General features: G+C 67.2%; 42 protein-coding genes (1 of these 42 only partly in view). 16 read left to right on the plus strand and 26 right to left on the minus strand.

Annotated elements, in window-relative coordinates:
- The 3 genes from ACHQ4I_RS21865 to ACHQ4I_RS21875 form a co-directional block, all read right to left on the minus strand.
- Nucleotides 1–396, minus strand: a 396-nt coding sequence (locus ACHQ4I_RS21865) for a hypothetical protein (protein ID WP_476445399.1), incomplete at its 3' end; no start/stop codon positions are given.
- A gap of 89 nt (nucleotides 397–485) precedes the next feature.
- A complete protein-coding gene (locus ACHQ4I_RS21870; RefSeq protein WP_420774169.1) occupies nucleotides 486–1,418 on the minus strand; it encodes a HAMP domain-containing sensor histidine kinase in 933 nt (310 codons plus the stop codon).
- A gap of 230 nt (nucleotides 1,419–1,648) precedes the next feature.
- Nucleotides 1,649–2,350 (minus strand): response regulator, encoded by a 702-nt coding sequence (locus tag ACHQ4I_RS21875; protein WP_420773658.1) that lies wholly within the window; start codon nucleotides 2,348–2,350, stop codon nucleotides 1,649–1,651.
- A gap of 188 nt (nucleotides 2,351–2,538) precedes the next feature.
- Between ACHQ4I_RS21875 and ACHQ4I_RS21880 the strand changes: the two genes are divergently transcribed.
- The 4 genes from ACHQ4I_RS21880 (at nucleotide 2,539) to ACHQ4I_RS21895 (ending at nucleotide 5,241) form a co-directional block, all read left to right on the plus strand.
- Entirely contained in the window at nucleotides 2,539–3,240 is a 702-nt protein-coding gene (locus ACHQ4I_RS21880) for a chymotrypsin family serine protease (RefSeq protein WP_420773659.1), read from the plus strand.
- 123 nt (nucleotides 3,241–3,363) lie between these two features.
- Entirely contained in the window at nucleotides 3,364–3,849 is a 486-nt protein-coding gene (locus ACHQ4I_RS21885) for a GNAT family N-acetyltransferase (protein ID WP_420773660.1), read from the plus strand.
- 188 nt (nucleotides 3,850–4,037) lie between these two features.
- Entirely contained in the window at nucleotides 4,038–4,310 is a 273-nt protein-coding gene (locus ACHQ4I_RS21890) for a hypothetical protein (protein WP_420773661.1), read from the plus strand.
- A gap of 70 nt (nucleotides 4,311–4,380) precedes the next feature.
- Entirely contained in the window at nucleotides 4,381–5,241 is an 861-nt protein-coding gene (locus ACHQ4I_RS21895; RefSeq protein ID WP_420773662.1) for a haloalkane dehalogenase, read from the plus strand.
- A gap of 111 nt (nucleotides 5,242–5,352) precedes the next feature.
- Here ACHQ4I_RS21895 and ACHQ4I_RS21900 read toward each other — a convergent pair whose 3' ends face one another.
- The 3 genes from ACHQ4I_RS21900 to ACHQ4I_RS21910 all read right to left on the minus strand — a co-directional run bounded on the left by ACHQ4I_RS21900 (nucleotide 5,353) and on the right by ACHQ4I_RS21910 (nucleotide 15,752).
- Entirely contained in the window at nucleotides 5,353–6,018 is a 666-nt protein-coding gene (locus ACHQ4I_RS21900; RefSeq protein WP_420773663.1) for a hypothetical protein, read from the minus strand.
- 52 nt (nucleotides 6,019–6,070) lie between these two features.
- Nucleotides 6,071–10,030: a patatin-like protein gene (locus ACHQ4I_RS21905; protein WP_420773664.1), complete on the minus strand. Its 3,960-nt coding sequence runs from the start codon at nucleotides 10,028–10,030 to the stop codon at nucleotides 6,071–6,073.
- A 262-nt stretch (nucleotides 10,031–10,292) separates the two neighbouring features.
- Nucleotides 10,293–15,752 (minus strand): ATP-binding protein, encoded by a 5,460-nt coding sequence (locus ACHQ4I_RS21910; RefSeq protein WP_420773665.1) that lies wholly within the window; start codon nucleotides 15,750–15,752, stop codon nucleotides 10,293–10,295.
- A gap of 530 nt (nucleotides 15,753–16,282) precedes the next feature.
- Between ACHQ4I_RS21910 and ACHQ4I_RS21915 the strand changes: the two genes are divergently transcribed.
- Entirely contained in the window at nucleotides 16,283–17,788 is a 1,506-nt protein-coding gene (locus ACHQ4I_RS21915; RefSeq protein ID WP_420773666.1) for a WS/DGAT/MGAT family O-acyltransferase, read from the plus strand.
- A 20-nt stretch (nucleotides 17,789–17,808) separates the two neighbouring features.
- Here ACHQ4I_RS21915 and ACHQ4I_RS21920 read toward each other — a convergent pair whose 3' ends face one another.
- From ACHQ4I_RS21920 to ACHQ4I_RS21930, 3 genes are all read right to left on the minus strand, one after another.
- A complete protein-coding gene (locus ACHQ4I_RS21920) occupies nucleotides 17,809–18,168 on the minus strand; it encodes an Rv2640c family ArsR-like transcriptional regulator (RefSeq protein ID WP_420773667.1) in 360 nt (119 codons plus the stop codon).
- A gap of 72 nt (nucleotides 18,169–18,240) precedes the next feature.
- The gene (locus ACHQ4I_RS21925; RefSeq protein WP_420773668.1) at nucleotides 18,241–18,819 is read right to left on the minus strand and encodes an HdeD family acid-resistance protein; all 579 of its coding nucleotides are present in this window, start codon (nucleotides 18,817–18,819) and stop codon (nucleotides 18,241–18,243) included.
- Nucleotides 18,820–18,890: 71 nt separating this feature from the next.
- Nucleotides 18,891–19,301: a VOC family protein gene (locus ACHQ4I_RS21930; RefSeq protein WP_420773669.1), complete on the minus strand. Its 411-nt coding sequence runs from the start codon at nucleotides 19,299–19,301 to the stop codon at nucleotides 18,891–18,893.
- 201 nt (nucleotides 19,302–19,502) lie between these two features.
- On the opposite strand from ACHQ4I_RS21930, the gene ACHQ4I_RS21935 reads away from it, so the two are divergent.
- The gene (locus ACHQ4I_RS21935) at nucleotides 19,503–20,489 is read left to right on the plus strand and encodes a glycosyltransferase family 9 protein (RefSeq protein WP_420773670.1); all 987 of its coding nucleotides are present in this window, start codon (nucleotides 19,503–19,505) and stop codon (nucleotides 20,487–20,489) included.
- A 147-nt stretch (nucleotides 20,490–20,636) separates the two neighbouring features.
- Here ACHQ4I_RS21935 and ACHQ4I_RS21940 read toward each other — a convergent pair whose 3' ends face one another.
- Nucleotides 20,637–20,957 carry an ArsR/SmtB family transcription factor gene (locus ACHQ4I_RS21940; RefSeq protein WP_420773671.1) on the minus strand — a complete coding sequence of 107 codons (321 nt, stop codon included), beginning with the start codon at nucleotides 20,955–20,957 and terminating at the stop codon, nucleotides 20,637–20,639.
- 183 nt (nucleotides 20,958–21,140) lie between these two features.
- Between ACHQ4I_RS21940 and ACHQ4I_RS21945 the strand changes: the two genes are divergently transcribed.
- From ACHQ4I_RS21945 to ACHQ4I_RS21955, 3 genes are all read left to right on the plus strand, one after another.
- Nucleotides 21,141–21,842, plus strand: coding sequence for a M23 family metallopeptidase (locus tag ACHQ4I_RS21945; RefSeq protein ID WP_420773672.1), 702 nt, complete (start codon nucleotides 21,141–21,143; stop codon nucleotides 21,840–21,842).
- Between the two features lie 194 nt (nucleotides 21,843–22,036).
- The gene (locus ACHQ4I_RS21950) at nucleotides 22,037–23,125 is read left to right on the plus strand and encodes a hypothetical protein (RefSeq protein ID WP_420773673.1); all 1,089 of its coding nucleotides are present in this window, start codon (nucleotides 22,037–22,039) and stop codon (nucleotides 23,123–23,125) included.
- A 48-nt stretch (nucleotides 23,126–23,173) separates the two neighbouring features.
- Entirely contained in the window at nucleotides 23,174–23,716 is a 543-nt protein-coding gene (locus ACHQ4I_RS21955) for a YaeQ family protein (RefSeq protein ID WP_420773674.1), read from the plus strand.
- Nucleotides 23,717–23,732: 16 nt separating this feature from the next.
- Here ACHQ4I_RS21955 and ACHQ4I_RS21960 read toward each other — a convergent pair whose 3' ends face one another.
- On the minus strand, nucleotides 23,733–24,059 hold the full coding sequence (locus ACHQ4I_RS21960; protein ID WP_420773675.1) for a hypothetical protein: 327 nt from the start codon (nucleotides 24,057–24,059) through the stop codon (nucleotides 23,733–23,735).
- A 292-nt stretch (nucleotides 24,060–24,351) separates the two neighbouring features.
- Between ACHQ4I_RS21960 and ACHQ4I_RS21965 the strand changes: the two genes are divergently transcribed.
- A complete protein-coding gene (locus tag ACHQ4I_RS21965) occupies nucleotides 24,352–24,687 on the plus strand; it encodes an RNA polymerase-binding protein RbpA (protein ID WP_040691372.1) in 336 nt (111 codons plus the stop codon).
- A 189-nt stretch (nucleotides 24,688–24,876) separates the two neighbouring features.
- Here the strand turns inward: ACHQ4I_RS21965 and ACHQ4I_RS21970 are convergent, their stop codons facing one another.
- The 10 genes from ACHQ4I_RS21970 to ACHQ4I_RS22015 form a co-directional block, all read right to left on the minus strand.
- Nucleotides 24,877–25,866: an FkbM family methyltransferase gene (locus ACHQ4I_RS21970; protein WP_420773676.1), complete on the minus strand. Its 990-nt coding sequence runs from the start codon at nucleotides 25,864–25,866 to the stop codon at nucleotides 24,877–24,879.
- 90 nt (nucleotides 25,867–25,956) lie between these two features.
- On the minus strand, nucleotides 25,957–26,760 hold the full coding sequence (locus ACHQ4I_RS21975) for an ABC transporter permease (protein ID WP_420774170.1): 804 nt from the start codon (nucleotides 26,758–26,760) through the stop codon (nucleotides 25,957–25,959).
- 59 nt (nucleotides 26,761–26,819) lie between these two features.
- Entirely contained in the window at nucleotides 26,820–27,806 is a 987-nt protein-coding gene (locus ACHQ4I_RS21980) for an ATP-binding cassette domain-containing protein (protein WP_420773677.1), read from the minus strand.
- Between the two features lie 234 nt (nucleotides 27,807–28,040).
- Nucleotides 28,041–41,702 (minus strand): non-ribosomal peptide synthetase, encoded by a 13,662-nt coding sequence (locus ACHQ4I_RS21985; protein WP_420773678.1) that lies wholly within the window; start codon nucleotides 41,700–41,702, stop codon nucleotides 28,041–28,043.
- A gap of 391 nt (nucleotides 41,703–42,093) precedes the next feature.
- Nucleotides 42,094–43,890: an apolipoprotein N-acyltransferase gene (gene lnt / locus ACHQ4I_RS21990; protein WP_420773679.1), complete on the minus strand. Its 1,797-nt coding sequence runs from the start codon at nucleotides 43,888–43,890 to the stop codon at nucleotides 42,094–42,096.
- Nucleotides 43,880–45,472, minus strand: coding sequence for an amidohydrolase (locus tag ACHQ4I_RS21995; protein ID WP_420773680.1), 1,593 nt, complete (start codon nucleotides 45,470–45,472; stop codon nucleotides 43,880–43,882). Before ACHQ4I_RS21995 ends, lnt begins: the two co-directional genes overlap by 11 nt.
- Before the next feature lie 27 nt (nucleotides 45,473–45,499).
- Nucleotides 45,500–45,757 carry a hypothetical protein gene (locus ACHQ4I_RS22000; protein ID WP_420773681.1) on the minus strand — a complete coding sequence of 86 codons (258 nt, stop codon included), beginning with the start codon at nucleotides 45,755–45,757 and terminating at the stop codon, nucleotides 45,500–45,502.
- A gap of 123 nt (nucleotides 45,758–45,880) precedes the next feature.
- Nucleotides 45,881–46,357, minus strand: coding sequence for an FxsA family protein (locus ACHQ4I_RS22005; RefSeq protein WP_420773682.1), 477 nt, complete (start codon nucleotides 46,355–46,357; stop codon nucleotides 45,881–45,883).
- Nucleotides 46,358–46,441: 84 nt separating this feature from the next.
- Nucleotides 46,442–47,101, minus strand: coding sequence for a response regulator (locus ACHQ4I_RS22010; protein WP_420773683.1), 660 nt, complete (start codon nucleotides 47,099–47,101; stop codon nucleotides 46,442–46,444).
- Nucleotides 47,102–47,173: 72 nt separating this feature from the next.
- A complete protein-coding gene (locus ACHQ4I_RS22015) occupies nucleotides 47,174–48,352 on the minus strand; it encodes a sensor histidine kinase (RefSeq protein WP_420773684.1) in 1,179 nt (392 codons plus the stop codon).
- Between the two features lie 85 nt (nucleotides 48,353–48,437).
- Here ACHQ4I_RS22015 and ACHQ4I_RS22020 point away from each other — a divergent pair, with 85 nt between their 5' ends.
- On the plus strand, nucleotides 48,438–49,205 hold the full coding sequence (locus ACHQ4I_RS22020) for a TSUP family transporter (protein ID WP_420773685.1): 768 nt from the start codon (nucleotides 48,438–48,440) through the stop codon (nucleotides 49,203–49,205).
- A gap of 4 nt (nucleotides 49,206–49,209) precedes the next feature.
- On the opposite strand, the gene ACHQ4I_RS22025 is transcribed toward ACHQ4I_RS22020, so the two are convergent.
- Nucleotides 49,210–49,863: a TetR/AcrR family transcriptional regulator gene (locus ACHQ4I_RS22025; RefSeq protein ID WP_420773686.1), complete on the minus strand. Its 654-nt coding sequence runs from the start codon at nucleotides 49,861–49,863 to the stop codon at nucleotides 49,210–49,212.
- Nucleotides 49,864–49,961: 98 nt separating this feature from the next.
- Entirely contained in the window at nucleotides 49,962–50,312 is a 351-nt protein-coding gene (locus tag ACHQ4I_RS22030) for an ArsR/SmtB family transcription factor (RefSeq protein ID WP_420773687.1), read from the minus strand.
- Between the two features lie 86 nt (nucleotides 50,313–50,398).
- Here ACHQ4I_RS22030 and ACHQ4I_RS22035 point away from each other — a divergent pair, with 86 nt between their 5' ends.
- From ACHQ4I_RS22035 to ACHQ4I_RS22045, 3 genes are all read left to right on the plus strand, one after another.
- Complete coding sequence (locus tag ACHQ4I_RS22035) at nucleotides 50,399–51,166, plus strand: glucose 1-dehydrogenase (protein WP_420773688.1); 768 nt, start codon at nucleotides 50,399–50,401, stop codon at nucleotides 51,164–51,166.
- Nucleotides 51,167–51,277: 111 nt separating this feature from the next.
- Complete coding sequence (locus tag ACHQ4I_RS22040) at nucleotides 51,278–52,807, plus strand: TldD/PmbA family protein (protein ID WP_420773689.1); 1,530 nt, start codon at nucleotides 51,278–51,280, stop codon at nucleotides 52,805–52,807.
- 8 nt (nucleotides 52,808–52,815) lie between these two features.
- Nucleotides 52,816–54,216: a metallopeptidase TldD-related protein gene (locus ACHQ4I_RS22045; protein ID WP_420774171.1), complete on the plus strand. Its 1,401-nt coding sequence runs from the start codon at nucleotides 52,816–52,818 to the stop codon at nucleotides 54,214–54,216.
- Nucleotides 54,217–54,260: 44 nt separating this feature from the next.
- Here ACHQ4I_RS22045 and ACHQ4I_RS22050 read toward each other — a convergent pair whose 3' ends face one another.
- Entirely contained in the window at nucleotides 54,261–54,644 is a 384-nt protein-coding gene (locus ACHQ4I_RS22050) for a PPOX class F420-dependent oxidoreductase (RefSeq protein ID WP_420773690.1), read from the minus strand.
- A gap of 90 nt (nucleotides 54,645–54,734) precedes the next feature.
- A complete protein-coding gene (locus tag ACHQ4I_RS22055) occupies nucleotides 54,735–55,283 on the minus strand; it encodes a PadR family transcriptional regulator (protein WP_420773691.1) in 549 nt (182 codons plus the stop codon).
- Between the two features lie 114 nt (nucleotides 55,284–55,397).
- Between ACHQ4I_RS22055 and ACHQ4I_RS22060 the strand changes: the two genes are divergently transcribed.
- A complete protein-coding gene (locus ACHQ4I_RS22060; protein ID WP_420773692.1) occupies nucleotides 55,398–56,117 on the plus strand; it encodes a VOC family protein in 720 nt (239 codons plus the stop codon).
- A gap of 132 nt (nucleotides 56,118–56,249) precedes the next feature.
- On the opposite strand, the gene map is transcribed toward ACHQ4I_RS22060, so the two are convergent.
- Nucleotides 56,250–57,017 carry a type I methionyl aminopeptidase gene (gene map, locus ACHQ4I_RS22065; RefSeq protein ID WP_420773693.1) on the minus strand — a complete coding sequence of 256 codons (768 nt, stop codon included), beginning with the start codon at nucleotides 57,015–57,017 and terminating at the stop codon, nucleotides 56,250–56,252.
- A 199-nt stretch (nucleotides 57,018–57,216) separates the two neighbouring features.
- Between map and ACHQ4I_RS22070 the strand changes: the two genes are divergently transcribed.
- A protein-coding gene (locus ACHQ4I_RS22070; RefSeq protein ID WP_420773694.1) for a hypothetical protein crosses the window boundary here: on the plus strand, nucleotides 57,217–57,671 show its 5' portion. The gene runs 1,174 nt beyond the window's last position; 455 of the gene's 1,629 nt are visible here — the first part of the coding sequence; it begins with the start codon at nucleotides 57,217–57,219; its stop codon lies off the right edge, out of view.

The raw sequence follows: 57,671 nt of genomic DNA on the forward strand, positions 1-57,671 counted from the left end.
CAACCCCAACCCCAACGCCACCCACCAAACCCGACCCCAATTCCACTGGAGCACACCGAATCCCACTCGTTCCCCCATCGCAGGTCCAGGCGATGACGCTTCGACCGACTCCGACGAATCCGGCGTCGACTCGGCAGTGCCGCGCGCCGCGGGTGCTCGACGTGCACGGCGATCAACGGTGAGTACTGCGGCTGCCGCGACCGAACCGGCCAGTACCCAGCCGATTCCCGGACGATCCAGCGGGATCAGCGCCGCGCCCGCTAGTCCGGTGATTCCGGCTGCGGGTAATACGCCTGGCGGGCAGGTGATCCGCCGCCACCGCGGCAAGGGCGGAAACCAGGGAATGGGCGCTGCCGACCCGGGTTGTGATGGGTCGCTTATGGGTTGGTCTGGCATGGGTGTCGCCTCCTATGGGTGTGCGGGATCGCCCCGGGACCTCGTGGCGGTCCGGGCTGCGGTGCGTTCGGGTGTGGGTGAGTTGGGGGTTAGGTGGCCGGGAGGACTACGCGGATGCGGGAGCCGGGGTCGGCCACGGCGATGGTGCCGCCGTGCAGGTCGACTATCCAGCGGGAGATGGCCAGGCCGAGGCCGGTGCCGCCCCCGTCGGTGCGGCCGCCGCGGGTGAAGCGGTCGAATATGGTGGCGCGCTCGGCGATCGGGATGCCGGGGCCTTGGTCTTGGACGTCGATAATGACGGTGCCGCGGTCGGATCGGGCGTCGATGCGGACCTCGCCACCGGCAGGGCCGTGGCGGGCGGCGTTATCGAGCAGATTGATCAACACCTGATGCAAACGTGCACGGTCTGCGAAAACGCTTGCGGTGCTCGGTTGCACGTCGGTGCTGAAGCGCACGCCGCGCCCGAGTGCGGCCGCCATCACCTCGGCCTCGGCGACGACCTCGGCCAAAAGCGGTGTGATGCTGAGCTGTTCGCGGTCGAGGGCACGGGCGCCGGATTCGATGGTGGACAGGTCGAGCAGTTCGGAGACGAGCAGGCCGAGGCGTTCGGTTTGCGCGAGTGCGGTGCGCAGGGTTTTGTCGTCGGGTTTGGATACGCCGTCGACCAGGTTCTCCAGCACGGCGTTCAGCGCCGTGATCGGGGTGCGCAGCTCGTGCGAGACATTGGCGATCAGGTCGCGTCGCTGTTGATCGGCGGCGGCTAGGTCGGCGGCCATCTGATTGAAGGCCACCGCCAACTGCCCGACCTCGTCGCGGGAACTGGCCCGCACCCGGCGGGTGTAGTCGCCGTGCGCCATCCGTTTGGCCGCGGCCGTCATCTCCCGCAGCGGTCTGGTGGTGCCGTGCGCGAGGATCTGCGAGGTGACCAGCGCGATCACCGTCGCCGCGATCGTGGTCTTCGGCGGCAGCCACCCGATCCGCAGCCGGAAGAACCCGAACGCCACCCCCGCCGACCCCAACATCAGAATCGCGAATTTGAGCTTGATGGATTTCACCGGATCCAGCGGTCGCGGCAATATCTCCGCCACCGCGTCCGATACGCTGCGCAGTCTCCGCGAAACAGCCTCGCGCCACGGCAGACCCGCGACCGTCGCAGAATTCGATGTCGCCCGAGTCCGCGCACCAGCACGCACGACATGTTCGCTACCGCGAACTCGACCGCGATCGATGCCGGATTCTCCTACGGGATCGCTCATAGCGCCTCCAACGCATAGCCGACACCGTGCACCGTGCGGATCAGGTCTGCGCCGAGCTTGCGACGCAAAGCCTTGACGTGGCTGTCGACGGCCCGGGTGCCCGCGGCGTCGGCCCAGTCCCAAACCTCTTCCAGCAGGCGTTCGCGGGCCAGGACCACGCGGGGACGGCGCGCCAGTCGGGCCAGCAGGTCGAATTCGAGCGGGGTCAGCTGGGCTTCGATATCGGCGCGCCAGACCCGACGCTGGTCGACGTCGATGCGGAGGTCGCCGACGATGATCGTGGCGCCGTCGCGTTCGGCGGCCCGGTCCAGGCGGCGCAGCAGGGCGTGTACGCGGGCGGCGAGCACACGCAGCGAGAACGGCTTCGTCAGGTAGTCATCCGCGCCGACGCCGAGGCCGATGAGCTGGTCGGTCTCGTCGGTGCGCGCGGTGAGCATGAGAACCGGTATCGGGCGCGCGGATTGGATGCGGCGGCACACCTCGAGGCCGTCGAAGCCGGGCAGCATGACATCGAGCACGACCAGATCCGGTGCGAAGCCCTCCGCGGCGGCTACCGCGCCGGGACCATCATGGGCCAGATCGACGACGAACCCCTCGGCCCGTAGCCGCGCCGCCACCGATTCCGCGATGGTCACCTCATCGTCGACCACCAGAATCCGCCGCGCCCCCGGCCCGCTGACCGCCGCATGCTGTTCCATGAACCGAAACCCTAGCCATCCGCTGTGGAGAGAAGCCGCACCAATTGTGGAGATTCCGTGTGCGCGCCCCGGCGCCCCGCGCGGTTCGAAGCACCCTCGCACCCCACCCATCGGATACATCAAACCGTGTCCGACCTGCAACGGAAGCGAACACCGGGAAGAGGCGGCGACAGCGGACAGTTAGCTGCATGGTTGCGCCAGGAAGGATCGGGATACGCGTGCTCATGGCCGCGGCGATCGCGGTCATCGCCCCCTTCGGGCTCCCCGCTAGCGCGACGGCCGGACAGATGGCGATCATCGGCGGCGGATCGGGCATTCTGCTCGGCGGCCGATCGGCCTGCACCCTCACCACGGTCGGCTATGACCACGCCGACCGCATGGTCGGGCTCACCGCCGGGCACTGTGCCGAGATCGGCATGTCGGTAGCGGCCGAGACACAACCGGCCGGCGTCATCGGCACCGTCGCCGTCGTCGACCACGACAACGACTTCGCCGTCATCGAATTCGACCGCGCCAAGGTCACGCCGATCCGGCAGGTATCGCAGACCCTCATCGACGGCATCGGCGCGCCCGCGCGGCAGGGCGACATCGTCTGCAAGAACGGCCGCACGTCCGGCTTCGCCTGCGGCGTGGTGTGGGATACGCACGGGTGGTGGTTCCAGAACCAGGTCTGCTCCGAGCCCGGCGATTCGGGCGGGCCGGTGACCATCGGCGACCGCCTGGTCGGGATGAACGTCGGACATATCGGGACGACGGTGCTCGGTCTACCCGTATTCGACATCGTATGCGCGAGTCCGCTGCACGATCCGGCCGTGGCGACGCAGATCGGCATGGTCCTCAGCGAGATCGACCGGACGGGTGGTGTCGGCACCGGATTCCGACCACTCTGAGATCCGCTTCGGCACGGACGCATTCGGCACTATCGGCTTCGAGGAGGATGGACACGGCGAGCCCCCGCCCGCACCGATGGGACCGGCCGCCGATCAACCCACCGATGCCGAGGACGACACGCCATGACGCTGGACCGCCGGAAGTTCCGAATCGAGCAGTTCGAGGGGAACCGTCGCGAATTGGCGTGGTCGTTCCGATTGGCCGAGGACTCCGATCAAATGCTCGACGGCTATATCGCGCTCGGCCGGGTATGGGTGGCCGTGACGGCCGATGACACGGTGATCGGCCATCTTCAGGCGGTGCCACACGCCGATACCCCGACATGGGAGATCGTCAACACCGCGGTCGTCGAGGATCGGCGCGGCCAGGGCATCGGCCGACTGTTGCTCGAACACGCAGTCGACGAAGCCCGAAGGGCGGGTGCCACCAGGGTCGAGTTGGCCACCGCGACGGCCGATATCGGAAACCTCCGCTTCTACCAGCGCTGCGGCTTCCGGATGAGCCGTATCGTGCGCGACGCGTTCGGCCCCCACACTGGATACCAGGACGCCATCGAAATCGACGGCATCGCACTGCGCGACCAGGTCTGGTTCGACCGTGACCTCTGATGCGCAACGTGGACGCAGCCGCAGGTCATCGGCCGGTGAGCGCGCGGACAGCCGGGGCGGTGTTTGTTCCCGTCCCGATTGGTCAACATTTATGCAGCGGTCCGTTGGACCAGACCGACGCCCGCGAGACACGAGGTTCACCACCCTGTCCGAGAACTGCGCAACCCAGCGCGAACGAGGAGGAATAAGTGCGATCCATCAAAGTCGGAGCCGTCGCCGTGGCGCTGGCCACCGCCACCGTGGCCGGAGCAAGTCCAGCGCATGCCGTCGACCCCGCACCCGGCGCACCCAACGAGATCATCTCGATCGATCTCAACCTGCTGGGATGCTCCGTCGGCGCCGGGCTCGGCCTGGACCTCGTATTGGCCATCGCCAGCAGTGGTTCCAGTTCCAACGCCAGCATTTCCTCCGGACTGGCGGCCCGCCTGCGCGCAGCCGGTTGCCTGCCGTGGCCTCGATGATCGTGCGGTCATAATTTCGTCACTGGTGAATTCCGAAGGAGTAATAGTTGTAGCGAACGAGGAGACGGCCATGGAGATCACGTTCACACCGGACACCTCGCTGTACCCGTTCCAGTCACGGTATTTCGATACCTCGGCCGGGCGGATGCACTACATCGATGAGGGTGCGGGCACTGCGATCCTGCTCTGCCACGGCAATCCGACGTGGAGCTTCCTGTACCGCCACATCATCGGCCGCCTACGCGACCGGTTCCGTTGCATCGCGGGCGACTATCTCGGGTTCGGACTGTCCGAACGGCCCACCGGGTACGGCTACACGATCGAGGAACATGCGCGCAGCGTCGGCGAACTCGTCGACCACCTCGGTCTGGACGGTTTTCTCACGATGGGACAGGACTGGGGCGGACCGATCAGCATGGCCGTCGATACGCTCCGCGCCGACCGGGTCCGTGGCGTCGTGCTCGGCAACACGTGGTTCTGGCCAGCCGACGAGCCGCGCGCGAAAATATTCAGCAAGGTCATGTCCACGCGGTACATGCAACGCCAGATCCTCGAGAAGAACTTCTTCGTCGAAAAGCTGGTGCCGCGCGGAACGTCGCGAACACTCTCGGCCGCGGAGATGGACCATTATCGGGCCGTACAGCCCTCGGCAGCGGCGCGTGCGGGGGTCGCCGAGATGCCCAAGCAAATCCTCGCAGCACGGCCGCTGCTCGAACGCCTGGCCCACGATGTGCCGACGACGCTCGGCGCCAAACCGGCACTCCTGGTCTGGGGTGCAAAGGATTTCGCGTTCCCGCTGCGACGCAACCTGCCACGGATGCAGGCCACGTTCCCCGACCATGTGACGGTCGAACTGCCCACCGCAAACCACTACATCCAGGAAGATGCGCCCGACGAGATCGCCCAGGCGATCACCCGACGTTTCGGCTGACCGCCGTCGTTACCGTCGGACAGGTCGGCGCATGACAGACTTGTCGGCACCGCCGCCACGGTGTCGACCGCTGGGTGACTTGTTCGCGCGCCCCGGACGACGTCCTCTTGCTCAGACCAGGGCGGCGCGGGTTCGCGCGTACGCGATGACATCTTCTGCGTAGGCCGATGCGTCTTGTTGTGCGAAGCAGTTTCGGAGTTGGTCGAATGCGTGGTCGAGTTGTGGTCCCGGGCCGCGATCGGCGAGCAGGACGGCGATCGCCTCCCAGGTGCCGAAGTGCGGGTCGGGTTCGGCGAGTAGCTCGTCGAGGTAGCGATCGGGCTCGACCAGCCGTAGTGCGCGGCGCGCGTAGGCGTGTACGCGGCGGGGCAGTTCGGCACGGATGGTGTCGATATCGGTCTGCAGCACGTGCTGGCCCGGTTGTGCCGGGTCGAGCCGCACGGACCACAACCCGGTCAGCTCGTCGGGCAAGGTGCCGGTGTTGATGAGGTCGGGGCCGGTAGCGTTTTCCAGCGGTACCGGCGGTAGGCCCAGCCGGGTGTTGCGCCAGTTGCCGAATTCCCACCAGGCCGTTGGTGTGGCGCTGAGCCGCAAGCCGAATCCGAGGACCTGCTGTCCGCTGGTCCAGGTGCGCGTAACTCGGGTGCGGCCGACCGAGGCGACACCGCCTGGCTCGATCCGTATCCACCTGGGTTCACAGCCGTGAAACCCATACGGCTGTAGCAGCTTTCCTGTTTCACGCAGCAGACGGCGTAGTGCCGACTCGGGTCTGACCATACCCGGCAGATTAACGAGGTGCCCCGACACGATGTCGCCACAGATCTGCCGGCTAGCGCTGTGCGATGCGCGGCGTCACAGAATGGCGGCTATCGAGGCGGGTCGCCAATCTCCGCCCCAGCCACGTCAGGTCGTAATCATCGCCGGTTCTATTGCAGCGCACGACCAAGCAGTACGTCGATCCCCGCACGGTGAGATGGCGGATCAGCGGTTTCGGGTCGGCTGCGAGTGTCGCGGGGAGGTCGACCACCAGCGCGTGCTTCCGGAGATCCAGCCACACGCCTACCGCACGCCAGGTCGGGACCACGAGCAACAGGACAAGCCCCAGGACGGCAGATGTGCAGATCGCGGCCAAACCCCAGTCACCGTTGGTGTCGTCGTAGACATGGGCGAACCACAGGACGATCGTGACCGCAACGTACCCGACGCCGTACACCATTGCCCATTGCGATGTCACGCTCTGGGTCTCGTCCAACGCGCGCGGCGTCCGCACCAGGCGGCCAGGTCGCGTTCCGGCCTGCCGCAGCCCCGGCTTACTCACCGCATGGACGGACAGCAACGAAACAAGAAGGAGCAGGACGACGACGAAAACAACAGCGGTCACACCCCAAACACCGATCGGGAACGATGGATGGCCGATCCACGCGCGAAGCTCATCACGCCAACGCGGGATGTGGGCGAAGAAGAACAGCGCAACGACGCCGAGCCCGATCACCGACCCGAACGCCATGAGCGACTTGGCGATCCGACGCCATCCGCGCAGCAGGTAACGCAGTGTCGCCACCGGACCACGGACGGGCGACGGCAGACTGCCGAGCACCACGAGCGCCGCCACGACCGCAATCAGCGCGATGATCGTCCATCCGGGAATGTCGTCAGCCGACGTGCTGATTCTCGACGGAGCCTGGATCGAGTAAACGACAAGCGGCACGACCGGGGTCAACAGCACCAACCCGTGCAGCATCGTTCCGGTCCGAAGCGCGCTGTAGGCGAGCGCTGCGAGCAATGTGCCAGCGCCCAACGCGGCAGCCCAGGACGGGAGCAGATCCAGCAACGACATGACGAGCAGCACACCCCCCACACTCAGCCCCAGCACCGACAGTCCCCGAGCCGCGAGACCGGCCGACGTCAGCCCCGAGATCACCCAGTACGGCAGGAGCATGACACCGCGAAGCCCGCGTGTCACCGGACGGACGGCGGGCAGGCCCAGCGTGGGGCTGTCTACGGCGGTCACCGCAACGGCAGCCGCCGCGGTCGCGGTCGCGATCATTTGGTCGCTGGACATCTCCTCGCTCAACGCCTCTCGCCCGATGCCCGCGCGGTCGAAGGCGCGCAGAGCGGCGACACCGAGCGCAATCCGAAGCTTCTGGTGAGCAACCCGGTCACGCTCGTCCGACGGCGGCGCTTTCGGCAGTGCCGCAATGCGATTCAGTAGATGGGCGTTCTCGTCGAGGAAGAGCTCACCGCGGGAACGGCTGTTGGCGCCGTCGTGTCGATCGGCCCTGACGCTCGACGCGAGCGCCGGCAGTTCTTCGAGGATGATGTCGATGTGCAGCGCCCACGCGGCAAGCTTGGCGAGGTTGTCCGCGGCCAGCGGCGGAGCCGTTGTGGTGTTGTCTTCGCGGAGAATCGCTTTCAGCTCGTCGAGGGCGGCAGTGTAGGCCTGTGTCAGTTCCGGTTCATCGTCTCCGGGAAACCCACCGTGGAACGCCGTCCCGACGAATTCATCGAGCTGTTGCGCGGCCGTGGCCGTCCGCACCGCGAGGGTCTGACTCAGACGAGCCGGGTCGAGGACCGTACGGCACAGCATCGTGGCCGCGTCGACCCGTCCCCAGATCCAGTCGTTGATTCGCCAAGATTGCTTGAGGAACCCCGCGAATCGGTTGAGCGCCATGCTTGCCGATTTCTCGCGAGGCGTCACGCTCTGCTGCGCGAAGGCGTTGGTTGTGCTCAAGCTGAACTGCACGAGACGTATGAGCGACTCACCCTGTGTCGAGGAGTCGAGCAGGCAGAACGACACGATCTCGAGGTCGGTGAGCCGTTCGAGCACCTGAGTCGCGCGGCGGTCGGCGGGAACCCCGCTGGTATCGAACAACTGGCGCCATTCCGCGACGGCGTGGACCGCAGGGTCTCTGCTGGCGATGTCGAGTGCCGAACAGAGTTCGCTGGCGATGCCGGTGACCGCGTCCTTCATCGCGATACCGAATGCGCCGGGTTCCGGTGACCGAGCTTGCGCGGTGCTCCCTCGTGTGGGCGGTGTGAGCGCTTTGATCAGCCGGATCGCGGCGGCGAACTCGGCAGGGAGGTCGTCGAGCCGTTCGGACTGTCCCCTCACGTGGTATGCGTATGCAGCCAGTCGCAACCGCCAGTAGTCCTGATCGGGTTCGAGCTCTATCAGCGTCGGCTCGGCCAGCCACGGCGTGTCGAGTGCCTCACGAAGCAGACGCAGCGTCGCTCGGTGCTCATGGATCGCGGTCCGAACGGCGGTGAGGACGTTGCTCGGTGCGACGTTTTCGGCGAGGTGCCGAGCGAAGTCGAGCGCCGCGTCGGCGATTCCGCGTGCGGTCTCGTCACCCCACAGCCAGTGTTCGGAGTCGGTTCGCGGTGACCCGGTGGCGGCGCGCTCCGGCACGTACGGCAGATCGGCCCCCCACTCGATGTGCGCGCGCTTACATGCCTCGAGGACCCGGTCGAACGACCAATGCGGGTGTGCCGGAATGCGCGCGGCCAATGTCTGCGCCGCGCGTTCGATCCGCACGTTGCGATGATGGGCATCGAGACTGCGCGCGAGGGAACGCAACGCTACCGGGCGAGGGGAATCCTGAGGCGTCGGTTGCAGCGACCTGATGATGCTCATGCGGCCGTCGGCGCGGCCGCGTGCCGTGCGATTGTGCCTTTCGACTTCTTCGACGAACGTGCGGCTCCCCTGAGACGACAAGGCGCCGAGCAGCTTTCCACCGACCTCCGCAATAGAGAGCACCTTGTCCGCGTCGTCAGGTTTCGAGGTGACATCGGTCGAGGCGTGCGGATACACCAGCAACATCACGCGCCTTGTCGGTCTATCGGCCCGCAGTCGGTCCACCGCTGCCAGCGCGGCTTTGGTCGGCGTGTTCACGAGCAGACCACCGTCGACGACAAACCTGGACATGTCCGTCTCGTCCGAGTCGATCCGCGACCACGACAGGCCCGCCGCGGGGCGCGCCCAGGAGGCGCACGTCGACATGTCGGGCCGCAATACCTCGGCCGATCCCGAATCCGATTTCGCCACCGGCACGAACGACGGCTCGAAGGCGACAGGAAAGCTCGAACTGCATCGAGCCGCCAGCGCCAGTCGTGCCGCGGTTGATTCGATATTCGCCGCGGCGAATGAATCGGTCGGCGTGGGATCGCCGAATTCGCGGATATCCCCGTCGGGATCGTGCAAGAAGCGGAACTGCGCCTCATGCACATTCTGCGGCAGCTGTTGACCGAGTCCGTCTACGACCAATAGCGGTGCACCGGTGAGGAGGGTGGTGGTAATCGTGAGATCGATCGGTTGTGGCGGGCGCGCCTCGAACGGCTTGGCCATACGGTTCAACGCGTCGGCGAGGTTCGGCAGGTAGTACTCGTCGCCGCGCAGCAACGAAAGCGGAGCCCCGCGGAAGGGTTGGCGCAGCAGTGCCCGCATCCGGCCTTGCTCGGCCCACACATCCCGCAACGTGTGCATGTCGGCCTTGCCGTTCGCCTGCGCAAGGGCGAGCGCCGCTCCATTGATTCCGCCCGCGGACGTTCCGGTCAACACATCGACGCGAGCCGAACTTCGAGTCAATTTCAGCATGGCGGCATATGCCGCATTATCACCTCTGGTGTCGGATACGCTGCCTGCCTTGGCGATACGATCGATTTCCATCGTGACGCCGCCCATCCACACGGCCAGGCTAACGCCGCCGTTCAACACGACCGCAAATCTGATCTCTTCGGGCGAAACCTTGCCGAGGTCGACGTTGGGGTTGCCATCGACTGTGTCGGTCATGTGTCTAGTTTGCGCCGACGGTTGACCGCTGCCACGCGTAACGGACTACCTGGTCGGCGGATACCGGCCGGACCGAGCTGAATTCGCCGCCGAACTCATCCGGGTCGCCGGTGCGCACATAGGACACATCGAGGGCGTCCCAATCGTGTGGATTCGAGTAGTCGACTACGCGAAACTCGCGCGCGCCTTCGTGAGCTCGCGGTACAGCGTCGGCACCCGGTATTCCAACTCGTCATCGCACCGACGCCGTACCGCTGATTCCCTATTCCAGTGCGGCGGCGATGCGTGGTCGCAACTCCGATGCGGCGATCACGGCATCGACCGAGCCGACTCGCACCGCCCTTTGGATGCTGTGCACCTGATCGAATTCGGCCGCCAGGGCGGACAGATGTTCGGCCCGTACCGCGGGACGCAATTCGGCCAGCTCGGTCACCAGTTCTGCACGCTTCTCATCGTCGTCGCTGGCGGCGATGCGCTCTTCGAGGCCGCGCACCCGGGGATCGGCGGCGGTGCGGGTATCCACCGTGCGCGCGAATACGACCGCGGCGGCGGGGGCGCCACCGATGACCGAGGCGTAGGAGCCCTCGACGGCGAACACGGTCATATTCGGATTGAGCGCCTTGGAGAACACGACGAATGCCCCGCCGTGGTAGCGGGAGATGACGCAGAACACGATCTTGCCCTCGAAATTGACGATGGCGCGCCCGATTTCGGCGCCGTATTCGAGTTGTAGTCGGCGCATCGACTCCGGTGATCCGTCGAATCCGGACAGGTTCGCCAGCACCACCACGGGCCGATTGCCACTCGCGGTATTGATGGCACGCGCGACCTTCTTCGACGAGAGCGGGAAAAGCGTTCCGGCGGTGAAGGATTCGGGACCATCCGCGGGCGGGAAGCCGTGCCGGGCAACCGAGCCGGATTCGAAGCCGATCAGGCAGACCGGCCAGCCGCCGATCCGGGCGTCGGTCACGACCGCGGTTTCGGCCTCGGCCATATCGGCCCAACGTTCGGTCAGCAACTGGTCCTGATCGGACACCGCGCGCAGGACACTGCGAATCGAGAACGGCTTCTTTCGGTCGGGGTTGGTGACGGGTGAGAAGATCTCGCCGACCCTGGTAAAGGCGCTGTCGGGGTGGTGGTGCGGGAAGCTGGTGACATCGCGGCTCACCGGGTCGTCCGTCGGCGCCCGGCGTGGTCCCGGCTCACCCGCCGCGGTGTAGGTGTGCGCGTAGTGGCTCATCAGAATGTCTTGCGCGGCAGCCAGATTCGGTGCGAAGTACTGCGCCTGCCCGTTCGGGCCCATGACCCTGGTGTAGCCGCCGATGCCGAAATTGTCCTCCGCGGACACGCCGCCGGAGAAGTCGAGGGATTGTTTGCCGGTGAGCACCATGGCCCCGGCGGGTGTCATCACCAGAATCCCCTTGGTGTGCATCAGCATTGTCGCCTCGGCGTTCCAATAGGGCTGGGCACCGACATTGACGCCCGCGACCACGATATTGATCTCACCGCCCGCCTGGGTGAATTGCACGATGCGGCGCAGCACGCCCGCGACCCAGTCCATATTCTCGGTGCCGGAGTCCATGGCGATGCGCGCACCCGCCGACAGCGCATACCACTCCACCGGAACCCGCTGTCGCTCTGCGAGATCCAGTGCGGCGATGATCCGCGCGCATTCGGGTTCGGCCACCGCGCCCAGCGCACGGTAGGGGTCGCCGAACAAGGCGACCCGACGCACGCCCTCGGGATACAACTCGGTCGGCGTCGTGACCGACCCCACCACAATGCCCGCGGTGTTGTTTCCGCGCGGCCGGTCCACCTCGACCAACTGTTCCCCGTCGAAGTCGAGTTCGGTGAAACTGCCGCCCGGACCGCGGACCAGGTCGATCATCTCGTACGGATACACCCCGCCGCGGCGGCGCACCCGCGACACCTTCTGTTGGTAGTCATCCAGCGGTGCAAGGGATTCCGCGGGCGACGAATCCACCGTGACCTCGGTGCCGCCAGCGTGGGCATAGCGGAAACGGGTCCGCTTGAACTCGTAGGAGCCGTCGGCGCCGCGGATTCGCCCGTGTACCACCACTTCCTCGATACCTGCCCGCACTACTTGCGGTGCGGTGTTGTGCAACCACTCCGCCAACTGCGCCATATCGACGTCGATGACGGGCCGGATATCGAGCCAGACGTGGTTGAGGACCAGCCGCTCCCCCGCCGGGTCCAGCTCCCGGCGGGCCTTCGCCACGGCCTCGACACAGGCATTGAGCACGATCTCCGCACCGCGGGCCACCACGATCGCCCCGTCGGCATCCCGAACCGGTTCGAAGCGCCGCACCTGCGACAGGACGACCAGCCGCTCATCGCCCGGATTCTCTTTGGCCACACAGTGATACAGCAACAGATCCGGCGGTGCGGGCAGACGGTTGAGCTCGAAGTGCTGCAACCGCCACAGGTGCAGTCGCCTGCCGACCAGCGGGTGCACGCCCCGGATCACCGTATCCTCCACGAAGCCCGTCGCCCGTTGCCGGAAGGTGAGGTGTTCCATGGACTGACCCGAACCGTCCGCCAGACCAACCGTGATTCGGCGGGCATGTTCGGCCAGTCCCGAGTCCCGCAGCGCCGCCAGCAAGACCGCCGACCGTTCCTCGACCGTTGCGGGCGGGTCCGGCCAATCCAGCAGCAAGTCCACGACCTTGAAATGGGTGGTCGGGGCGGCGTCGAGCAGTTCTCGCAAGCCGCGCACCAGCGCGCCGGAGGGTTCATCGCGCAGTTCGGATATCCGACCGACGGTAGTGACACAGGTGGTCGGCACCGCGACATCCGGTCGCAGCTCGAGCCGGTAGTCACAGACCACGAAAGGCCGGTCGGCGACCGCGAGCGCGCGCACTGCGTGCAGTTCCTGCTCGCCATAGCGGCGGCGACACAGGATCTCCAGCAATGGCCCCATCGCGATATGCGTCTCATCCCGCAGGCGTGCGACGACCACACTGTCGAGGGACTCCGGGAGTTCGGCGATCGCCGCGATGCGCGCGTTGCGCTCCGGCGAGTCGGGCAGTTCGGCCAGCAGCTGTAGTTCGCCGGGAACCGCGGCCAGCATCGCCTCCCGCGCGGCCTCCGCCTCCGGATGCAGATACCAGCGGAACTCCACGCTGCGCGCCAGATCCGCGAGCACCGGGGATCGGTCGGCGACCCCGATCAAGCGACTGATGCTCTCCCGGATGCCGGGCTCGGTGGGCCGCGGCTCGATCAGCCAACCCTTGAGCAGTTCCTGCACGACCCGGGCACTGTCGTCGTAACGCTTGCAGGCCAGGACAATCCGATACACCGCCTGCTCCAGGTCCGGTGTCCGGTCCAGTGCGTGGACGCCGTAGCGACGCAGGGCGCCGCTCAGTGCACCCCGGAAGCCTTCGGACAGCTTGCCACGGTTCACATCCAGGCTCTGCAGGTAGCTGTGCAGCTGCTCTCGGCGGCTGCGGTGCGAGGCCTCTTCCGGCGTCGGATCGCTCAGTTCGGCAATGTCACAGAAGGTGTCGAATACGGCGGCTTCCAGGGCCAGCGGGGACGACTGTTCGGCGGCGAGCCCATCACGTACACGCAGGTAGCGTTTCAGCGCCGGGTCATCGTTGCTGTGGTCGAAACCCAGTATGGCACTGGACAATTCGCTCAGCGCCAACGCGCCACGGACGGCCGCGGATTCCTGGCCGGATTGCGTGGGCAGCAGCAGGTCGACCGGCTCCTCGGGTGCGCAAACGCCGCCGTCTCCCACCGGTTCCAGTTGGGCCAGCAGTGTTCCCGTCGTGACCTGACTGCCCACCGATACCAGCAGTTCCCGCACCCTCGCGTCGAACGGTGCGGGCAGCACCGTCTCCATCTTCATGCTCTCCAGCACGAGAACCGGTGCCCCCGTGACGACCCGGGCCCCCTCCGGTGCCGGTGTCGCGACGACCAGCGCCGGCGCGGGCGCCCGGACCGCACCGCCCTCGTCGCGGCTGATCCGGTGCGCGATGCCGTCGACCTCGACGACGTGCACGGTCCCATGGGTCGCCGTCACGGTCCGATAGGTACGCCCGGAAACCGTCAATTGGCTCGAATACCGGTCGCGCCGCTCGAGATCCACGTCGAAATGGGTGTCGTCGATGCCGATGCGGTAGCGGGTGGCGCCGATGCGGGCCGCGGTGATCCGATAGGCGCGTCCCGCGAGCTTGACCTCGACCGCGCGGATCGGTTCGTCCAAGGTCTGCGGTCGTCCGCCCCGCGCGGTCTCCCACAACCGCCTCCGGTTCGCCCGCTCTTCCTCCTCGTACGCCGCGATCGCGGCGGCGGCCAGCGCGACGCCGGTCTGCTGGGCGGGGACCAGGCCGCCGGCAGCCCGGGCTCGGTCCACCCAGCGGGTGTCGGCGGTCGCGTCGACGACCTCGGGTGCCGCCAGCAGCGACATCAGCAGACTCTTATTGGTGGCGCCGCCCTCGATCACCACCGTGGTCTCGGCGACCGCACGCCGCAACCGAGCCAACGCCTCGTCCCGATCCCGGCCGTAGGCAATGATCTTCGCGATCATCGAATCGAAATCCGGTGGTATCTCATCACCTTCGACAACACCGGTGTCGATGCGCACGCCGGGCCCCACCGGCCAGCGCAGCAGTTCGATACGTCCCGGCGCGGGTGCGAAATCGCGATCGGCGTCCTCGGCATTGAGCCGGGCCTCGATCGCGTGCCCACGCTCGACCGGCTTCCCACCGACGAGCGGCAGTCCGGCCGCCACCGCCAGTTGTGCCTTGACCAGATCCATGCCGATGGTCAACTCCGTCACCGGATGCTCGACCTGCAACCGCGTATTCACCTCGAGGAATGCGAACAACTGCTCGGCGGGCTGGTACAGGAACTCCACCGTCGCCGCACCGCAGTAACCGACCGCGAGCGCCAGCCGTTCGGCCGAGTCCTTGACCGTGGCAACCTGTTCCGTGCTGAGCAGCGGTGACGCCGACTCCTCGATGATCTTCTGATTGCGCCGCTGCACCGTGCAGTCGCGCACACCCAATGCCCATGCCGTGCCGTGCTGGTCGGCGATTACCTGCACTTCCACGTGACGCGCACCGGTAACGAGCCGCTCCAGGAACACCACGCCGCTGCCGAAGGCGCGGGCCGCCTCCGCGCTGGTGCGCGCATAGGCCTCCCGCAATTCCTCCGGCGAGGCGACGATCCGGATGCCGCGGCCGCCACCACCGGCGGTCGCCTTGAGCATCAACGGATATCCGATATCGGCCGCCTGCGCCAAGGCCGCGTCCAGTGACTCCACCGGCCCCCGGCTCCACGCCGCGACCGGCACACCGACCTCTTCGGCCAGTAGTTTCGCGCCGATCTTGTCACCGAGCGCCCGCATGGCCGTCGCACTGGGGCCGATGAAGGTGACGTCGAGGCGAGCGCACATTTCGGCGAACGCCGGATCCTCGGCCACGAAACCCCAACCGGCCCATGCGGCGTCGGCGCCGGTATCGATCAACGCCCGCTCCAGCACCGCCAGATCCAGATAGGGACGCGCCGACGCCGGGCCGAGGCAGTACCCCAGATCCGCCTCCCGCACGAAACCGGCATGCCGCTCGCCCTCGGTGTAGAGCGCGACCGTCCGCATCGGTTCGCGGTTCGGGTTCTCGGCATTGAACTCACGTACCGCGTGGATCAGACGGCGGGCCGCCTCACCTCGATTGACAATGGCGATGCGCGTGAACACAGCGGCTCCTCCTCAGCGAAACTGCTCGGGTCGGAAGGGATTCGAGTCGACGCCAGCCGACGGGCCGAGGACTGCGCCGGTCCGGGGGGACAGCACTCGACCGGGGCGGGGCCTTGGTTGGCGTGTGGTTCAGGTGGGTCGATGAGCGCGCGGCACGACGTTGTCGCACACCACTCGCACAGAGCGCGCACCCGTACACATCAGGCCCGGCATCGGATCTCGATGCACTCGGCGCGGGTCCGATCGAAGCCGTACCGATCGCGCGGCGCGCCGATGGGGTCACCCTCGACTCGTCGATGAGTGATCCCAACGATATCCGACATTGGGTCAACCGGCAGTACATCCGCTCCCTCGTCTACCAACCACTTCGGGCCCTACTGACAAGATCGGCGATATTTGCACAATGTTAACGAGCAGCTCACCCATCAGCGTGGAACCGCAATCGAACACGGCTAGATTCGGTGCAAATATCCACCGTGGACATCGGCGTCTTCACTCGGATATCAGCGGCTATCACCCCGGAGAGCCCCATGACAACCTTGGACGCCCCCTCAGCACAGCACCACATCAACGTCCGCATGATGACGCCGGGCGATTGCATCACCGCGACACGCGTCTCCGACGACTCGGCGGAAGATCTGCAACGAATCCCGGTATCGAGCACTGCCGAGGGCATCAGACAACTCAGCTCCCTCGACGCGCAACTGCTCAATGCCGAATCACCCAGCATGTTGCTCCATGTCGGCGCGGTCACCTTGCTGGAGCCCCGCGAGAACGCCGATGACCTGTTGAGCGTCGACGCTGTACGCCGGTTGGTCGCCGGTCGACTACATCTGACACCGCCATTACGACGACGGCTACGCACCGTACCGCTCGGTCTCGATTTGCCCTATTGGCAGGACTGCACAGATATCGATCTGGGTTACCACATCCGGTCCACGCACCTGCCCGCCCAGGCCAGCGATGAGCAACTCACCGAGTTGGTGTCGCGCCTGCACGCCACGCCATTGGACCGGAACCGGCCACTGTGGCAGTGCCACCTCATCTCCGGGCTGGCCGACAACCGCCAAGCCATCTACACCAAGGTGCACCACGCACTGATCGACGGCGTGTCCGGCGCGGAAGTCATGATCGCGATCTTCGACGCCATCGCCGAACCACAACCGGTCCCGGCGCCGAAGGACGGCGTGCGCCTGGATCGGACCGCCACGACCGCGGAAATGCTCGCCCGCAGCATCCCCCACGCGGTCGAGCGGCAGGCCGATCGGCTCCGCGCACCACTGCGGCTGGCCTCGACCTTCCGCAACGCACTCACCGACCTCCGCAAAACCCATCCATCGGTGCCGTTCAACGCACCGAATACCGCGGACCGGTCCTTCGCATTCGTCTCACTCCCCCTCGCCGAGGTCAAGACGATCAAGAACGGCTTCGGCGGCACCGTCAACGATGTCGTCATGACACTGTGCACCACGGCGCTGCGCCGCTGGCTCACCGACCATGACGCCGAGCCCGAAAGACCGCTGCTGGCAGCGGTTCCGGTATCGGTCCGCACGCCGGAACAATTCGGCACCGCGGGCAACCAGTTCTCCGTCATGCTCTGCGAGCTACCCGTCGACGAATCCGATCCTCAGCACCGGATGAAACTGCAGCACAGCGCTCTGCTCGACGCCAAACATCGTTTCCAATCCACGCCGACCACCGCGCTGCACGAGGCCACCGCGCTGCTGCCCCAACTCCTGCACGGCGCCACCACCCGAGCGCTGCTGCACGCCGCGGCCCCCGCCCTGCCGCTGGCCAACATCATCATCTCCAACGTGCCCGGCCCCCAGTTCCCGCTCTACGCGGCCGGAACCCGGGTCGCGGCAAGCTATCCGATCTCGCTGCTGACCGATCTCAGCGGCGGCCTCAACATCACCGTCATGTCCTACGACGGACACCTCGACTTCGGCATCCTCGCCTGCCCCGCCTCCGTGCCGGACGTCTGGCGTATAGCCGAATATCTCCGCGACGCGCTCACCGAACTGCACTCCACCTGACCGGCATGCTTGCCGACAGCCTAACGGCGACACTCCGGATCGAGTACGAAACACAAGGCGGACAACGCATCTCGGCGTGCGGCATGCCGAACGCTCATACCCTTGCGCACCGATTCCACCAGCCCCGCGGCGCGCAGTTGGCCCAGGTGATGACTCACCGTCGATTCCGCGAGAGCCACTGCCGCGGCGAGATCGCGGGTATTGACCGTGCCGTCGCGCTCGGCCAGCAGCAATGACATCAATTTCACCCGCGCCGGATCCGCCAACGCCTTCAACCGCAATGCCACCTCGAGCGCGGCCTGGTCGTCGACCGGCGCGGCCGCCACCGGCGTGCAACAGATCGGCGCGGAAACATCGATGGCGGGCAGGGTTTTGGGCATACGTCCATCTTGGCCTATATCGCAGGCCCTGCGGCCGCCGCACACAGCGACGGCCGCAGGGCTTCGAAGATCTCAGACTTCGGCGAGCCGCTTCGCGCCCTTGCGGACACCGAAGGCGGTGACGATCTCCACGACGCCGAGGATGATCAGCCACCAGCCCGCGACCAACGCCAGCGTTGCCACCGACCGGACCGGCCACGCGATCAGCACCACACCACCGATCGCGGTAATGACGCCGAACAAACCCTGCCAAGCCCGGCCGGGCAGCGCGGGCTCGGAGATCGCGGCCATCAGCAGCGCGATACCGCGGAACAGCCAGCCGATGCCGATCCACAGACCGAGCAACATAATCGATGCCAACTCGTCACGGAAACAGAAGACACCGATGATGATCGACAACACGCCACTGATGAACGCCAGCACGCGAATTCCGGTGCTGGCGGGCGCGCCGAACGCGGCCAGCAACTGCAGGAAGCCACTCACCACCAGATAGATACCGAAGATGATGCCCGCGGCCACCACTGTCACACTCGGCCACACCAGGATCATCACACCGAGGGTCACCGCCAGAAGGCCGGTAACCAGAACCGTTTGCCACGCACTGCGCGCGAGCGACTGCAGAGGACCCTCTAGCACGCTGTTTGTCGTCATGACGTGATGTTATGCCGCGCGCCAGTAGCTTGCTGGGCATTTGCTCGACAATGCGCCTCGAGCGGCCGACCCTATGCGGGAGAGGCGATGTTCACCATCCACGCGATGCCGAACCGGTCCATGCACATACCGAACTCGTCGCCCCACATCTGCTTCTCCAACGGTACGGTCACCGTGCCACCGGATGACAGCTTGTGCCAGTATCCGCGCAGCTCGACCGCGTTGTCACCGCTGAGACTGATCGAAATGCTGCTTCCTGGTTTGTATTCCATACCGGGTGGGGTATCCGAGGCCATCAGCGTGAAGCCGCTCGGCGTCTCCAGCATGCCGTGCATGACCAGGTCCGCCCCGGGCGCCTCCTTATCCCCCATATCCCCGAAGGTCTGAATGGACAGCGTGCCGTCGAACACGTCTCGATAGAACTCGAGCGCCGCGCGCGCCGTGTCTCCGAAACTGATGTACGGGTTGAGCCTGGAGGTCATAGGAAACGCTCCTCGGTGTAGGGGCCGCCATCGCCGAGGTTAGTCCTCCGGCCCGGACGGCGGGCTCGATAACGAGCGACTCACTCACGTTTATCGCCGATGGGGCTCGGGTAGTCATCCCTAAGTGGCTCTCGTCGTGTGCACCTATGGGGTGAAGCGGGTGGGTCGGGTTCGCGAGTCTCGGGTGGCTAGGAGAAGAGGGTGGCGGTTGTTCTCGTGCTGCAGGCACGTGGCCTCGGTGATCTGCTCACCGCGGTTCCCGCGTTGCGCGCGTTGCGACGCGCGAAGCCGCACGATCAGATCGTCCTGGCAGCTCCGCACCGCTTGAAGCCCATCGTCGACCTCATCGCCTCCGTCGACACCATGGTGCCGACCGCTGACCTCGGCGACCTGCGCTGGGTTGCCCCCGAACCCGCACTCGCGGTGAATCTGCACGGCGCGAGCGCCGAGAGCATCGTCGCACTCACCAAGACCGATCCCGGCCGCATCCTCTCCCACCGCAACCCCGCCTTTCCCGAGCTGGACGGCCCCGAGTGGCAGACCGATATGCATCACGTCGAGCGCTGGTGTCATCTGCTCGAATCCGACGGCATCGTCGCCGACCGCCGCAATCTCGGACTCGTCCCGCCGGTCGCCACCACCAGCCGCCGCGATTGCGTCGTAGTGCACGTCGGCGCGGGCGCTCCGGCCCGCCGCTGGCCACCCGACCGGTTCGCGGCCGTCGTGCGCCATCTGCTCGTGCTCGGTCGCGAGGTCGTGCTCACCGGTGACGAATACGAGCGCGATATCGCGCTCAATATCGCGGCCCGCGCGGGCCTACCGGTGGGCCGGGTGCTGGCCGGCGAGCAGAACCTCATCGAACTCGCCGCCACCGTCGCCGAGGCCGCCCTGGTCATCTGCGGTGATACCGGCGTCGCGCACCTGGCCACCGCCTTCGGCACCCGCACCGTCCTGCTGTTCGGTCCGACGCCGCCGCGCTGGGCCGGGCCGCCGCCGCATCTGCTCGGCCGGCATGCGGTGCTGTGGGCCGGGCAGATCGGCGACCCGATGGCCGATACGCCCGATCCCGGACTGCTGCGGATCGGTGTCACCGAGGTGATCACCGCCGTCGACAAGCAACTCTCCAAGCGCACCTGGCCGGGCACCGGAAACAATCGCGGGCGAACGACGTATCGACGCGTGGGTTGACCGCCGGTGCCGCGTGGGGGGCGCGGCCGGAACGCGATGCCGGTCAGGGTCACGTCGGATCGGCCACGACCCTTCGGGCACGCGCCTCGAATCCGGGGAGATAGTCGGCCAGAGCGGCCCGCGGCCGCTCAGCGTTGAATCTCCGTTTCAGGCGTCCTCGGCGCGGGCGTTACTCAAGGCAGCGGCGTATGCGGCGAGCGCGCTGGGCCAGTACTGCTCCAGGTAGTCGCGGGCATCACCCAAACCGCGCGGGTCCAGGAAGTAGAGCCGCCGGTTGCCGTCCGGGCGCATCATGACCAGCCGGGCCTCGCGCAGGACGCGTAGATGCTGAGAGACCGCGGAACTGGTCACGCCGACAAGCTTCGCCAGGTCGCCGACGGACAGCGGCGCGGTCGGCAGTGCCTCGAAGATGGCCCGGCGCGTCGGGTCGGCCAGGGCCTCGAGTGCGCGAACTCCATTAGTCGCCACTGAAATAGTGTGATCGCTTGGGGTCACTCCGGTCAATTCCGCGCATTACGGCATTTCGCCAGGTAAGCGGAATATCCATGCCGTGTCGTTATCTAGTTGTGACATGTCAACTGGGCTTTTGTTGATCTGTGAGGGTCGGCACAGGATGACGGCGGCTGAATCGCGGTCCCGTACGTTCAAGCAATGCCCGTGACCGTTCCGTTACCTTCCCGTCGCGGCGCGACCCGTTCACGCCGCGACCGCACCGCCACCCGGGTGGTCGCCGTCGCCGCGGTCGTCAGCGCCTCGATCGGCATCCTGGCCGCCGCGGACCCCGACGCATTGCCCAGCGCCATCGCCGGAGACACCGACCGGTCGACCGCCGACCCGACCAACGCCGCCGTCGCGTTCACCGCCTTCACTCCACGTGAGGCGCAGATGCCGCAGACCGTGCCAGAGCCCGTCGTCTGGGAGCAGAACCGCCTGGCCGCCGAAGCGGCCCGCCCACGCACCGTTCGCCCCATCGCGGGCGTGCTGACCTCCAACTTCGGGATGCGCTGGGGTGCGCTGCACGCGGGCCTGGACTTCGCCGACCCCATCGGAACCCCGATCGCCGCGGTCACCGATGGCACCGTCATCGAGGCGGGCCCCGCCTCCGGTTTCGGCCTGTGGGTGCGCGTGCAGCAGGACGACGGCACCGTCGGCGTCTACGGCCACGTCAATGACATCCTGGCCACCGTCGGCCAGCAGGTTCGCGCGGGCGACGTCATCGCGACGGTGGGTAACCGCGGCTTCTCCACCGGCCCGCACCTGCACTACGAGGTCCACCAGGCCAGCGGCGCGCCGATCGATCCGATGCCCTGGCTCGACGCGCGGGGTATCGCCGTCGGCATCGCAGCGGAGTAGGCGGACTCGCCCGGCCGATTCGAGGTCCTGTCCGCCTCGGATCCGGCCGGGATCCGACTCGGCCACCGCGCTATTCGCGATTCGATGAGGGAATCGTGGATGCCGCGGTGGCCGATTTCTAATACCCCGGTACTACTCGCGAATGGCGCCGCGGCGGGACGTGCTCGTGTGGCTTCGATTTCTAGCGTCGGATCATGCCGACTATCGACACCCTTTCCGCCCCTGGCAATTCCACGCTCCCCCGACACCGCCGCCGCAGCGCACCCGACCTGCCGCGCGGCGGTCGCCTGCATCGGCCGCTGCTGTGGATGGTGGCCGCGATGGGCACGCTCGTCCTGTTCTGCGCGGGCGGCATGGTGTTCGACGATCGGATGCTGCTCGGCGAATCCGTATGGCTCAAACCGTTCAAATTCGGGCTCGCGTTCGTGCTCTACGGTTTCACGCTGGCCTGGCTGCTTTCGCTGCCGCACAAGGGAAGTCGGGTTACCTGGTGGATGGGAACGATATTCGCCATCACCGGGTTCATCGACGTCGGATTCATCGTGGTGCAGGCCGCGCGTGGCACCTACAGCCATTTCAGTCATGCGACCGATGCGGTGAATTCGATCGGTCAGATGGTGTTCGCGTCCGGCGTGCCCGGCTTGTTCTTCGCGAATCTCGTTATCGTGCTGATCCTTTCGTGGCAGCGACTGGTGGACCGGCCGACTGCGCGGGCCATTCACGCCGGACTCGCTCTCGCTGTCGTCGGGATGGCGCTGGGATATCTGATGGGGTTCACCGGCAAGCAGTTGGTGCGCGACGCGAATGGCAATGTCGTGGAGTTGGTGGCAGGACATACCGTGCTGAACAACCCATCCCTGGACCCGCGCGACGGCGTCGGCGGTATGGCGATCACGCATTGGAGCACCATCGGCGGCGATCTGCGAATCCCGCATTTCCTTGGGCTGCACGCCATTCAGGTGCTGCTATTCGCGGCTCTCGCACTGGCCCGGTTGGCGCCGCGCTATCGGTGGCTGCGCGCCGAACGGACCAGGGCCGCGCTGATCGGTGTGCTCGCGCTGGGCTATACCGGGCTGCTCGCGATCGTGTTCTGGCAGGCGATGCGGGCCCAGTCGCTGGTGCATCCGGACGGTCGGACGCTGTTCGCTGTCGGTGCATTGGTGTGGGTCGTCGCGCTGCTGACCGTCGGCGTCTATTGGCGGGCCAGGGCTGCGGCCGACGACAGTGGCCACGCGCCGAGCGCCGTGCGGTTGTTCGCCGCGGGCACGCACACCCGCGGGTAATGGCCGTGATCGAGGGCTGTGCGGCGCGTTCACTAAGCTCCTGCTGCTATGGCCCTCAGCGCAACACTGCACAACTTCGCCATCCAACTGGCCGACGTCGACCGTGACGTCTATCAGGAGTTGGAGGTGCGGGTCGCGCGCCATCCATCCGAAACCGCCGAGTTCATGCTGACGCGACTGCTCGCCTACTGCCTCGAGTACGAGGAGGGCATTGCCTTCAGCGACGGCGGCGTTTCGTCCGCCGACGAGCCCGCGGTGCTGGTGCGCGATCTCACCGGACAGCTCACCGCCTGGATCGAGGTCGGTGCACCCGATGCCGATCGCGTGCACCGCGGCAGCAAATCGGCTGAACGCGTCGCGATCTACACACATCGCGATCCGGCCAAGGTGCTGGCCCAACTCACCGGCAAGCGGATCCACCGCGCCGAAGCGATTCCCCTCTACAGCTTCGATCGGGACTTCATCGATTCCGCTGTCGCCGCGATCGAGCGCCGCAACACCGTCACGCTATCGATCACCGAGCGTCTGCTGTACCTCGATCTCAATGGCACCGGCCTGAGCACATCGGTCGAAGAGCACCGACTCCGATAGCGTCCGATGCCGACACTCACCGCAGACGTTCGGCCTCGCGGGTCAGTGTCAGCAGCGTGCTGGCCAGTTCCTTCAGCTCTTCGGTGTCCGCGCCCTCACCTATGGCGGTGGCGACATCCTCGGCCGCGCAGCGAGCGGCGAACCAGCGGTCGGCCAGATCGGCCGCCTCCTGGGCGCTCAGTACCACCGAATCGTCGGGGATCCCGGTCCCCTTCAAGCTGTTGCGGTGTTCGTAGGCGCGTTGGCGGCAGGACTGACGGCAATACCGGCGACGACGTCCGGCCTCCGATTCGACGATCTCCCGCCCACACCACAGGCAGCAGGACAGCAAGCGGCGCGACATGACGCAGAACATTAACCGTTCCGGCCGCGGGATGGGGCTCGTGCCCCCGGATTGCCGGCGCGGCACGGGCGTCGCGGATCGCAGCCGTGTCACCCACTACAATGGAACAGTTCACGGCCGCTGGGGACTGCGCGCAGCTCACTCGAAAGGGTCAGCATGCGTCGGGAACTATTGGCCCAGGCACGGTCGTTACATCTAAGGTCCAGCGAGCGTCACGCGTTCGTACGGCTGGGTCCGCCGACGGACGCGGTCGCAGCGCAACAAGACTCGAGCACACAGGGAGAGGCACACCATGGCAGATCGCGTACTCCGGGGCAGTCGGCTCGGAGCGGTGAGCTACGAAACCGATCGCGACCACGACCTGGCCCCGCGCCGGATTGCTCGGTACCGGACCGATAACGGCGAGGAATTCGACGTTCCCTTCGCCGACGACGCCGAGATCCCCCCGACCTGGCTCTGCCGCAATGGCCAGGAGGGCACCCTCATGGAGGGCACCACTCAGGAGACCAAGAAGGTCAAGCCGCCCCGCACCCACTGGGACATGCTGCTGGAGCGTCGCAGCAAGGAGGAGCTGGAGGAGCTGCTCAAGGAGCGGCTCGATCTGCTGAAGACGCGGCGTCGGGTCTAGGTTCGGACCGCTCGGGGATTCCCGGGCCCGGGTCTTCGACGGGCAGCGCCGGAAGCCGTTGAAGGTCGAAGCACAGCAGGCCGCTTGCATCGAATTCACTTGATGCAAGCGGCCTTTCTCGTCGCGCCCGAGGCCATCGGCACAGGCGTCGGCGCCGGACCTGTTGCGAACCGGGCGTAATCGGCGAGCTCAGCTTTCGGCGGCGCGAGTGAGTAGCAGATCGATCTGCCGGGGAAAGGGTCCGGTGGCCGGCGTAGGCGGGAGTGGATCTCGCAGCATGACCGGAATGTCCTCCGGCGCGTAAGAGTTCTGGATGCGATAAGAGCGAAAACCGTTGTCCATGAACGGTTTCAGAATCGTTTCCACGTCGTGACCGGTGCTGGCCAGCCAGTGGCGAGTGACTTCGACAATGATCTCGCAATCCTTGCGCAGCCGAGGGATCGAGGCGGCGAGCTGGGTGAGGACCGTGCCTTCGGCGCCTTCGACATCCACTTTGACGATCCGAGCGTTCTCCAGGTCGCCCGGGTGCAGCATCTGGGCCAGCGGCAGGCCGGCAACGGTGACCGTGGACTGGTAGGTGTCGGGGCGGATCGTCGTGGTGGCGCCGGTGTTCGCGTGCGGGGTGTAGAGGGTCACCGTCGCCGGTTCGGTGGTGACGGCGGCCTGGACGACGCGCACGTTGCCGACGCTGTTGAGCGCAAGGTTCGCCCGCAACTGTTCGTGGGCCGCGGGCTCGATGGCGATGACATATCCGGTGGGACCGACGAGTCGTGCCGCGAGCACGGCATACCACCCGTCGGCGGATCCGATGTCGATGAAACCGTCGCCTCGCCGCAGACGCGAGACGACGAGCGTGGAGATACAAGCCTCCCAGCAGCCGTGGGTGTAGATCGCGCGGGGAATGAAGTCGCTGGTCGTCGGGACGAGGAATCGCTGGCCGTATCGGGTACGCACTGTTCGCAACGGCCGTGGTCGCTGCTGGAGACCGACGTCGAGCCATTTCCGCAGCAGCCTCTGTTTGACGGCGATGCCGGGCCCGTATCGAACCCACCAGCGGGCCGCGATGAGCAAGGGCGGCCAGGGCGGCGGTCTCAACACGGTCTGTTGCCACGGGGGCAGGGTCGAGACAGGATGCACCGCCGTGACGGTATCCGCGCCCGCGGCGAGCCGTCGAGCCATTTTCCGGCAGTGCAATCGCTTCTCCCGCAGACACTTCCGGGCGCACGCGGCCGTCGGTGTTTCGCGGTGACGGGGCAGCGCCGACGAAGACTACTTGCTGGCGACCTTGCGGTAGCGGAGCAGGGCGAGCGGAACGACGACGACGAGGATGGCCAGGGAGCAGGCCACTGAGTATTCGATGCAGTGATCGGCGGGCCAACCGGCGGGCGTGCCGAAGCTGGGGGGCGCGCCGTTGTCGAAGAGTTTTCGGCCTGCCGCGGAGACCGCGGTGATGGGGTTCCATTCGGCGACCGTGCGCAGCGGGCCGGGAAGGGATTCCGCGGAGATGAAGGCAGAGGAGATGAAGCAGAGCGGGAACAGCCAGATCAGACCCGCGCTCTGGGCCACTTCGACGGTGGGTGAGAGCAGGCCGGTGAGCGCGCCGAGCCAGGACATGGCGAAGGCGAACAGCAGGATCACCGCGAAGGCCAGTACGGCGTCGGCGATACCGCCGTTGATGCGCCAGCCGACGATATAGCCGCAGCCGACCATGACGGCCAGACTCAGGATGTTCACCACCAGATCCGAGAGCGTGCGACCCATCAGCACCGCCAGCCGCGACATCGGTAGGGTGCGCATGCGGTCGATGATGCCCTTCTCCAGATCGCCCGCCAGCCCGACGGTGGTGAAGGCGGCGTTGAAAGCGACCGTCTGGGTGAAGATTCCGGCGAGCAGGAATTCGCGGTATTGGCCGCCGCCCAGTGAGGCGCCGAAGATGTAGGCGAAGAGGAAGACGAACATCAGCGGCTGGATCGTCGCGGTCACCAGCAGGGTCGGAACCCGCAGGATGGTCAGCAGGTTGCGGTAGGCGACGATGGCGCTGTCCCGGATGACCCGGGCATGCGGCGGCCGAATCTCCTGGGGGAATTCGGTTTTCGCGGTCGATGCCGTTTCCTGCGACGCCACTGCGGTGCTCAAGACAAGATCTCCTCTTGTACATCGTCGGTTTCCGGCTCGGGTGCGCCCGCGGCGGTGCCGGTCAGGGACAGGAATACGTCGTCGAGGCTGGGCCGGTGCACGGCGGCGTCGACCACGCACACCCCGGCGTCGTCGAGCCTGCGCAGCGCCTCGACCATGGTGCGCGAGCCGTCGCCGACCACGATGGAGGCTTCATCCGCGCCCGGATCGTGGGTCGGCTCACCGATGCCGACCTGCGCCAGAACCGTCAGTGCCGGCTTCACGTCTTGGCCCGCGGCCAACGTGACGGTGAGCCGGTCGCCGCCGATGGCGGTTTTCAGCTCATCGGCCGAACCCTTGGCGATCACGCGGCCCCGATCGATGACCGTGATGCGGTCGGCGAGCAGGTCGGCCTCCTCCAGGTACTGGGTGGTGAGCAGCACCGTGGTGCCGTCGTCGACGAGATCGCCGATGACGTGCCACATATCGAGTCGGCCACGCGGATCCAGGCCGGTGGTCGGCTCGTCGAGCACCACTACCGCGGGCCGGGCGACCAATGCCCCGGCCAGGTCGAGCCGCCGCGCCATACCACCGGAGTAGGTGGCCGCCCGACGATGCGCCGCCTGGTCCAAACCGAAGGCGTTCAGCAGTTCGGCGGCGCGAGAGGTGGCCTGTCGCTGCGACATTCCGTACAGCCGCGCCACCATGCGCAGATTCTCGAATCCGGTCAGGTTGGCGTCGACCGCCGCGTATTGACCGGACAATCCGATCCGCCGCCGGGCCGCGGCCGGATCGTGCAGGACATCGATGCCCGCGACCCGCACCGACCCGGCACACGGCCGCAGCAGGGTGGTCACGATGCGCACCGTCGTCGTCTTACCCGCACCGTTGGGCCCCAGCAGGGCCATCACCGTCCCGGCCGGTATCTCCAGGTCGACCTCGTCCAGCACGCGCACCCGACCGTAGTTCTTGACCAGGCCGAGCACCTCTACCGCAAGGCTCACGACTTCACCTCGCGGGCGCTCGGCTCCGTCGTACGCCTGGTCGCGCCGTGCCGATGGTTCACTAGCTGACGCTCGCTCACGACTGTCTCCTATTCCAACCCTCGGCTCCGGGATCCCGGGCCGTGTGGTCGCTGGCGATGTCTCGCGCGAATCCACCTCGGTGGCACCAGGTTTCATCGATGCGTTCGGGCGCTCTGTCCATGGATAGTTCGAAACGCTCTCTCACGACCGCATTCACCCTTCGGCCTCCTTCACCGCTGCGCCTTCGAGGTATTCGTTGAGCACGGGACCGATGACGGCGAGTGATTCCGGTGTCGTCATGGCCGAGTGCCTGCAGCGCAGGTCGTGGTTGTGGATGGTGCCGGTAATGAAGGGTTGCCAGGCGGCGGCGCAACGGGTTGGGTCGGTTCGGTTGATTTCGTCGTCGGCCGCGGTGAAGAACAACACGTCACCGTCGAAGGTGCGCGGGCGGAAGCCGTGCGCGAGCACGGTGCCGTTGGTGTAGCCCGCGTACAGGCGTTCCAGATGTTCGACGGTGAGGGCGGCGAACGGGCCGGGGCGCGAGCGCAGCAGTTCGGCGGCGTCGCGCAGGCTCATCCGCTGGTCGAGCTCCTCGCCGTCGCCCAATGCGTCGCTGCCGAACTCGCCGATGATCTCGGCAACGGTCGGGATCGCGTGCTCGAGCCATTGGTCGGTCAGCCGGTAGCTGTCCATCATCGACAGCAGCGCGACCTCGTCGCCCGCCTCCTGCAGTCGGATCGCGACCTCGTGCGCGATCAGGCCGCCCAGCGACCAGCCGAGCAGGTGGTAGGGCCCCTGTGGCTGGATCGATTTGATATGCGCGACATAGCTCACCGCGGCCTCGCCGATCGAATCGAACCCGTCCTCGCCCGCGACATGCGGCGCCTGCAATCCGTATACCGGGCGATCCGGCGCGAGGTGCGCGAGTAGACCCGAGTAGCACCAGGCCAGTCCGATCGCGGGATGGATGCAGAACAGCGGGGCACGGCTCGCGGCGGTGCGGGCGCGGATCGGCAGTACCGGATCCAGCATCGCGGCGATGGCCGAACCGGTGGCGCCGGTGCCGTCGAGCCGGGCCGCGATCGCGGCCGGGGTGGAGTCGCCGAACATCAGCTGCACCGGGATATCGATCCCGTTGGCGCGCAGCTGGGCCACGACCTTCGTGGCCAGCAGCGAGTTGCCGCCGAGTTCGAAGAATCCGTCGTCGACACCCACCGTTTCGACACCGAGCACCGTCGAGAAGGCGGCGCACAGCTGCGCCTCGGTCGGGGTGGTCGGCGCCCGGTAGCCCTCGCTCGCGCTGAAGACCGGTTCCGGCAGTGCCTTTCGGTCGAGCTTCCCGACCGGGCTGAGCGGAACCTCGTCGATCAGCATGATCGATTGCGGCACCATGTAATTCGGCACCTGCCCGGCGACGTGCTCGGTGAGTTCCGCGGCGGTCAGCGTGACTCCGTTGCCCGCCTTCACATACGAGACCAACGCCGTCATACCCGCGGGTGTGCGGTATCCGATGGTCGTCGAGAACTCCACCCCCTGATGCCGGGCGAGTGCGGCATCGATCTCGCCGAGTTCGATGCGGAACCCGCGGATCTTCACCTGATGGTCGGTGCGGCCGATGTATTCGATCTCGTCACCCGCCTCGGTGCTCCGGTTGAACCAGCGCACGAGATCGCCGGTGCGGTACATCCTTTCGCCCGGTTTGCCGTACGGGTTCGCGACGAACCGCTGCGCGGTCAAGCCCGGCCGGTTCAGGTAGCCCCGGGCCAGAGCGTTACCCGCCAAATGCAATTCACCGGTTACCCCGACCGGCGCGGGATGCAGTCGGGCGTCGAGAATGGTCGCGCTCACACCGCGGATCGGGCCGCCGATGGTGATCGGCTCGCCCGGCGTCAAGGGCTGCGAGATCGCCGTGAGAATGGTGGCCTCGGTCGGCCCGTACGCGTTGTAGAGGTTGCGCCCCGGCGCCCAGCGGGCGACCAGATCCGGGGGCACCGCTTCACCGCCGACCAGCACATGCGCGAATTCGGTGACCCCGGTCGGGTCGACCGTGCCCAGCGCCGAGGTGGTGATGAACGCGTGCGTGATCCCCTCGTCGATGAAAACCTTGCCCAGCTCGGCCCCGCCGACCACGCCAGGCGGCGTGATCACCAGCGTCGCCGCGCCACCCAGCGCGAGCAGCACGTCGAGCACGGCGGCGTCGAAGCTCGGCGTCGCGAAATGCAGGACCCGGCAACCGGGTTGGACGTCGAAGCGCTGCGCGGTCTCCGCGGCGAAGTTCGACAGACCGCCGTGGGTGACCACCACGCCCTTGGGCGTGCCGGTCGAGCCGGAGGTGTAGATGACGTACGCCGGATTGTCCATCCGCAGCAGGGCGGTCCGCTCCGTCGGCGCGATCGGCACATCGGGCGCATCCAGGACCCGCGCACGGAATTCGGCGTCGTCGAGCACGATCCAGTCGGAATCGCCCTGCATCCGATCGCAGTGCGCAGCCAGCGTGATCCCCAGTGCCGCACCGGAATCGGTCAGCATGTGCCTGATCCGCTGTGCGGGGTACATCGGGTCGACCGGCACGAATGCGGCACCGGCCTTGGCCACCGCGAGCATGGTCGCGACCGATTCGACCGAACGCTGAATCCCCAGCGCCACCAGCGTTTCCGGACCGACGCCGCATTCGATGAGCACCCGTGCCAGCCGGTTGGTCCACCGGTCGAGCGCGTCGTAGCTCACCTCGGTGTCGTCCGAGCGCAACGCGATGGCGGTGCGGTCGACATTCACCGCGGCCTCGAACAGCTCCGGCAGGGTAACCGGCCGGTCCGCCCGCGCGCCGTGCACCGGGGCCAGCCCGGACCATTCGGCCGGATCGAGCAATTCCAGATCACCCACGGCGGTGGTCGGATTCGCGGCCACGGCCGAGAGCAGGCGGACCAGTCGCCTGCCGAGTCGCTGTGCGGTCTGCTCGTCGAACAGATCGCTGGCGTAGTTGACCGACAGCGTGATCCCGTCCGGTTCCTTTGTGTCGGTGTGGAATTCGGTCAGGGTGAACTGCAGGTCGAATTTCGCGATGCCGGTGTCGACGTCCTCCGCCTCGATGCGCAGCCCGGGCAGTTCGAGCACGCGCACCGGATGGTTCTGCACCGAGAGCATCACCTGGAACATCGGGTGATGGGCCTGCGAGCGAACCGGGTTCAGCACCTCGACGAGGCGTTCGAACGGCAGATCGGCGTGTGCGAACGCGTCCAGATCGATGTCGCGCACGGTGTTCAGCAGATCGGTGAACCTGGCGTCGGGATCGATCCGGGTCCGCAGTACCAGGGTGTTCACGAACATGCCGACCATTCGGTCCAGCGCGGGATGGCCACGCCCGGCGATCGGAGTGCCGACGACGATGTCATCGGTCGCGGTCATCCGGTGCAACAGCACCGCGAGCGCGGTGTGCAGCACCATGAACATGCTGACGTTGCTGCCGGTGGCGATCTTCCGCAGTTCCCGATGGGCGAACGGGTCGATCGCGCATTCGACGGTGCCGCCGCGGTAGGTCGGTGCGGGCGGACGCGGCCGGTCCGCGGGCAGGTTCAGCAGCTCGGGAATCCCGTCCAGGGTGTGGCGCCAGTAGTCGAGCTGGCGGCTCACCACCGAATCCGGTTCGTCCTCGGTGCCGAGCGTGTCCTGCTGCCACAGTGTGTAATCCGCGTATTGGACCTCGGATTCCGGCCAGTCGGGCAGCTTTTCGGCGCACGCCGCACGGTATGCGACGGCCACATCGGCGGCCAGGGGTTCCAGCGACCAGCCGTCCATGGCGATGTGGTGCACGACCAGTACCAGGACGTGCTCGGTCGACGCTGCCGGCGGCGCGTCGTCGACGCCACCGCGATCGACCGTGATCAGCCCGGCGCGCATCGGCACGGTCGCCGCCAGGTCGAATCCCGGCGTCGCGAAACCCCGCACAGCGCTGGGAACTTCCGCGGGCGCCATCGTCGCGACGAACAGCGGGACGGCGGCGTCGGCCGGATCGAGCACCTGCTGCGCGGGCACCCCATCGATCTCGGGGAACACCGTCCGCAGCGTTTCGTGGCGCTGCTGCACCGCGTGCAGCGCCCGCCCCAGCGCCTCGACATTCAGCTCGCCGTGCAGGCGCAGTACGACGGGAATGTTGTACGCACCCGCAGTATTGTCCGCGTCCGTCCCGTTTCGATTGAACTGGTTCAGGAACCACAGCCGGTGCTGCGCCGCCGACAGCGGAATCCGCTCGGGTCGCTCACGGCGCACCAGCTCCAGCGTGGCGTCCTGCGCATCCGGTCCGGAATCGAGCAGCGCGGCGAGGGCGGCGACCGTCGGCGTCGTGAAGACGGTGCGCACCTCGAGCCGGGTATTCGTCGCCGCGGCCAGGCGGGTCACAAGTTGCGTTGCCAGCAGCGAGTTTCCGCCGATATCGAAGAAGCTGTCGTCGGCGCTGACGGTTTCGACGCCGACCAATTCGCCCATCACCTCGGCGACCAGCCGCTCGGTATCGGTCTCGGGTGCGCGCTGCGCCGTGCGCACCGTCAGCTGCGGCTCCGGCAGGGCGGCGACATCCAACTTGCCGGTCGGTGTCAGCGGAATCCCGTCCAGCACGGTGATGCTGGCCGGAACCATATGTGCGGGCACCCGTTCGGCGACGTGGGCACGCACCGCATCGATATCCGGTGCCTCGATTTCGTCGGTGGGCAGGATGAACGAGACGATCCGGTCCGCACCCGCGATGTGGCGCACCTCGGTGTGCGCGTACCGCACGTCCGGATGTTCGACGAGCACATTGGTGATCTCGCCGAGTTCGATGCGGAAGCCGCGCACCTTCACCTGATGGTCACTGCGCCCGAGGTAGACGATTTCGCCCGCGGCATTCCAGCGCACCACATCACCGCTGCGGTACATCCGCGAACCCGCAGGACCGTAGGGGTCGGCCACGAACCGCGTCGCGGTGAGCTCGAACCGGTCGAGATACCCGCGCGTGACACCGAATCCGCCCAGGTACAGATCGCCGGGCACGCCGACCGGCACCGGGCGCAGCCGCTCATCGAGCACCAGCGCCCGCGCACCGCGCACCGGCGTGCCGATGTTGATCGGTCCGCCGACCTCCATCGGATCGGAGATCATGATGACGACGGTGGTTTCAGTCGGCCCGTATCCGTTGAGCATCTGCCGTCCCGGCGCCCAGCGGGCCACCAACTCGGGACCGAAGGCCTCGCCACCCACCATCAGCCCGCGCAGGCTCGGCAATGACCACCGTTCCCGATCAATGGTGGACAGCGCCGCCGGGGTCATGAACGTATGGGTGACACGTTCGCGCTCCATCAGCGCGGCCAGTTCATCGCCGCCGTAGACATCCGGCGGGACGATCACCATGGTCGCACCGGATCCGATCGCGAGCAGCAGGTCGAAGATGGCCGCGTCGAAGCTCGGTGAGGAGAAGTGCAGCGTGCGCGAATCCTGGTCGATCACCATGCGCTCGCGGACCTCGTCGCCGAAATTCGACAGGCCGCTGTGCGTGACAGCCACGCCCTTGGGCTTTCCGGTCGAGCCCGAGGTGTAGATCACATACACCAGATCGGCGATACCGATGGGGCGCAGGCGGTCGTGGTCGTCGACCGGGCTGTCGTCGAGTCCGGCCAGTTCAGCGGCGAATTCGGGATCATCCAGCAGCAGCCACTCGGTGACCGACCCGTCTGCTGCGCGCAGCCGATCGGCATGCGCGGACACCGTGATGCCGACCCGGCAGTCGGAGTCCACCAGCATATGCCGGACCCGGTCGGGCGGATAGTTCGGATCGACCGGCACGAACGCCGCACCGGATTTGGCCACGGCCAGCATCGTGACGACCGATTCGATCGAGCGGGTCAGGCCGAGCGCCACCCGGTCCTCCGTACCGAGTCCGCGTTCGATCAGCGCCCGCGCCAAGCGATTCGAGCGCTGGTCGACCTCGGCGTAGGTCAGCGAGGTGCCGCCCCCGCAAATGGCCGTGCGGTGCGAATGCCTATGGGCGGTGGCGGTGAAGTACGCGGCCAGCGTGCACTGCGGGGTGGTCGCCGCGCCGGTGGCCGGGGTGAGCACACGTCGCTCGAATTCGGTGCGCGCGTCGATATCTCGGACCAGCACCCGTGGCGCGCCGGTAATGGCCGCGAGCACCGCCATGAACCGATCGGCCAACGTCTCGATCGTCGCGGCATCGAAAAGCTCAGCGGCGTAGACGAATTCGAACGCACTCCCGGACTCGCCGGGAGCCGCGTCGCGGGAACTCGGCACGACCCGCAGCTCCAGTTCGAATTTCGCCAGCGCGATATCCAGTTCTTCGGCGCGCAGTGCGAGGCCGGGCAGTTCGAGCGCCGGCACCGGCCCGTCCTGCACCGTCAGCGCCACCTGGAACAGCGGATGGCGACTGCTCCCACTGGCGCCGCGGCCCAGTTCCTTGACGATGCGCTCGAACGGAACATCGGCGTGCGCCATGGCGGCCAGCTCGGTGTCCCGATCCGCGCGCAGTAGCGTCGTGAACGGGATGTCCGGGTCGACATCCGAGCGCAACACCAGTGTGTTGACGAACATGCCGACCAGTTCGTCGAGCTTGGTGTCGGTGCGGCCCGCGAGCGGCGTGCCGATCACGATATCGCGACCACCGGTGACGAAGCGCAGCAAGACCGCGAGCGCCGAACGCAGCACCATGAACATGCTGACGCCCTGTGCGCGGGCGAATTCGGCGAGGGCCTGCTGCACCGGCTCGGGCACGCTGAAGCGCACGGAGCCCGCCTCCTGAGTGGGCCGGGCCGGATGCGGCCGGTCGTAGGGCAACGGCAGTTCCTCGGGCAGGTCCGCCAGCGCGGCGCGCCAATAGGCGAGCTGTTCGCTCGCGAGGCTGTGCGGATCGGCCTCGTCACCGAGGCAGGCGCGCTGCCACAGCCCGAAGTCCGCGTACTGCACCGGAAGCGGCGTCCAGTCGGGTACCCGGCCCTCGTGCCTGGCCGCATAGGCGGCCGCCAGATCGTTGGTCAACGGACCGAGCGACCAGCCGTCGGCCGCGATGTGGTGCAGCACGATGCCCAGCAGATGCCGTCGGGGTTCGGTGCGCAGCAAGGTCATCCGCAGCGGGATGTCCTGGGTGAGATCGAATCCGGTGCGGGCGAATGCCCGCAACGCCTGCTCGGCCCCGCTCTCGTCGGTCGGCACCAGGTCGAGCACCGGCACCGCCCTGGCGGTGGGCAGCACCGATTGGTGTGCGCCCGCACTGTCCTCGGGAAAGACGGTGCGCAGCACCTCGTGTCGTTCCACCAGATCGGTCAGCGCCGCGCGCAGTGCGGGCACATCCAGATCGCCGTCGATTCGAATGACGAATGCGATGTTGTACGCACTGGATTCGGGTGAAAATCGATTGAGGAACCACAGTCGCTGCTGCGGCAGCGACAATGGAATGCGTCCCGGACGCGGGGTTTGCACAGCCAGCGCCACCCGTTGCGTCCGGGGCGCTTCCGTTATGCGTTCCGCGATACCGGCCACGGTCGGCGTCTCGAAGATCAGCCGCACCGGCAGGTCGACTCCGAACTGCTCGTACAGCGCGGCGGCGAGCCGGGTGGCGAGCAGCGAGTTCCCGCCCACGTCGAAGAAGCTGTCCTCCGCGCCGATGACCGGGTGGCCGAGGGTATTGCCGAACACCGCGGCGACCTGCTCCTCCAGCTCGGTGCTCGGTGGGCGCGAGGTACCCGCCGCCGCGAAAACCGGTGCGGGCAAGGCCTTTCGGTCGAGTTTGCCGGACGGGGTGACCGGCATCTCGTCGAGTACGACGATCGAGGCGGGCACCATATAGCCGGGCAGCCGCTGGCGCGCTGTCTCGGTGATATCGGCGGCATCGATCGCCTCGTCCGCGGTCACGTAGGCGACCAGGCGGGGCTGGCCCTCATCGTCGGTGTGTACGACGGTGAGCGCGCGGCTCACCCCCGGGTGCGCACGCAGCACATGGTCGATCTCGCGCAGTTCGATGCGGAAACCGCGGATCTTGATCTGGTCGTCGGCGCGGCCGAGGAAGCGCAGCTGACCGGTCGGATCGGAGACCACGAGATCGCCGGTGCGATACATCCGCTCCCCGCGCCTGCCGTGCGGGTTGGCCGGAAAGCTTTGTGCGGTAAGGCTGTAGCGGCCGAGATAACCGCGCGCCAGTCCGGCACCGGACAGGTACAGCTCCCCCGGCGTGCCCGGCGGCACCGGGTGCAGTCGGCCGTCCAGCACGAACAGCCGCATGCCGCGCACCGGCATGCCGAGCGGCACCGGACGGCCCGCCTGCATCGGGCCGCTGGCGGTGGCCGCGACGGTCGCCTCCGACGGTCCGTACATGTTGTGCATGCGATGGCCGACCGACCAGCGATCGACCAGTTCCTCCGAGCACGCCTCACCACCGACGATGACGGCCTCGAGTTCGTCGAGTCCCTCGTTCGGCACCGTGGCCAGCGCGGCCGGGGTGACGAAGGCATGGGTGACCCGCTCCGTGCGCAGCAGCTCGGCGAGCTCCGCACCGCCGTACATGCCAGCCGGCGCGACGACGATGGTGGCGCCCGCCGCGAAGCCGAGCAGCAGCTCCAGCACCGACGCGTCGAAGCTGGGTGAGGAGAAGTGCAGTGTCCGTGCCGAATCCGACACCCCGAACAGGTGCATCTGCTCTTGCGCCAGCGAGGCGATACCGCCGTGGGTGACGATCACTGCCTTCGGCTTTCCGGTGGAGCCCGAGGTGTAGATCAGGTACGCCGGATGCGCGGTGCGCAGCGGGTGGTGGCGGTCCGCGTCGGTGACGGGATCGGTGGAGTAGCGGGCGGATTCGGTGGCCAGCTCATCGGAGCCGAGTACCAGCCAGTCGACATAGTGTTTGCGGTGTTTGCCGCGGCCGGCGGGCCAAGCGGGCATGGCGGCCAGGCAATCCGGGACGGTGAGTCCGAGCATGGCGCCGGAATCGGCGATCATGTGCCCGATTCGCTCGGCCGGGTAGCTCGGATCGATCGGCACATATGCCGCACCGGTTTTCGCGACGGCCCAGATTGCCGCGATGGAGTCGAGGCTGCGCGGCAGCGCGATCGCCACCACGACCTCGGGCCCGGCACCGTGTTCGATCAGGGTGCGCGCCAGGCGATTCGACATCTCGTCGAGCTCGCGATAGCTGGTGTCGGCGCCCTCGTAGCGCACCGCGACGGCATCGGGCAGCCGCTCGGCGATATCGGTGAGCAACCGGGCCAGGGTGATCGACGGTTCGCCGGGCGCACCCGCGATCGGCACCAGCTTGGCGGACTCGCGCCTGTCCAGGATGTCCAGATCCCCGACCGGCAGATTCGGTGCTGCGACAACGGCACCGAGTACCGCGATGAAGCGACGGGCGAACGATTCGATCGTGTGCTGATCGAATACGTCGGTGGCATAGCAGAATTCGGCGTGCAGCGGACCGTCGGAGATTCCGTCGTGCACCTCCAGCTGCAGATCGAATTTGGCGATATCGGCCGCGATCGGCAGCACCTGCGACTGCACGCCGGGCAGGTCGATGCTCAGATCGGGTGCGCGGTCATAGGACAGCATCACCTGGAACAGCGGATGCCTGGCGGCGGAGCGCTCCGGGTTGACGAGCTCGACCAGCCGCTCGAACGGCACATCCGCGTTGGCGAAGGCGTTGAGATCGGTTTCGCGGACCACGTCGAGCATCTGGTCGAACCCGGCCGCCGGATCGACCTCGGTCCGCAACACCAAGGTGTTGACGAACATGCCGACCAGATCGTCGAGCGCCGGATCGGAGCGGCCCGCGATCGGGGTGCCGACGGTGATATCGGTGCTCGCGCACAGCCGCGCCAGCAATGTCGCCAGTGCGGCGTGCAGCACCATGAACATGCTGACGCCCCGGCTGGCCGCGAGTTCGCCTGCGGCGCGCCGGATCTCGGGTGCGATGGTGAACTCGACCCGGCCGCCGCTGGTGGAGCGGCGCAGCGGGCGTGGGCGATCCAGCGGCAGGTCGAGCTGGTCGGGCAGGCCGCGCAGGGCCGAGCGCCAGTAGGCGAGCTGGCGGCTCAGCGCACTGGCCGGATCGGCCTCGTCACCGAGCAGTTCGCGTTGCCACAGCGCGAAATCGGCGTACTGCACCGGCAGCGGCGTCCATTGTGGCGCGGCGCCCTGCACGCGCGCGGCGACCGCCGACATCAGATCCTTGGCCAACGGCGCGATCGACCAGCCGTCACCGCAGATGTGGTGCAGCACGATGAGGAAGACGTGGCGATCCGGTCCGGTGGTCCACAATGCCACCCGGATCGGGGCCTGGCTGCGCAGGTCGAACCCGTATCCGGCGAACTCCTCGGCGAGTGCGAGCGCATCGGCGCCGGTGGCGTCGATCGGGTCCAGGGTGAGCGGAATCTCGGTGGCCGGATGCACCAGTTGGCGCGGGCCCTCCGGCGCGTCCGGGAAGGTGGTGCGCAGAGACTCGTGACGGTCGATCACATCGACGAGTCCGGCCCGCAGCGCCGTGAGATCGATCGGTCCGTCGATCTCGACGGCCAGCGGCATGTTGTAGGCGGCGGCGTGTTCGGCGAAGCGGTTGAGAATCCACAGCCGCTGCTGGGCCAGCGACAGCGGAATCCGTTGCGGCCGTTCGGCGGGGACCAGTTTCGGGGAGGACGTGTCCGGATTGTGCGTGGCGAAGCGTTCGCTCAGCGCCGCGATGGTCGATGCCTCGAACAGGTCGCGGATGGTCAGTCCGGCACCGAGGGTGGCGTTGATCCGCGCGACCGCGCGTGCGGCCACGAGCGAATTGCCGCCCAGGTCGAAAAAGCCGTCGTCGACGCCGATTCCGTCGGTGCCGAGGACTTCGTCGAAGATGCCCGCGAGTACCCGCTCCACCTCGGTGCGCGGTTCGGCGGTGACCAGGCCGACCGGGCGGGCGACGGTTGGTTCGGGCAGGGCCTTGCGGTCGATCTTGCCGTTGGCGCTGAGTGGTAGTTCGTCGAGGATCATCAGCGTGGCGGGCACCATGTAGTTGGGCAGCGTGCGGCGCAACGCATTCAGCAATGCGGTGGTGTCGAGATTCGCGGTAAATGCCGGGGCGGCAACGACATAGGCGGCGAGCTCGTCGCCGGTGCGGCTGTGATGGGCGACGCAGACCGCGCGGGCGACCCGCTCGTCGGCCAGCAGCGCCGCCTCGATCTCGCCGAGTTCGATGCGCAGACCGCGAATCTTGACCTGGAAGTCGGTGCGGCCCAGGTATTCGAGGACGCCGCGCTCCGAATCACCCTCGTAGCTGCCGAGATCCGGATCGGCCTGCCAGCGGGCCAGGTCGCCGGTGCGGTACATCCGGGTACCGGGGGTGAACGGGTTGGCCACGAAACGATCGGCGGTCAGCCGGGATTGGCCGATGTAGCCGCGCGCGAGCTGGGCGCCCGCAAGATACAGCTCCCCCACCACGCCCGGTGCCACCGGCCGCAGACGCCCGTCGAGAACGTAGGTCTGGGTATTCCACACCGGCGATCCGATCGGCACGGTCTCCGGCTCGGCCGGGCACGGCCAGTAGGTGACGTCGACGGCGGCCTCGGTCGGTCCGTACAGATTGTGCAGTTCCGGCCCGCGCAGTGCGGTGTGGAAATCGCGAACGGTGGCCGCGGGCAATGCTTCACCGCTGCAGAACACCCGACGCAGGCCGGTGCAGCCGCGCACGTCGGTATCGGTGACGAACACCGACAGCATGGAAGGTACGAAATGCGCCGTGGTGATGGACTTTTCGCTGATGACCTGGGCCAGGTAGCCCGGATCGCGATGTCCGTCGGGTGCGGCGATGACCAGTCGGGCACCGATTTGCAAGGGCCAGAAGAATTCCCAGACCGAGACGTCGAAGGTGGCGGGGGTCTTCTGCAGGACGGCGTCGGTGCCGTCGAGGGGGTATTCGTGCTGCATCCAGCGCAGCCGGTTGACGATGGCGGCGTGGGTTACGCTGACGCCCTTGGGTTTTCCGGTAGAGCCCGAGGTGAAGATGACGTACGCGAGATGATCGGCGCGCAGCGGGGCGCGACGGTCGGCGTCGGTGATCGGGGCGGCGTCGAAATCCGACAGGTCGACGGTGTCGATGGCCAGTGCGGCTGCGCGCTCGGGGAGCGTGAGTTCGTCTCGGGCCGCGGTCAATACGCACACCGGGTCGGCCTGCTGGAGGATCTGATCGGTCCGGTCGGCGGGGTAATCCGGATCCAGGGGCAGGTAGGCCGCGCCCGCCTTGATGATCGCGTAAACGCCGACGACGAGTTCGAGGCTGCGCCGCAGGCACAGTGCGACCACTGTCTCAGGGCCCGCGCCACGGGCGATGAGCAGGCGGGCCAGCCGGTTGGCCCGCTCGTCGAGTTCGCGGTAGGTCAGCGTCTCGTCGGCGAATTCGAGGGCGACCGCATCCGGGCAGATCATCGCGCGATCGGCGAACAGACCGGACAGGGTGCCCTGGTGCGGCGCCGTCTCGGTGGCGTTCCAGGTGTGCAGCACGCGCTCGCGCTCGTCGTCGGTCATGGCGACGAGGCTTTCGGTGTGGGTGTCGGGTTCGGCGGCGAGGAATCGGGTCAGGAAGTCCAGGAACCGGCCGTGGTGCGCCGCGACCTCGGTCTCCGCGTAGAGCTGCGGGTTGGCCTCGAAGTCGATGTGGATGCGGCCGCCCTCACCGTTGTACAGATTGATCGAGAGGTCCTCGACCGGGCCGGTGGCGAGCACGTGCAGCGAGCCGAGCAGACTGCCGAACTTCAGCTCGGAGTGGAACAGCATGATGTTGACCATCGGACCGAAGAAGCCGCGCGCGTCGCGGGAGTAGCCGCAGTCGCGGCGGATGTCGTCGTGGCGATAGCGCTGATGGCGCAGCGCGCCGGTGATCTGCAGTTCCGCGCTGCGCACCACATCGCGGACGGTGGTCTCGGCATCGAACCGCAGCCGGATCGGCACCACATTGGAGACCACGCCCGCCGACCGGCGCAGCGCGACCGTGGTCCGCGCGGAGACCGGCAGGCTCAGCACCACATCCGGATTGCCGGTCACCGAGCGCACATAGCAGGCCAGTGCCGCGACGAACATGGTCGAGCTGTGGGTCTCGAGCGCGGCCGTGGCCGTCCCCATCGCCGCCTCGGCGGCATCGTCGAGGATCGCGCAAGCACGCCGCCGCCCCGCATCGGGGGCGGCGGTCAGGCCGTTCACGTTCGACAACGTCATTGGTCCACCCGCGCCCGCCAATTGCTCGAGCCAATAGTCGCGGTCGGTGCGGAACCGGCTGGAGTCGCGATAGGTGGATTCGTCCCCGTAGATGGTGGCCAGCGGCGTGGCTCGGGAGATAGCGGGTTCGGTGTGGTCCTCCAGCGCCGTATAGATCTCCGCGGTGCGGGTGAGCGCGTTCATCGCGCCGTAGCCGTCGATCACGATGTGATGGCCGCGGGCGTACCAGATGTAGTCCGCATCGCCGGTCCGCAGCACGATATTGGTGGTCAGCGGATCGCGTTCCAGATCGATCGGCGAGCTGGCGTGCTCGTTCATCCAGCGCAGTGCGGCCTCGTGCGGATCGGGCTCGTCGCGCAGATCTATCCGCGCCCACCCCGGGCGGAAGGTGTGGTCGATCATCTGGTGCGGGACGCCGTCGATCTCGACCAGACGCACATATCCAACCTGCGTTTCGCCGCCGAAGCGTTCGATCGAGTAGAGCAGACGGCCGACATCGAGGTCACCGTGGATCTCGACATACTGAGCTATGGTCAGCGGGACGTCGGGGCGAATCCGTTGGGCGTACCACAAGGCTGTTTGCGCAGGCGACAGTGCAAATGGCTTTGCCGAGAATTCACCGGAAGAGCATTGGTCGACGCGATCCGTGGCCAATGAACTCATCAATCACTCCTTCTGCCGCTGTTGACGCACAACTCCCCGAGCACCGCCACCGCAGGCGCGCATGCGCCAGCCGTAGGACGTGATCCACGCCCATTGATTCGGAGCATCGGATGCAGCGGATGGCCAGCGTTGCGGAAATGTTTCACTTCGAACGCCGTTGGCAGCACCACACTTTCGCAAGCTATTTTTTAGCAAACTATACTACTTGACCCGGGTCGACGGGGGAAATACCCGAGCTACCAGGAGTGCGGAATCAGACTTGGCTACTGACCGGCGAACAGCATGCTAACGCGCGGGCATGCTGGTCTTCAGATACACCAGCCCCGAAAACAGACCGAATGTTCGGTTAATGGGAAAGCCTCATCTGGCACGTTCGGCCGGTCCGGCACGCTCAGCCGACCGGCTGGTCCATGGTGGCATCTCGATCGGTAGCATTCCTGCTGCTGGCATGTCGCCGCCGAATAGCTGCGACCACAGCGGCGGCCGCGGTCAGGATAACGGAGAGGAGTTCCGGAGCGGGGCCGAAACGCGTTGCGAGTGTCGTGGTGTTGCGCAGCGGCAGTTCGGCGACCAACGCGGCGGGGACGAACTTCGGGGTCTGCTGCTGCACCACACCGTCCGCGGTGATGACGGCGCTGACGCCCGAGGTCGCGGCGACGACCAGGGCGCGGCCGTGTTCGACCGCGCGGACCCGGGACATGGCCAGCTGCTGGTAGGTCATCTCGCTGTCGCCGAAGGTGGCGTTGTTGGTGGGGACGGTCAGCAGTTGCGCGCCCGCGTGCATCGAATCGCGGAAGGCGCGGTCGAAGGCGACTTCGTAGCAGGTCGCGACGCCGATATCTACGCTGTCCCCGTAGCGACTGCTTGCAGGTCGCTCGAAAGGGTCAGCGTGGACCGTGCCGTCGCCGTTGCCCGGCACGAAGTATCCGGCCCGGTCGGCGTATTCGGAGAACAACCGGAAGAAGCTTCGCATCGGCAGGTATTCGCCGAACGGCTGGATGATCTTCTTATCGTGGCGCTCCCCCGGCCCGGCCGCGCCGTTCCAGACGATCACCGAATTCGACGTCGTGCGATCGTCGTTCACCAGCACCGCGCCGACGAGGATGGGCACCCCGATCTGCTCGGCGGCCTCGGTGATCTCGGCCGCGGCGTCGGCATTGCGCAGCGGATCGATATCGGATGAATTCTCCGGCCAGATCACCACATCGGGCTTGTGCGCCCGCCCCTGGGCGACTTCCCGAGCCAACTCCTCGGTGCGCCGGACATGGTTGTCCAGCACGGCGCGCCGCTGGGCATTGAAATCCAGTCCGAGCCGCGGCACGCTGCCCTGGATGGCGGCGACCGTGATCGTCCGGTCGCCCTCCTCCGGGCCGGGCAGCGCGGTCCGGAGGATCACCCCGGTGACCGGGATAATAACCAAAGTCGCTGCCGCGCTGATAATTCCGAGGCGGGATGCGGTGGTGGGGCGAACGGGATCTCCGCCGACATTCGCTGCGGCAGTCGTGGCGCCCAGCGTCGCAGCGTCGGGGGCGGACTCCTCGGCATCGCCCACTGTCGATGCGACCGGCATTCGAGCCCACAGGCGCACGAGCAGTGCCGCGGCCGCGGTTGCGGTGAGCGCCACCGCGAATCCGATGAGCGGCGCACCGCCGACCATCGCGAGCGACAGATACCACCCATCGGCCTGCCCGAATGCCAAGCGCCCCCACGGGAATCCGCCGAACGGGAAACTCGACCGCAGCCATTCGGTGGCCGTCCAGGCCAACGCCACCCACACCGGCCACCCCGGCAGTGCGAACAGCAACCGAGCCAAGAGCCCGAAAAGCCCTATATATAACGAACACACCGTCGACAGCGCGAGCCACGGCACCGGCCCCACGTAGATCCCGGTCCACGGCAGCAATGGCACGAAGAACCCGAGCCCCGCCAGCACCCCGTACCCGAACCCACCCCGCAGCCGACCCGCTCCCCGCACGGTAAGCGTCAACACCACGATCCCGATCGGCGCGAGGAACCAGAACGGCCGCGGCGGAAAGCTCCCGAAAATCAGCAGTCCGGCGACCACCGCCGCCACCGAGCGACTCAGCACCGGGTACCGACCGAAGACGACCGTGACACGCCGCAGCCCCGCGCCTACAGCCCCGTCATGCGGCTGTAGGCCGGGATTACGGGGCGTTTCAGGCCTCATGGACGGTTACTCCGCGGTGGACGGTGCGCAGGCAGGTGGGGAGGTTCGCGTCAGGGTCGAGGGGTGGCAGGCCCGGGACTCGGGAGCGGGGGTCGGTGGACCAGCGTTGGACGGTGTCGGCGGCCGCCGCGACGACGAGGTCGGCGGCGTCCCAGATCGCGTAGGAGGCGGGGGCTCCCGGGACCAAGGTGCCCGCCATGCCGTCGCGGACGCCGCCCGCGCGCCAGGCGCCCCGAGTTGCGGCGGCGAAGGCGGCGCGGGGTGAGAGGCCATGGCCGGGGGTGCGGTGGTTGACCGCGGCGCGGATCGCGGACCAGGGGTCGAGGGCGGTGACGGGTGCGTCCGAGCCGATGGCCAGGGCGATGCCCGCGGCGGCCATGGCCGCGAAGGGGTTCAGGGTGGCCGCGCGTTCAGCGCCGAGACGGGTGGCGTACATACCGTCCGGGCCGCCCCAGGTAGCGTCGAAACCCGGTTGGACGCTGGCGATTACCCCCCAGGAGCCCAATTTCGCGATCTGATCCGCGTCGATCATCTCCGCATGCTCGACGCGATGACCGCGCGCCGCGACAGCCGGGCCGCCGAGTGCGTCGACGACCTGTCCGAAGCCGGCGACGACCTCGTCCATCGCACCGTCACCGATGACGTGGAATCCGGCCTGGATGCCCGCCTCGGTGCAGGCGCGCACGTGCGCGGCGATCGTGTCGGCGTCGAGGTAGCCGAGTCCGGTTCCGGGGTCGTCGGCGTAGGGCGCGCGCAGCCGGGCGCTGTGCGAGCCGATCGATCCGTCGACGAACAGATCGCCACCGAGCGCATGCACCCCGAGTTCGGCGACAAGCGCTCGCGCCTCATCCGCGGTGCGCACGGCCTCACCCCAGTAGGCCCGCACCTCGACACCATGCTCGAACTCGAGCAGTTCGCGAATATCGGTGCGCCCGGCGATCTCTGGTCCGCCGCATTCGTGCACGGCGACGACGCCGCGCGCGGCCGCCGCATCCAGCGCCGCCTTGCGCGCCCGATCCCGTTGCGCGCGATCCAATCCCGCGAGAACCTCGCCGCGCGCCAGATGATGCGCCTCGGCGCGCAGCGGCGCACCCCGGGTGAACCCTTCCGCCGCGGTGACCTTCGCGTTCAGCAGTGCCGAGGAGACGACCGCCGAATGCGCGTCCACCCGCGACAGGTACACCTGCCGACCCGGCCGCACCGCCGCATCGATCTCCTCGACCGTCGGCGGCCGACCCTGCGGCCATCCGGTCTCGTCCCAGCCGTCGCCGAGGATCGCGCCATCGGGATGCGCCGCCGCGTAGGCGCGCAACAGCTCCAGGCAGTGGTCGAGCGAGCGCGCCGCCGACAGATCGAGTCCGGTCAGCTTCAACCCCAGTGCCGTCACGTGCACGTGCGGATCGACGAACGCGGGAGCGACGAAAGCCCCGTCCACGTCGATGATCTCCGCATTCGGATGCAGCGCGCGTCCCGGTTGTTCGGCGCCGAGCCACACCACCGTGCCGTCGGTCACGGCCATCGCCGTCGCGTCGGGTGAACTCGAACTGTAGAAACGACCGCCGATCAGCAACTGGGTACTCACAAGAGACCAGTCTGCCGTATGCGCGTTTCAGTCCTTCGAGTCGGACAGTCTGGTTCTGGGCGATACGTCCGCCGTTTGCGCCAGCACCGCCATGACCTCCGCGTATTTCGGCGGTGCGCCGCCGCGATCGGGTGCGGCTCGCATGCCCGCCTCCATCGCGATCAGTTCCAGCCGCAATGCCGCAGCCGTGAATCCGGAAATCGACTGTCCCGCAGCCGCCGCGGCCTGCCGCACCGCCGCCGCCAGCTCCTCACTCACCGTTACGGTGAGCTCTTCGGTCGCCATCCGGCCACCCTAGTCCTTTGATCCGTCTCAGGAAATGGGCACGGGAGTGATAGTGAGCACGGTTTATTGGGCGGAGGTCCCGCTCAGGCTCGGCTGACCTTTCGAGCGACCTGCGAGCCGGAGCTATGGGAGGGCAGGTCGGGTCGAGGGTCGCGGGTCGTCGTACCACTCGGTGACCACCACACCATCGACCACATCGTCACCGTCGATGATCACGCCGCGGTACGGCATCGCCGCGGCCAGGCGGCTGAACCTGCGCGCCGTGAAGGCGACCACCAGCGGACGGACCAGGAAGCGAGTCGGCGGCAGCAGCAGGAGCAGCCCGACGAGCGAGGTGACCAGGCCCGGGATGAACATCAGGAACCCACCCGCGGCGACGAGCGCACCGTCCGCGACCGCGGTGCCGGGATTGATTTCCCCGCGCCCCGCACGACGGAACTGTTCGAAGACGCGACGGCCCTGAGAACCGATGAGCAGCATGCCCGCGGCCGATCCGGCGATCAGCAGCAGGATGGTCGGCATCACACCGATGAGGTGGCCGACGCCGATCAGCGCGGCGATCTCGACGATGACATAGAGCACGAACAGTACGGCGGGCATGGCGATCCTTTCGGACGATCTACCCGGTTCAACGCAGTACGGTCCGGATTTTCTCCCGATCCAGCCTGATAGCTCGCTGAGATCTCATCCGCCGGGCCGAACCAGCCCGGTCTCGTACGCCAGTACCACCGCTTGAACCCGGTCGCGCAGACCGAGTTTCGTGAGCACCCGCCCGACGTGCGTCTTGACGGTGGCCTCGGACAGGTACAGTTGCTCCGCGATCTCGGCATTGGACCGCCCCGCCGCGATCTGCTCGAGTACCTCGCGTTCGCGCGCGGTCAGCACCTCGAGCACCACCGGATCCCGCATGCCGCTGGGATCGTCGGCGATGAGCCGGTCCAACAGTCGCTTGGTCACCTTCGGCGACACCACCGCATCGCCGCCCGCCACACTCCGGATCGCCGAGACCAGATCCTCGGGCGGGGTGTCCTTCAGCAGGAACCCGCTCGCCCCCGCCCGCAGCGCGCCCAGCGCGTGTTCGTCGAGGTCGAAGGTCGTCATCACCAGCACCTTGCAGCCGTCGCCCGCCTCGACGATGCGCTGCGTCGCGGCCACACCGTCGACCACCGGCATCCGCACATCCATCAGCACCACATCCGGCCGCAACTCCTTGGCCCGCGCTATCGCGGTGGCGCCGTTCTCGGCCTCCCCGATCACGTCGATGTCCGGGTGCGCACCGAGCACCATCTTCAAACCCATGCGCATGAGTTCCTGGTCGTCGACAACGAGAACGGTAATCGGCACGTCCCCAATCTATCGGCACCGTCCAGCGCGTTTTCGCCTACCGTGTGCGAGGCTGTCGAAAGTACTTCTCCGCTAACAGCTTTCGTTGCCGCGAAGCAGTGGGATGGCCGCCTGCACCCGCCATGTTCCATCGAGAGCGCGACCCGCTTCCAGCGCGCCGCCGAGCACGGCGATGCGTTCGCGCATGCCGACCAGTCCCATGCCGCCGCCCTCGATCGGGCTCGCGGCCTGCTCCTGCACCGGAACCCCGCCGGTGTCGGTGACCTCGATGACGATGTCGGTCTCGCGGCGCTGCACGCGCACCCAGGCCTTCGGGTGCGAACCCGCGTGCCGCAAGGTGTTGGTCAGCGATTCCTGGACGATGCGGTGCATGCCGAGGCTCACCTCGGGCGTGATGTCGTCGAGTTCGCCGGTCATTTCCAGTTCCACCGCGAGCCCGGTGTCGCGCATCATCTCGACCACCTTGGCCAGACCCGCGGTTCCGTGCTGCGGCAACTGATCCGGTGCGTGTTCGATGCGCAGCAGCGCGACGGTCCGGCGCAGTTCGCGCAATGCCTCCCGCCCGGTGCCCGCGATGGTAGTCAGCGCTCGTTCGGCGGCGTCCGGATCGCGGCGCAACGCGTACTTCGCGCCGTCGGCCTGCACGATGATCACGCTGACCGCGTGCGCGACGACGTCGTGCAACTCGCGGGCGATGCGGGTGCGTTCGGCGGCGACGGCATCGTGCGCGCGACGTTCCCGGTCGTAATCGGCGACCGCCAGTCGCGCCGCCACCTCTTGGTCATAGGCGTGTCGTGCGCCGATGAACTCGGCCAGCGTCCAGCACAGTGCGAAGAACATCGCGGTGAAGATCAGGTCCGAACCGGATGGCTTGTGCACCAAGATAAATGAGGTGGAGCTGTCGGCGACCAAGCCGAGCGCGTACCACAGCGCTTCCTTGCGGCCGACGTAGGCGACCAGGGTGTACAGCATGATGCCGAGCCCGAACAGCGCGATGTGGTCGGCCTTGTCCCCGGACACGTAGCTCACCAGCGTCGAGGCGATCGAGAGCCCGAGCATCGCGGCCGCCATCGCGCGCGGGTAGAGCCGCCGAAACGCCACCGGCCCCGGCAGCAGCACACCGATTCCCAGATACGCCAGCTTGTTATCGGAGTTGCTGACCCCGAACACCTCGAGCAACATCAGCGCGGCGGCCAGTATCGAATCCGCGATGAGTGGCTTGCCGCGAAGCCACAGACTGAACCGGCGCACGCACATCAGCCTAGGTGCGACTCGAACCCGGCAGTAACCTCACCCGCCGAGGACGCACAATCCAACCGTCTGGTTGGCTGACCGGGTGGATTTTGCAGACTGGACGGCCTTACTAACGGCCGCGACCGCGGCGGGCTGGGTGGATGCGGTGGTCGGCGGGGGCGGATTGATCATCCTTCCGACGCTGTTCCTCGTGGCGCCCGGCATCGCCCCGCAGACCGCACTGGGCACCAATAAACTCGCCGCAGTCGCGGGCACCACCGCATCGGTCATGACGTTCGCGCGCAAGGTCCCGATGCAGTGGCGGATGCTGCTGCCCGCGGCGGCCATCGCGGCGGTCACCGCCGCGACCGGCGCGGCCGCGGTGTCACTGATCGATCGCGACCTGTTCATCCCGATCGTGATGGTGGTGCTGGTCGGGGTCGCGGTCTTCGTCACGCTGCGCCCGTCGATCGGCGTCACCATGGCAACGCACCCGCCGACGCGACGCAAGGTCGTGCTGGTGATCGCGCTGGCCGCCGGTCTGATCGGGTGCTACGACGGACTGCTCGGCCCCGGCACCGGCACCTTCCTGATCATCACCTTCGCCACCCTGCTCGGCACCGAATTCGTGCGCGCGGCCGCGATGGCGAAGGTGATCAACTGCGGATCCAATTTCGGCGCGCTGATCTTCTTCGGCGTCACCGGCCATATCATGTTCGCGCTGGGCGCGGCCATGGCGGTCGGCAATGTGGCGGGCGCGATCCTCGGTTCGCACATGGCATTACGCAACGGCGCGAAGTTCGTGCGGGTCGTACTGCTGGTGGTGGTCATCGGCATGGTGATCCGTTTGGGCTGGCAGCAATTCGGCTGACCGCTCAGAGCACCGGACCCGCGTGCATCTTGGTATTCGACGCCAGCCACGGCTGCAGCACCCGCGAGGTCGTTTCGTGGATCTGGCGATGCAATCGCTCACCGTCCACTCCGGCCACCGGATTCTGGAACAGCACCGTCAGCGCACCGGATACCGCGCCGACCACCGCACCGACCAATGCGGCGGCGCCGACCTCGTCCAATTCCGCAGGAAAGGCCATGTGCAACTGTCGCGCGATCTCGCGTTGCGCGACGAGCTGCGCATGCGCGGCGCGCCCGCTCACCGCGGGCACGGTGCGCGAAACCTGTGCGCGCAGTGCGGCAATGCGCGCGCTCAGGTCGTCGACGAGATGTTCGCCGGGATTGTCACCGGCCGCGCGCAATGCGCGCAGCAGCACCTCCACCGGCCGCTCACCGGGCCGACGGCTCGCGATCGCGGCCACCGCGGCGCGCACCCGTTCGTCCTGCTCCGGAAACAGCAACTCTTCCTTGCTGGCGAAGTAGTTGAAGAACGTTCGGGTACCCACCTCCGCGGCGGCGGCGATATCGGCCACCGTGGTCTCCTCATAACCTCTGTCGTCGAAAAGTTCGACGGCTGCCTCGAGGAGGGCGCGGCGGGTACGTTCGCGTTTACGATCGCGCAGGGCGGATGGCGGCACGCGGGCACAGTACGGCATAACGCGACTTAGGTACGGTAAGCACGACTTTCACGCGCGCCGTGCGGCCAAACCGTGATCAAATTCGGCTCACGTGACCGCTAGCGACTGGTTACGGGCCGCTCGACGGGGTCGGCCTGGTCGGCGGCGACGTCCCGGCGAGCCGCATCGATCACCGAGTCCAGCAAACCGGGAAACCGGGCGTCGAGATCGTCGCGGCGCAACGACTGCAGGGTCTCTCGACCGGACGGCCGCTGCCAGATGATCCCGGCGTCGCGCAGCACCCGGTAGTGATGGGTCAGATTCGACTTGGGCACACCGTCCACGATCGAGCCGCAGGTGTGCTCGTCCCCGTCTGCGAGCACCCGCACGATCTGCAGCCGCAACGGGTTCCCCAGTGCGGCAAATACATTCGCCAACTGGATCCGATCGCGCTCGGGATGTGCAGTCATCACACGACCACAATAGCTCGATTGTTGACAAACAGTCGAACTGTACGTAAGTATTTGAACAATCCAACTGTATGAGAGGTCGTGTCATGCCGAGCAATCCCCGATTCGACGACAAGATCGCGCTGATCACCGGCGGCACCAGCGGTATGGGTCTGGCCACCGCGCGCAGGTTGCTCGACGAGGGCGCGCGGGTGGTCATCACCGGCCGTGACAAGACCCGCCTCGATGCCGCGGTCGAGGAACTGGCCGCGGGAGACCGGATCCTCGGGGTGCGCGCGGACGCGGCAGATCTCGCAGATCTCACGGCACTGTCCGATGCGATCCGGCACCGGTTCGGCCGCTTGGATGTGGTCTTCGCCAACGCTGGCGTAGCCGCGTTCCAGCCCAACTCCGATGTCACCGAGGCCGAATTCGATCGTGTCGTCGGCATCAACTTCAAGGGCGTCTATTTCACCATCCAGCAGAGCATTCCATTGCTGGCCGACCACGGTGCGATCGTGATCAACGCGTCGTGGGCCGTACATCGGGGCGTACCCGGCGCCGCCCTGTACGCGGCGACCAAAGCGGCCGTGCACAATCTGGCCCGCACCCTCGCCGCCGAACTCGCGCCCAGGCGCATTCGGGTCAACTCCGTGAGCCCCGGCTATATCGGCACCCCGTCCTACCACGCCAATGTCTCCGACGAGGCGCGCGCCGCCGCCACCGCCGTGGTGGCCGCCGGGCGCATCGGCACCGCCGAGGACGTGGCCGATGCGGTCGCCTTCCTGGCCTCGGGTGAGGCGTCCTACATCAACGGCCAGGACCTGCTCATCGACGGCGGGCTGATCGCGGCCATTCCCGAGACCATGGTGTAGTCCTGCACCGCTGGGCATTTCGTGCGGCATTGCAGACGATGCACGACAACATGGTCTGCGTGAGCGCACAGCAAGCGGCGCTCCCCCGACGAACCGGCTAGGTTTGGTCGGGTGAGCATCGCGACTTCCAAAGATGTGGACGCCGAGTTCCTTGCGTTACCACTGCACGCGCTCGCCGACGCGGCCCTGTCCGCGGCGCGGGCCGCGGGTGCCCAGCATGCGGATCTGCGGGTGCATCGGCTGGTCACCCAGTCGATCCGATTGCGTGACGGCCGGGTCGAGGCGATCAGCAATGCCACCGACCTCGGCTTCGCCGTGCGCGTGATCGTCGACGGCACCTGGGGTTTCGCCTCGCATGCCGCGCTCACCCCGGACACCGCCGCCGAGGTGGCGCGCCGGGCGGTCACGGTGGCGACCACCCTGCGCGCACTCAACCGTGAGCGCGTCGAGCTCGCCGACGAGCCGCGCTACGACAATGTGCACTGGGTCTCGGCCTACGCGGTGGACCCGTTCACGGTCCCGACCACCGAGAAGGTCGCATTGCTGCAGGACTATTCGGGCCGCCTGTCCGCCGCCGACGGCGTCGACCATGTCACCGCCTCGGTGCTGCAGGTCAAGGAGCAGACCTTCTACGCCGACACCGCGGGCTCCGCGATCACCCAGCAGCGGGTGCGCCTGCACCCTCAGTTCGAGGCGATCACCGTGGATTCCGCGGCAGGTGTCTTCGAGACCATGCGCACCCTCGCCGCCCCGGCCGGACGCGGCTGGGAGTACGTCACCGGCGCGGACGGCATCTGGGACTGGAACGACGAACTCGCGCGGATCCCGGGGTGGCTGGCCGAGAAGGTGAAGGCGCCGAGCGTCGAGGCGGGCCCCACCGACCTGGTGATCGACCCGACCAACCTGTGGCTGACCATCCACGAATCCATCGGCCACGCCACCGAATACGACCGCGCCATCGGCTACGAATCCGCCTACGCGGGTACCTCGTTCGCGACCCCGGACAAGTTGGGCACACTGAAGTACGGGACGCCGATCATGCACGTCACCGGTGACCGCACCGAGGCGCACGGGTTGGCCTCGGTCGGCTACGACGACGAGGGCGTGGCCGGGCAGCGCTGGGATCTGGTACGCGACGGCGTTCTGGTCGGCTACCAACTCGACCGCGTCTTCGCCCCGCGCCTGGGCCTGGAGCGCTCCAACGGCTGCTCCTACGCCGATTCCCCGCACCATGTGCCGATCCAGCGCATGGCCAATGTCTCGTTGCAGCCGGATCCCGAAAACGACACCAGCACCGCCGAACTCATCGCCCGGGTCGATAACGGCATCTACATCGTCGGCGACAAGTCCTGGTCGATCGATATGCAGCGCTACAACTTCCAGTTCACCGGCCAGCGGTTCTTCCGCATTCGCGACGGCAAGCTCGACGGCCAGCTGCGCGATGTCGCCTACCAGGCCACCACCACCGACTTCTGGGGTGCGATGGAGGCGGTCGGTGGCCCGTCCACCTGGCGCCTCGGCGGCGCGTTCAACTGCGGTAAGGCCCAACCCGGCCAGGTCGCCGCGGTCAGCCACGGCTGCCCATCGATCCTGGTGCGCGGCATCAATATTCTCAACACCCGGACGGAGGCAGGTCAGTGACCGAGCGCATGATGCCCGCGGGGGCGGTCGTCGAGCAGGCGCTGGCGCTCTCGCACGCGGACGAGGCGATGGTGATCGTCACCGACGCGCACGAGGCGTCGCTGCGCTGGGCGGGCAACTCGATGACCACCAACGGTTCCTCGATTTCGCGGGAATGGGCGGTCATTTCGATATTCCGCGACGGCCCGCATGCCGCGCGCGTCGGCAGCGTCAGCTCCACCAGCGTCGATCCCGCCGATATCGAGGCATTGGTCCGCGCCAGCGAAACGGCGGCCCGCACCGCCGAACCCGCCAAGGACGCGATGCCGCTATTGACACCGGATGCCGATGGCATCCCGGGGGCCGGTGACGATGCGGCCGATTGGGCTTCCGCGCCCGGCAGCACCGGAATCGAGGTCTTCACCGAGTTGGCGCGCGATCTGGCGGGCGGGTTCGACGGCGCCGACCGGCTCTACGGTTTCGCCTACCACCAGATGCACACCACCTGGCTGGGCACTTCGACCGGCATTCGCCGCCGCTTCGTGCAGCCCACCGGTTCGGCGGAGATCAATGGAAAGCGCGGTGAGGGTGCGGACCTGGCGAGTGCGTGGGTCGGCGCCGGGACCGCGGATTTCGCCGATGTCGATATTCCCGGCCTGCTCACCGAGCTGTCGCGGCGACTGGATTGGTCCAAGCGCCGGGTCGAATTACCCGCCGGACGCTACGAAACCCTCCTGCCGCCTTCGGCAGTCGCTGACCTGATGATCTATATGGCCTGGTCCATGGAGGGTCGGGGCGCACACGAGGGTCACAGTGCCTTCGCCAAGGCGGGCGGGACCCGAATCGGCGAGCGGCTCAGCGACATTCCGTTGACGCTGTATTCCGATCCCGGTGCCGGCGGACTCGAGTACCGTCCATTCGTCGCGACGGCGTCGTCCTCGGAATCGCTGTCGGTCTTCGATAACGGCCTACCGGCACAACGCGTGGACTGGCTGCGCGATGGCGTGATCGAATCCCTGGTCTACCCGCGCGCCACCGCCGCCGAATTCGACGCCCCCACCACACTTCCCGGTGAGAACCTGCTGCTGACCGGTGGCTCCGGCGCGACCCTCGACACGATGATCGCGAATACCGAACGCGGGCTATTGCTCACCACGCTCTGGTACATCCGCGAGGTCGATCCGGCCACCCTGCTGCTCACCGGCCTCACTCGCGACGGTGTCTATCTCGTCGAGAACGGCGAGGTCACCGCCGCCGTCAACAATTTCCGCTTCAACGAGAGCCCGATCGACCTACTCCGCCGCGCCACCGAGGCGGGCGCCACCGAAACCACTCTCCCCCGCGAATGGAAGGACTGGTTCACCCGAACCGCCATGCCTGCGTTGCGAATCCCCGACTTCCACATGTCCTCGGTGAGCCAGGCGACCTGATCTGGCGGGTGTCGGGCTCACTATCGCGAGCCCGACACTCACGATTAGGCGTTGGGTGTGATCTCCAAGCCGATGGTGCCGGACTTGCCGCGGCGAATCACGCTCGCGGTCACCAGGATCGGGCCGAGGAGCCAGTACTTCTTCTTGATCAGCTTGCGCACGCGCTCGGTGCCTTCGGCATCGAGCACCCGGCCGGTGCCTTCGATGACCTCACCGCGCGGCTTGCCCGACGGGTTGCAGGGCTGGAGGGTGACGGCGGGATTGTTGCGCAGCCGCTTGACCTTCCAACTGTTGGTCTCGGTCCACACGTACAGCTTGCCGTCGTCCTCGGCCGCCCAGACGGCGGTGCCGACCGGCGTGCCGTCCTTGCGGAAGGTCGTCAACAACACGTAATCGGCCTTGGCGACCGCACCCAGCGTGTTCGTCATGCTGGCAGCCTATCCGGCATCGGGCCAACGGGCGCGGCACCGTTCGAGCCGCGGAAAGCGGCGCCCGGCCCGGTCCGCCTCGGCGCGCTGTCAGTCCGACGTCCGGTATTCGCCCGCTTCCAGACGTTCGAGCACACCTGCGGTCCAGTGCGACAGGTTGTCGAACACCCCGCTCCACAATTCGAGCAGATCGGTCGCATGTGGCGGTTGGTAGCGGCCGGGGAACTTCGGGATCATGGCGAGCAGGTCGTCGCGGACCGCCGCGGCATTGCGGCGTTGTTCGCGCAACTTCTCGACGACGTGCGCGCGCGGCAGGGCATCCATGAATGCGATACCCGCGCCGAGTTCCTCCATATCGACGCTGACCAGCGCGTCGTCCATGAGCTTGCGGAACTCGGCCTCCCCCGCCTCGGTCAGTTCGAACAGGGTCCGGCCGGGTCCCTGGCTGCTCCCTTCGGTCCCGAACGCGCTCAATTTGCCTTCCTGCGTTAGCTGTTTGAGCGCGTGATAAATCGAGCCCGGCTTCACATTCGTCCAGGTTTCAGCACGCCAGGACAGCAGTTCGCGGCGCACGGCGTAGCCGTAGGTGGGCTGACGCAACCGCATCACGCCGAGGACGAGCAGGCGCACCGCCGACATTCCGTACTCCCTCTTCTCATGGAACGGCCATACTACTCAAATTTGACTTCCGCCGCTGCACCGACCTAACCTCGGGTAGTCAAAATTGATTACCGTGATCGAGACAGGGCGACGATGGGCGATACGGCGGTTCCGGTGCTCTGGAGCGGCGATCTGAAAGACACCCTCGACTTCTACCGAGCCCTCGGGTACACGGTCACCCACGAACAAACCCGGCCCTACGCCTACGGCGCGGTGGAGGCCAATGGCTGTGCGATCCATTTCGCCGCCGCACCCGCGGGCACCGAGCTTCCCGCCGAACAGGTCGGCTGCCTGATCATGCTCGACGATGTCGCAGACCGGCATCGCGCATTCACCGCGGCACTGCGCAAGCGCTACGGGAAGATCCCCGCGAAAGGCTGTCCGCGCATCACCCGATTCCGGCCCGGCCAAAGCCGATTCAGTGTGATCGACCCGGTCGGCAATACCATCATCTACATACAGCGCGACGAACCCGAGGATCTCGAATACGGCGGCTCTCGCGAACTCGATGGTCTCGCAAGGGTTTTGGACAATGCCCGCATCCTGCGCGATTTCAAGAACGACGACGCGACCGCGATCCGGGTACTCGAGGTCGGCCTCGGCCGGTTCGGCGCAACGGCATCGACCGTCGACAAGGCGCGGGCGCTGGCGGCGCTCGCCGAATTAGCCATCGCCACTGGCGATTTCGAGCGGGCCGCGAAGCTGCGCTCGGAACTCGGGGCGGTAACGCTGTCGGAGGGCGAGCGGGCCGTCGTCGCGGCGGAATGGCGCGCCGCCAGCGACCTGACCAACTGGCTAGCCGAAACAGATTGAGCAGCTAGCGATTTCACCGTGAACGCTCGATCACACGACTGTCGCGGATCCTCCGACAGCCACGTCGCCGAGTACCGCTGAATCGGCCCGGGAGTGGGCAGTGTGCGAGCTCCGCGGCAGCGCGCGCCGAAGTCAGGCGGCGACCGTGAGTACCCGGGGTCCGTCCTCTGTGATCGCTATCGTGTGCTCGGAATGCGCGGTGCGCGACCCATCGGCGGACCGGATGGTCCAGCCATCCGGATCCGTGTATATCCGGTCGGTCGTACGGGCGAACCACGGCTCGATCGCAATGGTCAGTCCCGGCCGCAAGGCGAATCCGCGTCCGGCACGCCCCGCATTCGGCACATGCGGATCCTCGTGCATCGTGCGCCCGAGTCCGTGTCCGCCGAATTCGGTGTTCACCGGATAGCCGTTCGCCCGCGCGACCTCCGCGATGGCGGCGGAGATATCACCGATCCGGTTACCCGGCAGCGCCACCGCGATGGCGGCGGCCAGCGCGTCCTCGGTGGCCTTGATCAGGCGCAGATCCTCCGAATCGGCGGTGCCGACGATCATGCTGGTGGCGGAGTCGGCGACCCATCCGTCGATGCCGAGCGCCAGGTCCATGCTCAGCACATCCCCGTCGCGCAGCGCGTAATCGAACGGAAGTCCGTGCAGGACGGCGTCGTTCACCGAGAGGCAGACGGTGTTGCGGAACGGTCCGCGCCCGAAGGACGGCGCGTAGTCCCAGTAGCACGACACCGCGCCGCGCTCGCGAATCCGTTCCCGCACATGGGCTTCCAACTCCAGCAGGTTCACCCCGACCCGAGCCCGCTCGCGCAGTTCCGCGAGGATCTGGGCGACGACGCGCCCCGCCACCCGCATGCGTTCGATCTCGCCCGCCGACTTCAACTCCACCATGCCCGACCTCCAACTCGGTATTTTAATACCGAGGATAGCCACGATCGGTATAAAAATACCAGTCACCCCGGGTGACCAGGCCATGTGTTATGTTCGCGAACGCGAAAGAGCACTGGTTGTTTCGTTGTTCGCCGCTCACTCGCGGCATGCGTTCCGCCCGATCGACTGCACGACAGCGAAGGTAGAGGAGCACAAAACGATGAGCATGCGCCGCAAAGCTCTCGCCGTCGCCATCGCGATGGCCCTAGCCCTCGCGACACCGGCTTGCGGCAGCGATTCGACGGATGCCCAGAACCAGTCCGGCACCGCCTCCGGGCCACCCCGCAATCCCTATCTCGCCGCGGCGACCTACGGCCTCACCCATATCGATCCCGGCCAGTCCGACACCTTCCCGTACCAGACGCCGCAGGGCGAGTTCCATATCGACCCGAAGCAGCAGCCGCGCGTCGCATCGGGGCCGGTCAACATCATGACGCTGGCCGCAACCGATCCGGACTACATGTGGATCTCCGCCACCCAGGGCGTGTCCTATGTCCAGGTCGGCAATGGCATGTTCCACGAGATCGCCCGCGCGGACGCGCCCGGCGCGAAACCGCTATCGCCGCAGGCCCTCGACCAGGTGCTCGACCAGAACTTCACCGACGTGGGCCAGGT

Source organism: Nocardia nepalensis, from assembly GCF_048910785.1.
GTDB lineage: Bacteria > Actinomycetota > Actinomycetes > Mycobacteriales > Mycobacteriaceae > Nocardia > Nocardia nepalensis.

Excerpts from the sequence above, each read along its gene's own strand:
- ACHQ4I_RS22005 (WP_420773682.1), bottom strand. The coding sequence starts at position 46,357 with ATGCCCGCCGTACTGTTCGTGCTCTATGTCATCGTCGAGATCGCCGCG.
- ACHQ4I_RS21870 (WP_420774169.1), bottom strand. The coding sequence starts at position 1,418 with ATGTTGGGGTCGGCGGGGGTGGCGTTCGGGTTCTTCCGGCTGCGGATC.
- ACHQ4I_RS22045 (WP_420774171.1), top strand. The coding sequence starts at position 52,816 with ATGATGCCCGCGGGGGCGGTCGTCGAGCAGGCGCTGGCGCTCTCGCAC.
- ACHQ4I_RS21920 (WP_420773667.1), bottom strand. The coding sequence starts at position 18,168 with ATGCCCAAAACCCTGCCCGCCATCGATGTTTCCGCGCCGATCTGTTGC.
- ACHQ4I_RS21955 (WP_420773674.1), top strand. The coding sequence starts at position 23,174 with ATGGCCCTCAGCGCAACACTGCACAACTTCGCCATCCAACTGGCCGAC.
- ACHQ4I_RS22060 (WP_420773692.1), top strand. The coding sequence starts at position 55,398 with ATGGGCGATACGGCGGTTCCGGTGCTCTGGAGCGGCGATCTGAAAGAC.
- ACHQ4I_RS21880 (WP_420773659.1), top strand. The coding sequence starts at position 2,539 with ATGGTTGCGCCAGGAAGGATCGGGATACGCGTGCTCATGGCCGCGGCG.
- map (WP_420773693.1), bottom strand. The coding sequence starts at position 57,017 with ATGGTGGAGTTGAAGTCGGCGGGCGAGATCGAACGCATGCGGGTGGCG.
- ACHQ4I_RS21885 (WP_420773660.1), top strand. The coding sequence starts at position 3,364 with ATGACGCTGGACCGCCGGAAGTTCCGAATCGAGCAGTTCGAGGGGAAC.
- ACHQ4I_RS21875 (WP_420773658.1), bottom strand. The coding sequence starts at position 2,350 with ATGGAACAGCATGCGGCGGTCAGCGGGCCGGGGGCGCGGCGGATTCTG.
- ACHQ4I_RS21945 (WP_420773672.1), top strand. The coding sequence starts at position 21,141 with ATGCCCGTGACCGTTCCGTTACCTTCCCGTCGCGGCGCGACCCGTTCA.
- ACHQ4I_RS21915 (WP_420773666.1), top strand. The coding sequence starts at position 16,283 with ATGACAACCTTGGACGCCCCCTCAGCACAGCACCACATCAACGTCCGC.
- ACHQ4I_RS22000 (WP_420773681.1), bottom strand. The coding sequence starts at position 45,757 with ATGGCGACCGAAGAGCTCACCGTAACGGTGAGTGAGGAGCTGGCGGCG.
- ACHQ4I_RS21930 (WP_420773669.1), bottom strand. The coding sequence starts at position 19,301 with ATGACCTCCAGGCTCAACCCGTACATCAGTTTCGGAGACACGGCGCGC.
- ACHQ4I_RS22035 (WP_420773688.1), top strand. The coding sequence starts at position 50,399 with ATGCCGAGCAATCCCCGATTCGACGACAAGATCGCGCTGATCACCGGC.
- ACHQ4I_RS21895 (WP_420773662.1), top strand. The coding sequence starts at position 4,381 with ATGGAGATCACGTTCACACCGGACACCTCGCTGTACCCGTTCCAGTCA.
- lnt (WP_420773679.1), bottom strand. The coding sequence starts at position 43,890 with ATGAGGCCTGAAACGCCCCGTAATCCCGGCCTACAGCCGCATGACGGG.
- ACHQ4I_RS22050 (WP_420773690.1), bottom strand. The coding sequence starts at position 54,644 with ATGACGAACACGCTGGGTGCGGTCGCCAAGGCCGATTACGTGTTGTTG.
- ACHQ4I_RS21965 (WP_040691372.1), top strand. The coding sequence starts at position 24,352 with ATGGCAGATCGCGTACTCCGGGGCAGTCGGCTCGGAGCGGTGAGCTAC.
- ACHQ4I_RS21905 (WP_420773664.1), bottom strand. The coding sequence starts at position 10,030 with ATGACCGACACAGTCGATGGCAACCCCAACGTCGACCTCGGCAAGGTT.
- ACHQ4I_RS21925 (WP_420773668.1), bottom strand. The coding sequence starts at position 18,819 with ATGACGACAAACAGCGTGCTAGAGGGTCCTCTGCAGTCGCTCGCGCGC.
- ACHQ4I_RS22055 (WP_420773691.1), bottom strand. The coding sequence starts at position 55,283 with ATGTCGGCGGTGCGCCTGCTCGTCCTCGGCGTGATGCGGTTGCGTCAG.
- ACHQ4I_RS21900 (WP_420773663.1), bottom strand. The coding sequence starts at position 6,018 with ATGGTCAGACCCGAGTCGGCACTACGCCGTCTGCTGCGTGAAACAGGA.
- ACHQ4I_RS21950 (WP_420773673.1), top strand. The coding sequence starts at position 22,037 with ATGCCGACTATCGACACCCTTTCCGCCCCTGGCAATTCCACGCTCCCC.
- ACHQ4I_RS22030 (WP_420773687.1), bottom strand. The coding sequence starts at position 50,312 with ATGACTGCACATCCCGAGCGCGATCGGATCCAGTTGGCGAATGTATTT.
- ACHQ4I_RS21970 (WP_420773676.1), bottom strand. The coding sequence starts at position 25,866 with ATGGCTCGACGGCTCGCCGCGGGCGCGGATACCGTCACGGCGGTGCAT.
- ACHQ4I_RS21960 (WP_420773675.1), bottom strand. The coding sequence starts at position 24,059 with ATGTCGCGCCGCTTGCTGTCCTGCTGCCTGTGGTGTGGGCGGGAGATC.
- ACHQ4I_RS21985 (WP_420773678.1), bottom strand. The coding sequence starts at position 41,702 with ATGAGTTCATTGGCCACGGATCGCGTCGACCAATGCTCTTCCGGTGAA.